Genomic DNA, 57,671 nt, shown 5'->3' with positions numbered 1-57,671 from the left:
ACAGCTAATTCCTGTAATAGTTTATGAGATAGATTCAGTGCCAGGGGCATGAAATCTTCCGTTTCATTTGTAGCATAACCAAACATCATTCCTTGGTCACCGGCACCCTGGTCTTCTTTACTCGCACGGTCAACACCTTGGTTGATGTCCTGAGATTGCTCGTGAATAGCAGATAATACACCGCAAGAATTTGCTTCAAACATATACTCGCTTTTTGTATATCCTATTTTTTTGATGACATCACGGGCAATTTGCTGTACATCCAGGTATGTTTTTGATTTAACTTCTCCCGCCAGAATAACCTGTCCAGTAGTAACCAAAGTCTCGCATGCCACTTTTGAATCGGCATCAAAAGCCAAAAAGTTATCGATTAGTGCATCTGAAATTTGGTCAGCAATTTTATCCGGATGTCCCTCACTCACAGATTCTGACGTAAATAAATAAGCCATATTTTTTTATGTTTTTAGGAATCGGAAAAATTGCAGGGAAAGGCTAAAGAAGGGTTTCTGCTTTAGCATTTTTATGATGTCTGTTTTGACAGCATCAGAGGTTGCAATCAGTACAAATTTTTCCTCTTCTCGATTTTGAATGCAAAGGTATAAAAGCATATTTAATTGACAAAATAGTTCTCGAGGAAACAAGAGTGGTTTTGTGTATTCTAAACTTTGTAAATAATTCTTATATTTGGTTTATTTTTTAAAATATGTCTAACTTTTTAATTAAAAAATTATGAAAAAAACTTTACCCTTTCTTTTTTTCGTTTTAGCTTCAGGATTTGCTAATGCCCAAAATGTTTACAATTTTGGTTTTAGCGGTACAACAACAGAAATGGAGACTGCCGGTTGGGTAAGAACCAACCAAAGTTCCCCATCAACTACTACATTATGGACGGTAGCCAGCTACACTCCGGTTACTGTAAATCTGGCTGCGACACCGGCAGTTCAGGGAAATCCTTTCAATGACAGGGAATATGCCACAGGCGAAGTCAGCCCGGTACCTAATGGGCAGGCGGGTGGTGCCAATTCCTTTGCCCTGGTTAATTTTACCAGTACTACAGGAGCAGGAAATATCAGTAACTGGTTAATCAGTCCTGTGGTTACAGTAGAAAATGGTGATGTTGTTTCTTTCTGGTCAAGAAAAGGAACTTCAGGAACACTAGATTTTGCAGATCGTTTGGAACTCAGAATGAGTACGGCTACTACGCATACCAATCCAACGGGTGGCTCTACCAATGTAGGCTCGTTCACCACAGTTGGAGTTACTGTTAACCCTACATTAGCAACCGGTTTCGTATACCCTAAAGTTTGGACAAGATACAGTTTTACTGTTTCCGGACTTACCGGTCCAACTGCTGTAAAGTTTGGGTTTAGATATTTTGTAACAAACGGTGGACCTAGCGGGGCTAATTCAGATATCATCGGAATTGATACTTTTGAAGTCAGCAGGGCTTTGAGCAGAGATGATTTCTTTGCAAACAACTTTAGCATGTATCCTAACCCGTCAACAGGAATTGTTAACCTGTCCGGTAAAAATAATGTGGCTATTAATACAATTCAGCTTACAGACCTGAACGGAAGAGTGGTAAGAAATATAAATGCAAATGGTGTTTCTGAAACGCAAATTAATATTTCTGAATTGACTTCCGGGGTTTATTTCCTGAACATACAGACTGATTCCGGTACAGGTAGTACAAAAATAGTGAAGAACTAAACAGTAAGACTAAATATGTTAAAAAGAGTCGGTTTGATAAAACTGACTCTTTTTTTTGTAAAAAGTTAAAGTTGTGACATAATTATTTTTTTTGTTATATTTGTATAAATATTAACTAAACTTTTATAAAGAATACTCTTGTTTACAAGAGGTCATTAATCAAAACTACACTGGGAGAGTCCGCTTTTTTCAAATGGTTTTTGTTTCTTGATTGAGTATGCTTTATTTAATTTTAATTAATATTTTTATGAAAAAAACTCTACTTCTTTCTTTATTGGTTTCCGTGTCAGGAATTGCCAATGCTCAAAATGTTTACAATTTTGGTTTTAGCGGTACAACAACAGAAATGGAGACTGCCGGTTGGGTAAGAACCAACCAAAGTTCCCCATCAACTGCTACATTATGGTCAATTGCCAGCTACACTCCGGTTACAGTAAATCTGGCTGCGACACCGGCAGTTCAGGGAAATCCTTTCAATGACAGGGAATATGCCACAGGCGAAGTCAGCCCGGTACCTAATGGGCAAGCAGGTGGAGCCAATTCCTTTGCCCTGGTTAATTATACCAGTACTACAGGAGCCGGAGATATCAGCAACTGGTTAATCAGCCCTGTGGTTACAGTAGAAAATGGAGATGTTGTTTCTTTCTGGTCAAGAAAAGGAACCTCAGCAACACTAGATTTTGCAGATCGTTTGGAACTCAGAATGAGTACGGCTGCCACACACACTAATCCGGCAGGAGGTTCTACCAATGTAGGTTCCTTTACCACGGTTGGGGTTACTGTCAACCCGACATTAGCTACCGGTTTTGTATATCCTAAAGTTTGGACAAAATATAGTTTTACTGTTTCCGGACTTTCCGGTCCAACAGCCGTAAAGTTTGGATTTAGGTATTTTGTAACAAACGGTGGGCCTAGCGGCGATAATTCTGACTTAATCGGGATTGATACTTTTGAAGTCAGCAGGGCGTTGAGCAGAGATGATTTCTTTGCAAACAACTTTAGCATGTATCCTAACCCGTCAACAGGAATTGTTAACCTGTCCGGTAAAAATAATGTGGCTATTAATACAATTCAGCTTACAGACTTGAATGGAAGAGTGGTAAGAAATATAAATGCAAATGGTGTTTCTGAAACGCAAATTAATATTTCTGAATTGACTTCCGGAGTTTATTTCCTGAACATACAGACTGATTCCGGTACGGGTACTACAAAAGTAGTGAAGAACTAATACTGTTTAATGGATATATAAAAAGGGTAGTTTTTTATCAGGCCGATCATTTTTTAACTAAATTGAAATTGTGGAATAATTCCTTTTTTTGTTATATTCGGTACGTATTAACTAAATTTTTTATGAGAATGCTTTTGCTTGCAAGAGGCTATTAATCAAAATTATACTTCGAAAGAGCCTGCTTTTTTAAGTAGGCTTTTTTGTTTTTTCTTAATGGGTTTGATACCAAATATTAAAAAGGCTATATAAACAATATTACGATAAATGGTTTTCTTAACTAATACAGCAATAGTATTTTAAAGTTAAAATGCTGATTATTAGTATAATTTTTTGTTGTACGCTTCTCTTTATAAAACATCAGTTTTTTTGTTTGAAAATAAAATAAATGTTAAATTTTTATTTTGTGCATTGTCAATCCAAAAATAGTTCTGAAGTTTGTACCATCAAAAAGAAATAAAAATGAGAACTATTATTTGTCATACGTACTGCAAGATGTGGAAAATTTCCGCAGGAGGTACTATTGCCAAATTTTAAGTTTTTTAAAATATATAGCAAAAAAGCCTCTGTTGAATTACAGGGGCTTTTTTTTTGAAAAATAATTCTTTGAGAAAATAAAATAAAAATGAACCCGATAACAACGATTATTTGTAAAAAACATATGTGGATGTATTGCCACCTTAAACTCCATTGCCAAAAGCGAACGACGTAATCTCTTTATATATTCAAGTGTGAAGTCCTTTTGGTAAACCGTCCAAAAGGACTTTTTGTTTTAAGTCTCAATTATAAATCTCAAAAAAAATAAAAATATGAAAGCAATAAATGTTTTAGGATACTCAAGAAATAACGAGCAATTCGTAGTAAAGACACAAAACTCTGATGTCAGAATAAGCAGGAATGAAAAATTTCCGGAACTGGAAGGGCCAAGCCCGTTTGAATATATACTTGCAGGATTCGCAGGATGTGTCAATGCGGTGAGCCAGCAGGTAGCTTCAGAGTTAGGCATCAACCTAAAGTCGTTACAGGTAGAAATAACCGGAGTTATAAGTCAGGAAGAAAGAGTAGGCTTCAGCAAAATCGAAATCGTACTAAAGCCAACAACAGATACTTCGCTTCAGGTACTCCAGAAGTGGTTAAAATTAGTACAGCAAAAAAGTCCGGTTTATGACAACCTGGTCAATTCAACACCGGTCGAGCTGATTTTATACAAAGAATATAATTATGCAGCATAAAGCATAAATCGCATTTGTTTAGTTTGTTTTATTTGTTTGTTTGTTGAAAGACTGCTTTTGATTGCCAGTCAAAAGCAGTTCTTTTAACTAAAAATCTCCAGAACCATGTCAGTTAAAAAAATAAATATCATTCTCTTTGGAATAGAAGAGACAGGGAGTTCCCTCATAACTGAGGTGCTTTCCAATCAGGAATCACTTCTTGAAAATAACAATCTTGATTTAAGATTGCCCGTAATAACCAATTCCACTGTAGCCTTCTTTGAAAAACCAACAGTAAGAAATTCCTGGGAAGCCAATTTTATCCAATTTGCAGTTCCTTTCAAAATAGCAGATATAATTAATTTCGTTCAGGAAAACGAACTCGAAAATCTTATTGCTGTAGATACCTCAAATACAGAAGACATCCTTCCTGATTATTTCGACCTGCTCCAGAATGATTTTGATATCATTAGCGCTAATCCATTGGTGCAGGCATTTTCGGCAGATTTCAAAATGGCATTAAACAATAGTATTAAAAAAACGGAAAAAGATTTTGTCTTCGTAAACCCAAATGAGAAGCATCTTTCCCCAAAACTGCTTGAACAAATCCTAAAGATGGCAGCCAAACAAAATTTTAGGATAGCGGTATAATTTCTGCAAACTATTGCAAAAACCAAACATATTGCATTACTTTGCAGTGTTCTTAAAAATATTGATTGTTATCACGAAAGGCGGAGGGATTAGACCCGATGAAGCCTTAGCAACCCTTTAAGCTTTAAAGAAGGTGCTACATTCTACCATATTATTGGATAGATAACACACGAAAAATCTACTTTTTTTCTCCCTTTTCCTGACAACATATCGATACTTTTTTTCAACCATTCATGGCTTGGGATTGTTTTTTCTATGCCATCGATTTTTGAAAAATACATTAGGACTTTTAGATTCATCAGAATCTTAAATAATCTAATAATAGTAAAAAATGTCAGGCATACAAAAAGCTATCAAAGAAAGAATTCTCATCCTTGACGGAGCAATGGGAACCATGCTCCAGCGGTATAATTTTTCGGAAGAAGATTTCCGTGGTGAAAGATTCAAAGAATTTCCACATCCGCTGAAAGGGAATAACGACCTCCTTTCATTAAGCCAGCCAAAAGCAATACAGGAAGTCCACCGTCAATATTTTGAAGCCGGTGCTGACATCGTAGAAACTAATACCTTTTCAGGAACAACCATAGGTATGGCTGACTATCATTTGGAAGATTTGGTTTATGAGCTAAACTATGAATCGGCAAGACTGGCCAGAGAAATAGCAGATGAGTTTACGGCAAAAAATCCGGATAAACCACGTTTCGTAGCGGGTTCTATAGGACCCACTAACAGAACGGCAAGCATGTCTCCGGATGTAAATGACCCCGGTTTCCGTGCCGTGACCTTTGATGAATTACGCATCGCCTATAAACAGCAGGTCGAAGCCCTGATTGATGGAGGTTCCGATATTCTGCTGGTAGAAACCATATTTGATACTCTGAATGCAAAAGCAGCACTTTTTGCCATCGAAGAAGTCAAAGAAGAAAGAAATATAGATATTCCGGTCATGGTTTCCGGCACGATAACAGATGCTTCAGGAAGAACACTCTCCGGCCAGACCGTAGAAGCATTCCTGATTTCCATTTCTCACATTCCGCTATTGAGCGTAGGATTTAATTGTGCTTTAGGAGCAGACCAGTTAAAACCTTATTTACAACGACTTTCGCATAATACCACATTCAATGTTTCGGCACATCCCAATGCAGGTTTGCCCAATGCTTTCGGGCAATATGACCAGACACCGGAAGCTATGCAGGTTTTGATTCGGGAATATCTCGAAGATAATCTCATTAACATAATTGGAGGATGTTGCGGAACAACCCCGGAACATATCCGCCTGATTGCAGAAGTAGCAAAAGAATATTCACCCAGAATTGTAGAACCGGTTTAGACTGTAGAAAAGAATAAGAAAATGGCAGATGTCGATTGTAAAAAATACTTAAGATTATCAGGTCTCGAACCTTTAATCATAACACCCGAAAGCATTTTTGTAAATGTAGGAGAACGTACGAATGTTACCGGTTCCCGAAAATTTTTACGCCTGATAAAAGAAGAAAAATATGAAGAAGCATTGGATATTGCCAGGGCTCAGGTAGAAGGAGGCGCACAGATTATTGACATTAATATGGATGAGGGAATGCTTGACGGTGTTCGCGCTATGACAATTTTCCTGAATCTGATAGCTTCTGAACCAGATATTTCCCGCGTTCCGATAATGATTGACAGTTCAAAATGGGAAATTATCGAAGCAGGACTAAAAGTAGCCCAGGGGAAAAGTGTTGTCAACTCTATCAGTTTAAAAGAAGGAGAAGAAAATTTTATTCGTCAGGCAAAACTGATAAAAAAATATGGTGCAGCAGTCATTGTTATGGCTTTTGACGAGATAGGACAGGCAGATACCTATGAAAGAAGAATAGAAATCTGCAAACGTTCCTATGACGTTTTGGTTGATAAGGTAGGTTTTCCGGCTGAAGATATCATTTTTGACCCGAATATTTTTCCCGTTGCAACCGGAATGGAAGAACACCGCCGGAATGCAGTAGATTTCTTCAGGGCTACCAAATGGATTAAGGAAAATCTTCCCTATGCAAGTGTCAGCGGTGGTGTGAGCAATGTTTCATTCTCATTCCGCGGTAACGACAGGGTACGTGAAGCAATGCATTCCGCGTTTTTGTACCATGCTGTCAATCACGGTATGACTATGGGAATCGTAAATCCGGAAATGTTGGAAATCTATGACCAGATTCCCAAAGATGTGCTGGAATATGTTGAAGATGTCTTGCTTGACAGGAGAGATGATGCCACAGAAAGACTTTTGGCATTTGCAGAAAATATAAAAGGAGATACAAAAGAAGTTTCTGAAAAGCAGTCGCAGGAGTGGCGTTCGCTTCCACTTCAGGAAAGGTTGACACACGCTTTGGTGAGAGGAGTTGATGAATTTATTGATGCGGATATTGAAGAAGCCAGACAATTGGCTACACGGCCTATTGAAGTTATAGAAATCAATCTAATGACAGGAATGAATGTAGTAGGAGATTTATTCGGAAGCGGGAAAATGTTTTTGCCGCAAGTAGTAAAGTCAGCACGTGTCATGAAAAAGGCGGTTGCTTATCTGTTGCCGTATATTGAAGCAGAAAAAGACGGAAGTTCCAGTTCAGCCGGAAAGGTTTTGATGGCAACCGTAAAAGGTGATGTTCATGACATAGGGAAAAACATAGTGGCGGTGGTTTTGGCTTGTAATAACTATGAAATCATTGACCTTGGTGTCATGGTACCGCCCGAGAAAATTATTCAGACAGCCATTGAGGAAAAAGTAGATATAATAGGACTAAGCGGATTAATCACGCCTTCTCTGGATGAAATGGTCTATCTGGCAAAACAGATGGACAGGCAGAATGTCAAAATTCCAATAATGATTGGTGGAGCAACCACTTCAAGAGCACATACAGCCGTAAAGATTGCTCCGGAATATAGGGAAACAGTAGTTCATGTCAACGATGCTTCGCGTGCTGTTACTGTGGCTGGAAATCTCATAAATAAGAATACCAATCAGGAATATTTCAAGAGCCTGCGTATGGAATATGATGAGCTTCGTGAAGGTTACCTAAGTCGGAGCCGTGATAAAAACTTCTTAAGCATAGAGGAAGCCAGAAAAAATAAGCTGCAATTGGACTGGACTAATTTCACTCCGGTAAAACCAAACACTATAGGAACAAAAGTCATCGATGTAAAATTAGGAGAATTGGTCGATTATATCGATTGGACACCATTTTTTAGAACATGGGACCTGCATGGGAAATTTCCGGAAATACTAAAAGATGAAATTGTTGGCGAACAAGCTAAAGTGTTGTTTGCGGATGCTCAGGAAATGTTGCGCCAGATTATACAGGAAAACTGGTTAGAAGCAAAAGGCGTGTATGGAATATTTCCTGCCAACCAAATCAATGATGATGATATTGAATTACGGGATGAAAATGGAAAGCTTCTGCAAACTTTCCTGACTTTAAGACAGCAGTCTGCAAAAACAAAAGGAGCGCCCAATATTGCCCTGTCTGATTTTATAGCGCCGAAAGATTCCGGAATTACAGATTATATGGGAGCGTTTTGCGTAACGACAGGTTTTGGAGTAGATGAAAAAGCAGCGGAATTCGAAAAAAATCTAGATGATTATAATTCCATTATGGTCAAAGCATTAGGTGACCGATTTGCAGAAGCCTTTGCTGAATACTTACATGAAAAAATAAGGAAAGAAATCTGGGGATATGCCTCAGACGAAACATTGAGCAATGAAGCCCTGATTAAGGAAGAATATAAAGGAATACGTCCGGCACCCGGATATCCTGCTTGTCCGGATCACTTGGAAAAACCAACCATTTGGAAACTGTTAAATGTAGAACAAAATATAGGAGTGACCTTAACAGAAAGTATGGCAATGTGGCCTGCTTCTTCGGTTTCAGGTTATTATTTCGGACATCCGGAAAGCAAGTATTTCGGACTCGGAAAAATTAAAAAAGACCAGGTCGAAGACTACGCAAAACGCAGAAATGTTTCCTATGAATATGCTGAAAAATGGCTAAACCCAAACATTGCGGATTAAATTAGTCATCAAGTCGTCAAGTTATCAAGTCGTCAAGCCATCAAGCCATCAAGTCGTCAAGTCGTCAAGCCATCAAGTCGTCAAGCCAAAAATCCGAAATCAAAAATCTAAGATCAGAAACAAATGAAAGTAACAGAACATATAGAAAAAGCCAATGGCAAATCGCTTTTTTCTTTCGAAATACTACCGCCATTAAAAGGGCAAAATATCCAATCAATTTTTGATAGCATTGACCCGTTAATGGAATTTAATCCGCCTTTTATTGATGTGACTTACCATCGTGAAGAATATGAATACAAGGAATTGCCAAGCGGACTGTTGGAAAAAAAGATTGTAAAAAAACGTCCCGGAACGGTAGGTATCTGTTCGGCCATACAAAACAAATACCAGGTAGATGCGATTCCCCATATCCTTTGTGGCGGATTTACGAAAGAAGACACGGAGAATTTCTTAATTGATTTGGATTTTCTTGGGATTCAAAATGTAGTGGCTTTGCGTGGTGATGCGGTGAAAAATGAAACCTATTTCAAGCCGGAAAAAGAAGGAAACCACTATGCTTCGGAGCTGGTAACGCAAATTGCCAATCTGAATAACGGGATCTATCTGGATGACGAATTGCAAAATTCTTCAGCCACAAATTTTTGTATTGGCGTGGCGGGTTATCCTGAAAAACACATGGAGGCACCAAGTCTGGATAGCGATATTTATTTCCTAAAGCAGAAAATAAAAAATGGAGCTTCTTATATTATTACTCAGATGTTTTTTGATAACAAAAAATTCTTTGATTTTGTAGCCAAATGCAGAAAAGAGGGAATCACGGTTCCGATTATTCCGGGATTGAAGCCCATTTCAACCAAAAAACAATTGAATCTGGTACCGCATCGGTTTAAGGTCGATATTCCTGACGAGCTTATTATGTCAATCGTTCGGGCTAAGGATGCGGATGCAGTTAAGCAAATAGGTATAGAATGGTGCATTAACCAAAGTAAGGAGTTGATTAAAGAGGGAATACCCGTTTTGCATTATTATTCGATGGGGAAGTCGGAAAATATTAAGGCAATAGCCAGAGAGGTATTCTAAATTAGGTCTTGCAAGATTGTTTTAATTGGTTATTTTTGAGTCTTATAAAAAGTTTTGTATGCTGCAAAAATACCTGTCTCAAGAAAAAATCGCCTGGTTTTCTATTGTAATTGCCATTCTGGGAATTTTTATTCCCATGCTTACGATTGACTACAATACCGCTTCAAAAGAAATGGTATATACAATTGGCTTCATAAAATACATTTTCCAGTCAATTCATCTTACCATTTTTAATCTGGAAGATTTTTATACGTTCAAGCTAGGAACAGGTGACGGCATGTATATGCATTACAATCTTTTAAATGCATTTTTTTATGTTTTGCTGATTTTAGGGGCGGTGTTCTATTTGCGAAGTAAAGCCAAAGAAACAAGATTACTACGCTTTGTTTATTCTGTAATATTCATAACAAAAGTCTCTTCTTTTATTTTGGGTCTTTTTTCCATTGTTTTAATGGAAAATACAACGAATTCTTTGGGCGTTTTCCTATATGTATTATGGTTCATGGACTACGTTGTTATGGCTTTCTATGCTTACCTCGCTTTTTCAATACTCAAGTACATTGAAATGGGAAAAACATTCGAAACCATTGAAAGAACCTATGAAACACATACCAGTGTTACTCTGGTTGAGGCCGGACGTTGGAGAAGATTTTTCCATCTGATTATAGATGACTTCATAATGATTCTTGTATTTTCTGCCTCATTCGAATTCTTCATCAGAACAGAGAAGTTACAGACTTTTGTATCTGCTTTACAAAATGGATTAGGTGATAGAGTAGCTTTTATTATAATTTTTGCCTTTTTCAGGGTGTTCTATTATGCCATTTTTGAATCCGTTTTAGGAGTAACCGCCGCAAAAATGCTTACGGAAACCCGAGTTACAGATGAGGAAGGGAATAAACCACCCGTAAGTTCTATACTAAAAAGAACATTTTTAAGATTGGTCCCATTTGAAGCCCTTACCTTTTTTACACCTTCCGGACTTCATGACAAATGGTCGGAAACGTATGTAATTAAAGAACAAAGAACAGGAGTTAGCGGAGCATGGTATCTTTTAATTGTTCCGGTTACAATTGTGGTGGGATTGCTCATCGCTTTTGGAATTTATAAATATGAATCCTTGCAGGCCGAAAAGAAAGAACAGGCTATTATTCAGCAGAATAAAGAAGTTTTTGCCCACAAACTAAAGAATCTGTCTACAAACGATTTTATAAAACTGGAATCACTGGACTATGCCAAATCCGATATCTATTTAAAAACAGAAGAAATAAAATCGGACGGAATAGTGTTCTTGATTCTTGATGCTCAAAAAGATTATTCAGAGGCAAAGGGGCCAAATTTTAACGAATACTCTGTGCCTGATTTTTTGGAAAAGATTTATGCTATTGAAAAAGAAAGTGCCAAAAAAGTGACCATTTCCAAAGGTCAGCTCGAAAAGGCAATCGAATTAAATGCAGGATACAGTTACTCAAATCAGGATACGGAAAATGCCTTAAATATTGGCGATGGTAAAAAATATTCGATAAAAAGTATTGAAACCTATTTTATGCCCCGTCTAACGCTCATTGATAATTATTCAAACGATAAAATAAAAAATGTCATAGTGACAAATGAAGGCTGGAAGGCAGAACTGATAAAAATTTCCAATGCGCAATTGTATTCCGGACAACCACCAATACCTTTATATAAACAGTCCCAGGCTGTAATTACGATTCCACAGGCTGAAAATTATAAATTTCAGATTACGATAAAAGATACCTTAGGAAGAATATTTTCCTATGAAATATCAAAAGAAAAAGAATTGGAAGCCGTAATTAAAAGGACAAAATAAGTGCTTAAGAAATTATATTTTTTTATTTTTTTGATTCCATTAGCTGCTTTTTCCCAGGAAATAAATGGGAAATATACAGTTGATGTCAATTATTTTTATGGAAACATTTTACCGCACAATAGTACTATTAAGCACCTTATTACGGAGCATCCGGAAGGTGTCCTGATAAGTTTTAACAGAAAAACATTTGGCCATAAAGAATGGGAATCTGAATATAATTTCCCGGATTATGGTGCGTCTTTTCATTATGAAAATACCAAAAATCCCGTTTTAGGTGATTTGTACGGGCTTTATGCACACTACAATTTTTATTTTTTAAACAGAAGCCTGATGTTTCGTGTTGGAGAAGGAATTTCGTATAATACTAATCCCTACGATAAAGATACCAATTTCAGGAATATGGCTTATGGAACACGGTGGATGACATCAACCTATATGATGCTGAATTACCACAAAGAAAATCTGTATAAAAACATAGGCTTGCAGGCGGGTATTAGTTTTTTTCACCATTCCAACTCCAATATGGCCTCGCCTAATACCAGTACCAACACATTGGCTGTAAATCTTGGGGTTAATTATTCTTTTGAAAAAAGTGAGAATCTGAAACGGACGACTATAATGTATGATACAATACAAAATTTTAAAGAACCGGTTCGATTCAATATTTCATTCCGTTCCGGAAGGAATGAAAGCGATATTATTGGGAGTGGAAAATTTCCATTTTACGTATTGTCTGCCTATGCAGACAAACGTCTTTCCAGAAAAAGCGCTATCCAGTTTGGAGCTGATTTTTTTATGATGAAATATCTGGAAGAATACATCAGATATAAATCTGCTGCCTATCCGGATTACCATCTTGACCCGGATACGGATTATCGTAGGATAGGAGTTTTTGTAGGGCATGAACTTTTTATCAATAGACTCTCAATTGAAGCACAGGCAGGATATTATGTATATGCTCCATTTGGTTATTTAGGGCCATTTTATCAAAGAATAGGTTTAAAATATTATTTTAGTGATACTATTTTTGCAGCACTAACGCTGAAAACGCATGCTGCAAAAGCAGAAGCCATGGAAATAGGAGTTGGGATTAGGCTATGACACATTTTTACAAACACATGACGAACAATTTTTTTTACCTGTTATATCTGTTGCCTGTACTGTGCTTTTCTCAAGAGGGAAACAGCAAATACACTCTTGATATCAATAATTTTTATGGAAAAATTTTAAAGCATACCGAGGAAATCTCACAGCTCACAAATAAAAGACAGGAAGGAATACTGATAAGCCTTAACAGGAAAACTTACGGTGAAAAACCATGGCAGTCAAGATATAACTATCCGGATTATGGTCTCTCGTTCCAATATCAAAATATGAATTATGAAGCTTTAGGGCATTTTTATGGCTTGTACGGGCATTATAATTTTTATTTCTTTCAAAGAAACCTGATGTTCAGGATTGCGCAAGGAGTTGCCTATAATACCAATCCCTATGATGCCGTAACCAATCCTGAAAATCAGGCTTATGGAACACATTGGATGCCAGCTACCTATTTTATGCTAAACTATAAAAAAGAAAAAATCTGGAACGGATTAGGTGTTCAGGCCGGATTGTCTTTTTTCCACCATTCCAATGCGAATTTGAGAACACCCAATAAGAGTACAAATACTCTGGCGCTTAATATAGGAGCGGTATATGATTTTGAAAGTAAAGAACCGCTTCAGTATATTGAACATAAAGATTCTGTCAGATATACAGAGCCCATACGCTACAATCTGGTTTTCAGAACCGGATTTAATGAAAGCGATTTGGTTGGCAGCGGCCAATTTCCTTTTTATGTGTTTTCTGCCTATGCAGATAAGAGATTGAGCCGTAAAAGTGCCATCCATATTGGAGCAGATTTCTTTATCTATAAATATTTAAAAGAAACCGTAAAAAGAATTGCTGCAGATCCGAATTTAAACGTCAGTCCTGATACAGATTATCGGAAAGGCGGGATATTTGTTGGTCATGAGCTTTTTATTAATAGGCTTTCTCTTGAAACACAATTCGGATATTATGCCTATGCTCCGTTGGATTATCTGCCTCCAATTTATCAGAGATTGGGGCTTAAATATTATTTGGCAGATGAAATTTTTATGGGTGTCGCTTTAAAGACCCATGCCGCAAAGGCAGAAGCATTAGAATTTGCACTAGGAGTTCGTTTATAAAAAGTAATGTATAGAAGTATGATGAAAGCCAAAATAACCACAAGAATAATTGTCCTGTTTTCGATAGCTTTTTTGTCATGCGATTCGGAAAATGCAAATGATTGCTTTCAAACTTCAGGGACTCCAATTACAAGAGAATTTGTGGTTAACGATTTTAAGAAAATCAATATAGGAGAAGGGATTGAATTGATTATAAAACAAGGTCCTGAAAAAAAAGTAGTTGTAAAAACAGGAGAAAATTTGCTTGGCGGAATTACAGCTGAAGTTCAGAATGAAGAACTTTTTCTCAGGAATTCCAATGGTTGCAATTGGGTTCGCGATTACAATACGACTCAGGTTTATGTAACAACTCCAACACTAATAAACGTATATTCGTCTTCACAATTTGGAGTAAAATCCGATGGTGTTTTGGGTTTTCCATCCCTTAGCCTGCAATCAGGAATGTTTAGCGATACAGCTTCCGGAACTTTTGAAGTGGAGGTAAATTGTAATCAACTAACAATAGAAGATAATAAGGATTCTTATTTTGCGGTTTCAGGTACTACTCAGGCTTTATATATTGGTTTTTATAATGGTAATGCCAGATTTGACGGTTCTGATTTGACCGCAAAAGAAGTTCATGTTTTCCACAGAAGCTCAAACGACATCATTGTAAAGCCAATAGATAAAATTTCTGGAACCATTTACAGTACAGGCAATGTTGTTTTAAAAAACGTGCCGCCTGTAATCGAGGTTACGCAGCTTTACCAGGGACGTTTGGTATATCCGTAAGAAGTATTATTTCTTAGTAACATCTCTGAAAATAGCTTCCAGATTCTTGCTCTTCAGATTAAGCTGTAACGTTTTAAGTCCGTTGTCGTGGGCGAAATCAAAAATTGCAGGACGCATATCTTTTGAAGTTGAAAAGGTCAGCTCCCAGGTCATATCATGGGTATTGGTCAAAGTAACCAGGTTTGGTAACGACCTTAATAGTTGCTCCTCTACAGTATGGTCAAATTCAACCTCAATAACCTGCTCCTCTTCATTTTTAAGATTAGTCAGTTTTTTATCGGTAACAATCTTTCCATGATTAATAATAATGACACGGTCGCAGATAGCTTCTACTTCCTGCATAATATGCGTAGATAAGAAAACGGTTTTGTCTTTTCCGATATTTTTAATCAAATCTCTGATTTCTACCAATTGGTTTGGGTCAAGACCCGTTGTAGGTTCGTCTAAAATCAAAACATCCGGATTGTGAAGCAGGGCTGTTGCCAGACCAACACGCTGGCGGTAACCTTTAGACAATTGCCCTATTTTCTTATGGCTTTCAGGAGTCAGGCCGGTCATCGTAATTACTTCCTCAATTCTTGATTTGGCAACCTTATACACATCGGCATTGAAAGCCAGATATTCACGCACATATAAATCAAGATACAAAGGATTGTGTTCAGGCAGATAACCAACAGATTTTTGTACTTCCTTTTGTGCCGTTGAAACGTCAAATCCATTTACAGAAGCCTGTCCTTCATCAGCAGTAATAAAGGTAGTAAGGATTTTCATCAACGTTGATTTTCCGGCACCATTTGGCCCCAGAAAGCCCACGATTTCACCTTTTTGGATAGAAAAGGAAATAGTATCCAAAGCTTTTTGCTCTCCGTAATTTTTTGAAATGGAAGTGACTTCGATTGACATGATTCTTGATTTTGAACAAAAGTAATAAATTGGATAATTAAAACGTGTATATGTTCGTTGAATTGCATAGCGGGAAAATTAAACTCCTTTTGAACCATTACTCAAACGTTATAGCTAAAATTTTTCTTAAAAAAAGTTTCAATTTGTAAAACGTAAAACAAAAATTTCTACTTTAGCCGAATAGCAAGACAAAAAAATGCAAAACAACCGTTTTTATTTTAGCAACTCTTTTTACTTCTGGAAACAGGAAAGGGATTGTCGTGTTGTTATCTAAATAGAAATTATTTAAAATCAATAATAGTAATCCCGATGCAAATCGGGATTTTTTTTTGCCTAAACTTATGGAAACAAAAATTGCAATTCAGGGAATTAGAGGCTCGTTTCATCATCAGGTTGCTAAAGAATATTTTGGTGAAAACATGGAGTTGGATGAATGCATGTCGTTTGATGCTTTAGTTAACAGTCTGGTCGAAAACAAAACACAGCATGCCGTAATGGCTTTGGAGAATTCGATTGCAGGTTCCATCATACCTAATTATGCATTGATAGACAGGAATAACCTTCACATTATTGGAGAGCATTATCTGAATATCAATATGAACCTGATGGTATTGAAAGGCCAAAAAATAGAAGACATAAAAGAAGTTCATTCGCATCCAATCGCCTTGCTGCAATGTGGAGAGTTTTTTAAAAAATATCCCCATATAAAATTAGTTGAAAGTGGCGATACGGCCGAAACGGCACATCGGATTAAGGAAAACCAATTGAAGAAGATTGCTGCTGTCGCAAGTCCGATTGCTGCTGAAATGTTTGGTCTGGATATTCTGGCTTCCGGAATCCATACCATAAAAAGTAATAAGACGCGGTTTGTAATCTTAAAGACGCAGAACAAGGTTTTGCCAAAATCGGAAATCAATAAAGCCTCCATAAAATTTGAATTGGACGACACACCCGGCAGCCTGGCTACAATTTTAAATGTTATGAACAATTGCAAATTAAACCTGACAAAAATCCAGTCGATGCCCATTATTGAAACACCCTTTCAATATTCCTTTTTTGTGGATGTGACTTTTGAAAAGTACAAACATTATGAAAAGGCAAAATCAATAGTAGAATTGATGACCACGCATTTTAAAGTTTTAGGAGAATACAGAAAAGGAGATACAATTTAAATCGCGAAAAGATGACAGAGGATATTTTAACGGTAGAAAAAATAGAAAATAAAGGATTTGCTAAACGATTGGAAACGGTTGAAGAGTATTATTTTTCTACAAAACTGCGACAAGTCCGCCAAATGATTTCTGAAGGAAAGCCCGTGCTGAATATGGGGATAGGCAGCCCCGATTTAACACCACCCCCAAAAGCAATAGAAGCGATGGTTAAGGCTCTTGGAGATGAAAAAGCACATGAATATCAAAGCTATCAGGGATTGCCGGAATTGAGAAAAGGAATAGCCGATTTTTACAAATCTCAATTTGATGTGGCATTAGACCCCAATATTGAAATTTTACCCTTAATGGGCTCCAAAGAAGGAATAATGCATATTTCATTAGCCTTTTTGAATGAAGGAGATGAGGTGCTGATACCAGACCCGGGATATCCAACCTACTCATCTGTCACAAACCTTGTCGGAGCAAAATCTGTTTTTTATGATTTGAAAGAACAGAACAACTGGATGCCGGATTTGGAAGCTCTGGAAAGTAGAGATTTATCAAAAGTCAAGTTGATGTGGATTAATTATCCGCATATGCCAACCGGAACTGGTGGTAGTCTTGAACTTTTCAAAAGACTGGTTGCTTTTGCAAAAAGACATCAGGTTGTTTTGGTCAACGATAATCCATACAGTTTTGTACTGAATGATAATCCGATTTCGATTTTTCAGATTGAGGAAGCCAAAGAAGTTGCTTTGGAATTAAATTCTTTGAGCAAAACTTTTAATATGTCCGGTTGGCGAATAGGAATGGTATCCGGAAAGCAGGAGTTCATCGATGCCATCCTGAAAATAAAAAGCAATATGGACAGCGGCATGTTTTACGGTATCCAAAAAGGAGCAATCGAAGCTTTGAAATTGGGAAGCGAATGGTTTGATTCCCAAAACAAGATATATAAAAGAAGAAGAAAATTAATTTTTCAATTGGCAGAAAAACTAGGCTGTACCTTTAATAAAGAAGCTGTTGGCATGTTTGTATGGGCAAAATTACCTTTTGGGAATCGGTCTTCTGAAACATTTATCGATACATTTTTAATTGAAAAAAACATTTTCCTTACACCGGGAACCATTTTTGGAAAGAATGGTGAGGGATACATCCGTTTTTCGTTATGTATCCGTGAAGAAAAAATTCAGGAAGCAATTGATAGGCTGGACTGATAAGCCTGAAAAATAAAATAACTAATTTTGGCATGAGCCGAAAAACTCAAGATAAAATGAAAAATTCAAAAGAATTAAGAACGTGGCTGGACGATTTCAAATTGTCACATCCATTAATAATTGCAGGACCTTGCAGTGCGGAAACGGAAGAACAGGTAGTAAAAATAGCTCATGAATTGAAAGATTCTGATGTTAGTATTTACAGGGCTGGAATCTGGAAACCCAGAACCCGACCGGGAAGTTTTGAAGGTGTAGGAGCGGTAGGTTTAAAATGGCTACAGAAAGCCAAAGCAGAAACGGGTCTTTTAATGGCAACAGAAGTAGCCAACGTAGCTCACGTTCAACAGGCTTTGGAACATGATATAGATGTTTTATGGATAGGGGCAAGAACTACTGTAAACCCTTTTGCGGTACAGGAAATTGCAGATGCTTTAAAAAATACAGACAAAATTGTTTTAGTAAAAAACCCTGTAAACCCTGATTTGGCTTTGTGGCTTGGAGGGATTGAGCGTCTTTACAATGCAGGAATTAAAAAACTTGGGGTCATCCACAGAGGTTTTTCCACTTATGAAAAAACAAAATACAGAAACATACCGGAATGGCAATTGGCAATAGAATTGCAGAACCGTTTTCCGGATTTGCCTATAATTTGTGACCCCTCACACATTACCGGCAAACGTGAAATGATTCAGGAAGTTTCGCAACAGGCTTTAGACTTGAATTATGACGGACTAATAATTGAAACCCATAATGACCCGGATAATGCATGGAGCGATGCCGAACAGCAGGTCACTCCGGAAAAATTAAAAGAAATTTTCAAAAATCTGAAAGTAAGGAAAGAAACAGAAGACGGTTCAGACTATAATCAGAGGCTGGACAGGCTCCGTTTGGATATAGACGAGTATGATGCAAAAATCCTTGAGATTTTAGGAAAAAGAATGAAGGTTGCCGATAAGATTGGAGCCTTAAAAAAAGAAAAAAACGTAGCCGTCCTTCAAAACAAAAGATGGAATGAGATTTTGGGCAAAATGATATTGGAGGGCGAAGAAAAAGGTTTGAGTGAAGAGTTTATTTTAAAGATATTCAAAGCAATCCATCAGGAAAGTATCAGTCACCAGGAAAAAATTATTAACGGATAAAAGTGAGTTCTAAATTTAAATGATGAAATTACATTGTTCCGTTGTAAAACAGTAATTTTGTCGTTTAAATTTAATAAAATCAGGAAAACTGAAGTGAATGACAGGAACCGTTTATAAATCTACCGGAAGCTGGTATACCGTGAAATCCGAAAGCGGAGACTTTATCGAATGCAGGATTAAAGGCAAATTCCGAATGAAAGGAATCAAAAGTACCAATCCTATTGCAGTAGGCGATATAGTCGATTATGAACTCGATAAGAGTTCCGATAAAATCACGGGAACGATTCATAATATCCACGACCGCAAAAATTATATAGTCCGTAAGTCGGTTAACCTTTCAAAGCAGGTTCACATTATTGCATCCAATATTGACCGGGTCTTTTTGTTGGTTACGATAAATAATCCGCCCACAACAACCAGTTTTATTGACCGTTTTCTGGTTACTGCCGAAGCCTATGGCATAGAAACTATTTTGGTTTTTAATAAAATAGATACCTATGATGAGGCAATGCTTGACGAGCAGCTTTACCTGCAATATGTATATTCCAATATAGGATATCAATGCCTGAGAGTTTCTTCAACAGAAGGAAAAGGAGTGGAAAAGCTGAAAGAAATGATGATAGGTAAGGTTTCAATGTTTTCCGGTCATTCGGGTGTTGGGAAATCAACTCTTGCCAATGCCTTAGAACCGACACTGCATCTTAAGACCTCCGTAATTTCGGAACAAAGCAGACAAGGACAACATACTACTACCTTTGCAGAAATGTATGATTTGTCATTTGGAGCAAGAATTATTGACACACCGGGAATCAAAGGCTTTGGGATTGTAGATATGGAAAAATCGGAAGTCAGCGGTTATTTCCCTGAGTTTTTTGCTTTGCAGGACCAATGCAAATTCAACAATTGCCTTCACAAAGAAGAACCGCATTGTGCCGTTAAAGAAGCATTAGAAAAGGACGAAATTGCCTGGTCACGCTACAGAAGCTATCTGCAAATACTGGAAGGCGACGAAGAACATTATCGTACTGACGACTACGCCGACGAGAAAGCAGGAAACTAGATTAGTGGATAGTTGATAATCTATAGTCGATAGTTATGAAGTAGATATGTCAAAAGGCGCAAGTCAAAAGGTCAAAAGACAAATGTCATAGAGTAACTACCCACTATCAACTACCCACTGTCAACTATCCATTATCCACTATAAACTATCAACTAAATGAAAGCCGTTATTCAAAGAGTTTCCCATGCCTCGGTAACCATAGAAGGAGAAAAAGTAAGCGAAATACAATCAGGACTGTTGGTTCTGGTTGGATTTGAAGATTCTGATACCCAAGAAGACATTCAGTGGCTTTCGGCAAAAATTGCCAACCTTCGCATTTTTGGTGATGAGGACGATGTCATGAACTTATCCATTAAAGATATTCGCGGGGATATTATTATTGTAAGCCAGTTCACATTGCATGCCGCTACTAAAAAAGGAAACCGCCCGTCTTATATAAAAGCGTCAAAACCGAATGTGGCCATTCCTCTGTATGAGAACTTTGTCAGTCAGATGGAAGCAGATTTGGGTAAGAAAGTTCAGACAGGAAGGTTTGGCGCCGATATGAAAGTAGCATTACTTAACGATGGTCCGGTTACCATCATAATCGATACAAAAAATAAAGAATAGGCTAGGAAATCAGTTTTATTATTTTATTTTTGAAAAAATTTAACATTTAATGAAAAATTTACTTTTCCCCCTCACTATTGTTTTATTTTTCACAACAATAGCTGTTGCACAGGACCTTGGGTATACAGTTGCCAACATTCCTGCAGAACTTAAAGAAAACGCGAACGCTGTTATTCGTTTGGACCAAAAAAATATTGTTATTTCTTCCAGAAAGTCAATGATAATGACTAATAAAAGAATAGTAACCGTCCTTAATGAAAACGGATTGTCCTATATGGGGCTTTATGAATATTTTTCAGGTAGAGAGCGTGTCAAATCTATTGAGGCACAATTCTATAATGCATTTGGGAAAGAAATAAAAAAAGTAAAAAGAAAAGACTTTAAAGAAAATTCAGTTTCTGAAGGTTCAATCATAACAGACAATAAGTTGTTGCATTATGATTATACTCCTACTGAATACCCTTTCACGGTAGTTTTTTCAAGTGAGACAGAAACGTCTAATACGGCCTTTATTCCAAGGTGGTATCCGGTTCCGGGGTATTTTGTAAGCATAGAAAAGGCAAATTTAAATGCAAAAGTAGCGGCTGATTTAGGCTTCAAATACAAGGAATTTAATATCCCAGACAACTCAAATATAACAAAAGAAGTCAAGGCAGATGGTGTTTCATTTACAGCAACTAATCTGACAGCATATAAAAGGGAAGATTATGCGCCAGCATTTAATTCTTATGCTCCAAATGTAATTATGGGATTGGATTATTTTCATTTGGAAGGAGTTGATGGCGTTGCAACCAATTGGAAAGATTTTGGCGCCTGGGTCTATTCCAATCTTTTAAAAGGAACCGATGAAATTCCGTTGGAAACACAAAATAAAATAAAGGCTTTGGTAGGAGATGAAAAAGATCCTTTGAAAAAAGCAAGGATTGTCTACAAATACGTTCAGGATAAAACCAGATACATTAGTATTCAGTTAGGTATAGGAGGTTGGAAACCGATGCTGGCAAAAGACGTTGACCGCTTAGGTTACGGAGATTGTAAGGCGTTGACTAATTACACAAGAGCATTATTAGAAGTTGTGAACGTGCCTTCCTATTACACAATAATTTATGGTGACACACAGAAAAAGGATCTGATTCAGGATTTCGTTTCCATACAAGGAAACCATGTCATTCTGGTAGTGCCTGTGGACAATAAGATGCATTGGCTTGAATGTACAAGTCAGAAGTCGCCTTTTGGTTTTCAGGGTGATTTTACGGATAACCGACTGGCGCTTGTCATAAAACCGGAAGGTGGGGAAATTATAAGAACCAAAGAATATCCTACACAGGAAAATACACAAATATCAAAAGGGAACTACACCATTGATGAAAACGGAAATATTTCAGGAAATATTCTGATAAAGTCAAAAGGAACGCAATATGACAATAAGTTTATGTATGAGAATAGCTCCAATGACGATTTGACCAAATTCTACAAGAAATATTTTTGGAATATCGGCAACCTCAAAATGAAGAAAATGAATCTGCTTAATAATAAAGAAGATATTGAATTTTCTGAGGATATTGCGTTAGAAGCTGCAGATTATGGCAAGATAAATAATGGCAAGATGATATTTGTGATAAATGCGTACAATCAGCTTTCCAATGTGCCGCAACGCTACCGTCAACGCACCAGCTCAATTGAAATGGAAAGAGGGTATTATGATTATGACGAAATTACAATTGACCTTCCTAAAGGGGCTGGCATTGAAGCAAAACCGGATAATGTAAACATTAAAAGTGAATTTGGCGAATATAAAACAGAATTGGTTGTAATTAATGAAAGTCAGATTGTTTATAAGAGAACATTCCAGTCAAATCCAGGTTTGTACGACAAAAAAGACTACGAAAATTTCCGAAAATTCAGAGAGCAGATTGCCAAAAATGATAACGCAAAAATAGTACTAGTTAAAAACTAATAGACCGACACCATGAAAAAAAACATTTTTACAATTTGTTTCGTCCTGTTTGCTTTAAACCTGTTTGCACAGAAAAAATACGAACTGGGAAAAGTAACTGTGGAAGAATTAAAAGAGAAAGTACATCCTAAAGATACATCAGCAGTAGCGGCAATCCTGTTTAAAAAAGGAAATACCTATCTTGATTATGATATGGATGGAAATTGGGTAGCTGTTACGGAAGTCGCAACAAAAATTAAGATATATAAAAAAGAAGGTTATGAGTTTGCTAACGAACAAATACCTTATTATACAGGCGGAAAGCAAATAAAATTGTTTTTTGACGATGCCGTAACCTATAACCTGGTTGGCGATAAGGTTGAAAAAACAAAGCTGAAGAGCGATGGAGAATTTACAGAAAAAGTCAATGAAATATACAGCTTAAAAAAAATAACAATGCCTAACGTGAAGGAAGGGAGTGTCATAGAGTATAAATATACAATGAGAACACCCTATCTGACTTCTCTTAACGATTGGTATTTTCAATATCCTATTCCGGCAGATTATGTAGAATATAGAATTGCCATACCGCAATACTTTAATTATAGCGTTTTTATGAAAGGCTATCTCAAGGTTAACAAAAAACCTTCGGTAGTGGCATCAGCAGCAGCCCAAAAATTTAATGAACTGGTAACGGTTTATAACATTGAGAATGTAAAAGCATTAAAGGAAGAATCATATGTCAATAATATTGATAATTACAGATCTATGCTGCAATTTGAACTGGCCTCTACAGATTTTCCAAATCAGGGACTGAAAAATTATGCGGCAGATTGGGCATCAGTAACCAAGAATATCTATGAACATAAGGATTTTGGAGATGAACTAAACTATAAATCCTATTTTGAAAAAGATATTGAACCAATCATAAAAGGCGTTACATCTAGAGAAGAAAAAATAAAACTAATTTTCGACTATGTCAAGACCAGAATGAACTGGAATGAAAAGAACAGTTATTATTGTAATGTTGGGGTGAAAAAAGCATATGCAGAGAAAGTAGGAAATGTGGCTGAAATTAACCTGATGCTTGTAGCAATGTTGAGATATGCAGAACTTAAGGCCAATCCGGTATTAATCAGTACACGCTCAAATGGAATTGCGGTATATCCTGCACCGTCAGCCTATAATTATGTTATTGCCGGGGTTGAGCTTGACAATAATCAGCAAATACTGTTAGACGCCACATCAAAAAATGCCTTGCCTAATATTTTGCCATTTCGGGCATTAAACTGGCTTGGAAGAATGATAAGAAACGACAAGACCTCTATAGAAGTAGACCTTGCACCTAAAAGTAACTCTAAAGAAGTTGTCAACGTGATAGCGGCAATTGATGAAGAAGGTAAAGTTGAAGGAAAAATCAGGGCGCAATATTTTGACTACAATGCTTATGGTTTTAGAGAAATTCATTTAAAAACCTCGAAAGACAAGTACCTCGAAGAAATGGAAAAGCGTTATGGCGGGGTTGAAGTTGGAGAATATACAACAACTAACGACAATGATTTATCAAAACCTATTATAGAAACCTTTAGTTTTGTCAATAATAACTTGGCAGACCGTATCGGAAATAAAATTTATTTCTCGCCAATGCTTCATTATGCCAGGCATGAAAATCCGTTTAAGGATGAGGTAAGAGAATTTCCGGTAGATTTTATGTTCCCTTACCAGGATAAGTACTCATATACGATCACAATTCCTAAAGGATATGAAGTGGAGTCGATGCCGGAGCCTATTGCAATCTATATGGAAAGTAACATAGGTTCTTTCAAATATAATATTATAAAAACGGCAAATCAGGTTCAGGTCACCACAATATTGGATATGAATTATTCTAATATTCCGCCGGATTATTATCATACGCTAAGAGATTTCTATAAGAAAATGCTGGAAAAACAAAATGAAAAAGTAGTACTTAAAAAAGTATAACCTATGGAAATAAAAAATGCACAACTTCAGGTTGACAACTGGATAAAAGAACACGGAGTTCGTTATTTTAATGAACTTACAAATATGGCACAACTCACTGAAGAAGTTGGAGAAGTAGCCCGTATTATAGCCCGTCGCTATGGTGAACAGTCAGAAAAAGAATCAGATAAAAACAAAGACCTGGGTGAAGAATTAGCTGATGTGGTTTTTGTGGTTTTGTGTCTGGCAAATCAAACCGGAATCAATCTTCAGGAAGCTTTTGATAAAAAAATGGAACTGAAATCCAACAGAGATAAGGACCGACACAAGAATAACGAAAAACTCAAATAGCAAATCAATATAAAATGAATCTAAGTCTAAAGCCAGCAACCTGCACTGTCAAATCTGAAATTTCGATAACAGGATCCAAGTCAGAAACCAACAGGTTACTACTGCTACAGGCTTTATATCCTGCGATTGTTCTAAAAAATACTTCAAATTCTGATGATTCTGAAGTGATGACCAAAGCGCTCAATACAAAAGATTCAGTAATAGACGTACATCATGCCGGAACGGCAATGCGGTTTCTGACGGCCTATTTTGCAACTCAGGAGAATAGGGAAGTCATCCTGACCGGCTCGTCAAGAATGAAAGAACGCCCCATTAAAATTTTAGTTGATGCCTTGAACCAGCTTGGAGCTTCTATTACCTACGAAGAGAAAGAAGGTTTTCCGCCAATTAAAATCAAAGGACAGCAGCTTTCTAAAAATAAGGTTTCGCTTCCGGCCAATATCAGCAGCCAGTATATTTCGGCTTTGCTGTTAATCGCACCTAAACTTGAAAATGGGTTGGAACTTCAATTGGAAGGAAAAATTACATCAGTACCTTACATCAAAATGACTTTGGCGCTGTTGGAGGAAATTGGCGTTGAAACAAGTTTTAAAGAGAATACAATTACAATTCAGTCCAAAAAAGAAATTCAGGCACGCCAACTCACGGTAGAATCAGATTGGAGTTCGGCTTCCTATTTTTATGCGATAGCCGCTTTGTCTGAAACAGGAACAGAAATAAAACTCTCCAGCTACAAGAAGCATAGTCTTCAAGGCGATTCGGTATTGGCAGAGATTTATAGAAAATTGGGAGTAGACACAATTTACGAGGGCAACTCCATTATCCTAAAAAAGAGTACGGCCAGGATTGCGGAAACCCTGAAGCTGAATTTGAATGACTCACCGGATATTGCCCAGACAATTGCCGTGACCTGTTTCGGATTGGGAATAACATGTCATTTGTCGGGATTGCATACGCTAAAAATCAAAGAAACAGACCGTCTGGAAGCTTTAAAAACCGAACTCGAAAAATTGGGTGCTGTAATAAAAGTAACCCAGGACACCTTAGAATTAGGCAAGTCAGAAGAAATAAAATCAGGCGTTTCAATAACCACCTATGATGACCACAGAATGGCGATGGCCTTTGCGCCTTTAGCATTAAAGGTTCCAATAATCATAAAAGATGCCGGGGTAGTTTCAAAATCCTATCCTCATTTTTGGGAAGATATAAAGAGCATTGGTTTTCAGATGAGTGAAATCTAAAATCCCAATGTTTATAGGCTTCAACACTTTGCGCTGTAACCAACATAAAAATTTCTGACTAAATAAAAGCAAAAACACTTGACAACGCCTATCGTACCATCGTATATTTGCAGCCGGTTTAAAATTTAGGGCCTTCAGAAAGCCGGTTTTATACCTCAAATCAAAATCCTATTATGAAATTATCACACTTCAATTTCAATTTACCGAAAGAACTTTTGGCGGAATATCCGGCAGAAAACAGAGACGAATCCCGTCTGATGGTAGTAAACAGAAAAACTAAAACTATTGAACACAAGATGTTCAAAGACATAATCGATTATTTCGAAGAAGGTGACGTAATGGTACTGAACAATACCAAGGTTTTCCCTGCAAGACTTTATGGAAATAAAGAAAAAACAGGAGCCAGAATCGAAGTTTTCTTGTTGAGAGAATTAAATGCCGAGCAAAGACTTTGGGACGTTTTGGTTGACCCGGCCCGTAAAATCAGAATTGGTAACAAACTATATTTTGGAGACGATGACTCATTAGTTGCAGAGGTTATCGATAATACGACTTCAAGAGGAAGAACACTTCGTTTTCTTTACGACGGTTCTTACGAAGAATTCAGAAACAAGCTGACAGAGCTTGGAGAAACTCCAATCCCAAAATACATCAACCGTGAAGTAACTCCGGAAGATGCAGAACGTTACCAGACAATTTATGCCAAAGAAGAAGGAGCAGTAGCTGCACCAACAGCAGGTTTGCACTTTTCAAAACATTTATTGAAAAGGTTGGAAATCAAAGGAATTGATTTTGCTGAAGTAACGTTGCACGTCGGATTAGGAACTTTCAACCCGGTTGAGGTAGAAGACCTTTCCAAACACAAAATGGATTCTGAAGAATTGAAAATTACTCAGGAAGCCTGCGATATCGTTAATAAAGCAAAAGCAAACAAGAAAAAAGTATGCGCTGTAGGAACTACTTCTATGCGTGCAATTGAAAGTTCGGTTTCTTCTGCAAAAACATTAAATCCATACGATGGCTGGACAAATAAATTTATTTTCCCTCCGCATGATTTTAGTATTGCAGACTGCATGATTACTAACTTCCACACACCAAAATCAACTCTTTTAATGATGATTTCGGCTTTCACAGGACATGACCTTATGAAAAAAGCATACGAAGAAGCCATCAAAGAAGGATACAGATTCTATTCTTATGGTGATGCCATGCTAATTCTGTAATCAGATTTTTAACTATAAAAAATCAAAATCTCGTCAGTAATGACGAGATTTTTTATTTTCATATAATCAACTAATCATCCCAATCCCTGGCTAAAAATTGCTTCACACAAGTTCTCTCAAAAATCCGCGTTAATCCGCGAAATCCGTTTCAATCCGCGTCCAAACAAAATCAGCCTTTTATCCCAAACAACATTATCATCCCAATCTGCGGCAGAATCTGCTCCCTGATTAAACTACCGCACAAGTTCTCTCAAAAATCCGCGACCCTCCGCGAAATCCGTTTCAATCCGCGTCCAAACAAATCAGCCTTTTATTCAAAAACAGTATAATCATTCCAATATACATCCAAAATTTACCTTTTATCTAAGTTCAAAACAAACCTTCGAGCTACTCAAATCTTTCCAAAATCAATCTTTTTTCCTATTTTTACGCCCATCTAAAAAACAACCAATGACCTTTCAAAATACCCGCGAATTTGCACAAGAACTGGATTCGCAAGACAAACTGCACCACTACAGAAATGAGTTTCTTTTTCCACAGGTAAATGGAAGGAAAGTAATCTATTTTACAGGAAACTCTTTAGGATTGCAGCCTAAAAGAACCAAAGCCTATGTAGATGAAGTTATGGATGATTGGGCAAAGCTGGCTGTAGAGGGACATTTCTATGCAGAAAAGCCGTGGTGGGATTACCATGAAAGATTTGCGGCACCTTTAAGCAAAATTGTAGGAGCGCTTCCGTCTGAAGTTTCCGTGATGAATACCCTGACGGTAAACCTTCACCTTCTGATGGTATCTTTCTATCGCCCAACTGAAAAGAAATACAAAATACTTTGTGAGGCAAAAGCCTTTCCAAGTGACCAATACATGTTGCAAAGCCAGGTGCGTTTTCACGGTTACAATCCGGATGACGCTATCGTAGAACTGCAAAGAAGAGAAGGAGAACACAACATCCGTCTCGAAGATATACTTGCCAAAATTGAAGAATTAGGAGAAGAAATAGCTTTGGTATTGATCGGAGGTGTAAACTATTATACCGGACAGGTATTCGATATTAAGACCATAACAGAAGCCGGACACAAAGTCGGAGCCTATGTAGGCTGGGATTTGGCACATGCTGCCGGAAACATAAAACTCGAATTGCACGACTGGGATGTAGATTTTGCAGCCTGGTGCAGTTATAAATACATGAATTCAGGTCCTGGAAATGCTTCAGGATGTTTCGTCCATGAAATGCACCACGACAACTACGAACTTAATCGTTTTGCCGGATGGTGGGGACACAACAAAGAAAGGCGCTTCCTGATGGAGCCAAAATTTTCTCCTGAAACCGGAGCAAACGGTTGGCAGATAAGCAACCTTCCTATATTGTCTTTAGCGCCTTATTTGGCTTCGGTCGAAATGTTTGCCGAAGTAGGAATGGATGCCCTGATTGAAAAAAGAAATAAGATTACTTCCTATTTGGAATTTATCCTGCATGAAATCGACAAAGAAGTCGACAGTACATTTGAAATCATTACTCCGGAAAATCAGGAAGAAAGAGCCTCCCAATTATCCGTGTTTCTGCATGGCGAAGGACGAACCCTGTTTGACTATCTGATGAAAAACGGTGTCATAACAGACTGGAGAGAACCCAACGTAATCCGTTTAGCGCCGGTTCCGTTATATTGCTCTTTCGAAGACATGTATGAATTCGGACAGATATTGAAGCAAGGAATACTATCTCACAAATAAAAAAGCTAAGAACCGATTTGTTTCGGTTCTCAAAAAAATAAATCATGACAAAAGAACAAATCATAAAAAAATTTGACCCAAGTCAGCCGGGCTTGGCAGATGCAAGTATCTTTGGACTTCCATTTTCTGCCGAAGACAGTGAAATCATTATCATTCCTGTGCCTTGGGAAGTAACGGTGAGTTATGGAGCCGGAGCTTCTGAAGGTCCTGATGCCATTTTGGATGCATCGTTTCAGGTAGATTTACACCATCAGGAATTTCCGGAATTGTGGAAACTGGGAATCTATCTTGACCAAACCGAGCAGACAGAAAAATGGGCAAAGGAAAGCGAAAAGTATAAAAGTTTGGCACAGCCTATAATCGAGGCTCTGGAAAGTGGCGAGGTTATCGAAAGCCTTCCGGGATTGCAGTCAGACTTGGATAAAATCAACAAGGTTTGTAAAAATCTGAAAGAAGAAGTAAAGGAAAGAGTATTGTACTGGACTAAAAAAGGCAAAAAAGTAGCCCTTTTAGGTGGTGACCACTCTACGCCATTAGGCTATTACGAAGCACTGGCCACTCAACATAATGACTTTGGCTTACTGCATCTGGACGCCCACATGGATTTGAGAATTGCCTACGAAGGCTTTACCTATTCTCATGCCTCAATTATGTACAATGCCTTACAAATTCCACAAATTACCAAAATTGTACAGGTAGGAATACGCGATTTCTGCCAGCAGGAAGTGGAAACGGCTTTCGAACAAGGAAATCGTGTGTTGGTTCATACCGATATGGATTTAAAAGCGGAGACGTTTACAGGCAAAACCTGGGAACAGCAGTGCGAAGCTATTATTGCAGCGCTTCCGCAAAAAGTAGCCATCAGTTTTGATATTGACGGTATGTATCCATGGTATTGCCCAAATACGGGAACACCGGTTCCGGGCGGATTCTCTTTTGAACAGGCCGCTTATCTTTTAAGCAAACTGGGAGAAAGCGGTAAGGAAATTATCGGGTTTGATTTGGTAGAAGTAGCTCCGGGGGATGATGATTGGGACGGGAACGTTGGAGCCAGAATGCTTTTCCATATGTGTGGTGTTTTAGCCAAAAATAATGGACTTCCGGTAGGACAAAAGATTAAATTCAACAGATAAGAATTAAAAAGCGGGCTAATAGCCCGCTTTTTTGTTTAAGGTAAATTCGCAATAAAAGGTGCTTTTTTAAGGAAAGTTTTATCACTTAGCTGTCCAATAAGAAAATCCGCCAGACTTGCAGCACTGATTTTATCACCCGGACAATCTTCAAGATTCACCGCAATTGGAGTTTTTTCATCAACAAGCTCAATTTGCGGAAGTCGCACTAAAGTCCAGTTTAGCTCACTTTTGGCTAAAAGCTCATATTCCAATTGCTTGTTTGTTGTTGACACCGGAAAGTTTTCATACATCCAGTTAGTAGCAAATGTTGCTTTTTGTCCTTTTCTGTCAAACGGAGTGTTGACATTCAATCCGGTCGTTACAATATAACGTTGCATATTGCAATGTTGCATCGCCTCAAGAATGTTGGCTGTTGCTTTACTAAATAAAGTAGGTTCACTGGGAGGAATGCCTAATCCCAGAGTGCTGATTACGGCATTGCAACCTTTTATTACGTGGACTATTGAATTATAATCAGAAGCATCACCAATAATAACTTCTACATTGGGATAATCCGATTGAAAATTCTTTGGGTTTCGTACCAGAAGCTTGAAAGTATAGCCCTGATTGATTAATGCTCTGACGAGGTATTTGCCGGATTTTCCGGTACCGCCAATGACGGCTATTTTTATATCTTGTTTCATTTTGTTCTTTATAAAATTTTGAAAATAGTAACTTAGCCTGAAATTATCACTTTTGGATAAACAGGCCGGCAAAAGCATAAGCTCTCGCTAAAATCAATATTTTATAAAGAGATTTTAATAAGACAAATGTAGAAGGTAGTTATAACTTATACAAGCAAATTAAAAACTTTTGCCTTAATACTCAATAGAATGGAAATCATAGAAAACAATATTCCGATAGAAATCTATCGGGAACTTCGTGTAAAATCGGGGCTTTCAGGTAAAGATATAGAAGCTGCAACAATAGGACTCCAAAATTCGGTCTATTCCGTCATGATAAAAAAAGAAGAAACAATCGTAGGCATGGGACGGATTATTGGCGATGGAGGATGCTTCTGCCAGGTTGTAGATATTTGTGTACTTCCGGAATACCAGGGGCAAGGTATAGGAAAATTAATTATGGAACAGATATCCAATTTCATACAAACTCAATTACCAAAATCGTGCTATGTAAGTTTATTGGCTGATGGTAATGCCAATCATTTGTATGAAAAATTTGGTTTTAAGGACACCCTGCCACATTCCAGAGGTATGGCTCTAAAAGTTGTATAGTAATCCGTTTTTAGTACTATAACATGAGTAAGGCAATAATCATAGAAAAGTTTGATATAGGCAGCTTGTTTGAAAAAACGGTGACAGTCGAAAGAAATCAATTTCTGAAAAAAGGTGGGAGTACAGATACTCATATTTATTTTATAGAGAGCGGAAGCCTGAGGATTTTTATCACGGATGGAGAAGAAGAACGTATTGTTCGTTTCGGATATCAAAATAATATTGTTGTTGCACTCGATTCATTCTTTACACAAAAACCATCAGATTTTTATATACAGGCAATCAAAAAAACAACAGTCAAAGTTATTTCAAAAGAAAAGTTCATGACTTTCATTAACAGTAATCCGGAAAATCTTAAGATTTGGCTTGAAATATTGGAAGATTTGGTACTGCAACAAATTGAAAGAGAAAAAGACCTTTTGGTCCAATTACCACGGGAGCGTTATGAAAGAGTTCTTAAACGTAGCCCACAATTGTTTCAGGAAATCCCCAACAAACATATTGCGAACTACCTGCGTATGACGGCCGAAACCTTATCCAGGCTCAAAAAATCTTGAGTTCAATCAAGAATTTTTTTTCTGGTACCTAAGAACTTTGTCCTAAAAAATGAAGATTGAAACATCCCAACTGCTGCAGCAACTCACTACACAGGTAAAAAGACATATACAATATGCCGAATCACTTGAAAAACAATCGGAAAAATCACTAAATGCCAGGCTAACGCCAGATAGCTGGAGCGTTCTTGAATGTATCGAACACCTCAATCGATATGGCAAATTCTACCTGCCTGAAATTGAAAAACGAATCAATGCATCCCATTCCGGGCCAGAACCACAATTTAAAAGCGGGCTATTAGGGAATCATTTCGCAGAAAGCATGCTCCCGAAAGTAAAGCTGAACAGGATGAAGACTTTTAAAAATATGAATCCTATTCACAGTAAATTAGATGGGAACGTACTCCAAATATTCATAAGTCAGCAAAACAAACTGCTTGCTTTGCTTGCAGATGCTGAAAAAGTGAGCCTTAACAAAACCAAAACCAGTATCAGTATCTCAAATTTGATTAAGTTAAAATTAGGTGACACATTCCGGTTTCTTATTTATCATAATGAAAGACATATCCAACAGGCACAAAGAGTTTTACAGACTACCGGACTCTAAATTTTGATTTTAAGAGAAGTTATAAAGCACTGATAAGAAAAAGTTAAAGTGATTATTTTTTGTTAATTGTGAAATTACGGCATGAAGTTTGTCTGATGTGTTGCAAAATAATATAAACAGTTATGAAAACATTTAAAAGCTCAAACAGAATGAAACAGATTTTCTCTTTAAAAATGCTATTGCTATTGCTTGGTTTTACCTTGCTTTCAACACAGGCAAAAGCAGATAAAATACGAATGACAATCAAAGAAGAATTGGCAAGATGCACGGGTGTTGCTCCTCAAAACTGCTATCAGGTAAAATATAAAAAGAGTAAAGACTGGGAATTTTTTTACGACCAAATCGAAGGATTTGAGTACACTCCGGGTTACCGATATGTAATTGACGTGAAGAGAACCAAAAGAAAAAATATTCCGGCAGATGCCAGTGCCTATACCTACAAATTGAAAAAAATCATCAAAAAAGAAAAAATAACAAATGAAGCAGCTACCGAACTGGCTTTTATCGTTAAACACAAATGGAATCTGATTCAGATGAATGGTGTTACACCGCCGGCATCTTCTGCTTACCTTGTTTTCCAGGCCGATGGTAAAAGAATGGGAGGTTCTGCAGGATGTAACAGAATTTCCGGAGGTTTTGAATTGACAAAAGACAAAATCTCTTTCTCAAAAATTGCCAGCACACTAATGGCGTGCCCGGATGAAAACAAAAACAAACTGGAAGGAACTTTATTAAAAATGCTAACCGATACTACTTTCAGATATGACATTGCAGACCAAACCCTAAACCTATACCAGGGAGATAAATTGGTATTGATGTTTGGAATGTCGCCACTGGAATAACAAATCCTTTTTGCAACAAAGCACAACAACCTCCTGGAGCTATTTTTGAGCTTCGGGAGGTTTTTTTATTGAGTACAATTAGATATTGACTTTTTACGCACATATCTTACCAAATTTAATCGCTTTTGTGGAAAGTCGTAATGAAGTAAAATCAATTCCTTATATGTTTGTTTGGAAACAAGTATTTACAAGTGTTTGTAAATGTTTGTAGTTGAAAATGAATTGTTTATGGAAATTGGGATAGTCATATTTTTCATCATAGTCTTTTTTATAGCCTTTATAAAAAAAGACAGAAAATCATTTGAAATCAGTTCGGAACCTAAAAGAGGGACAAGAGCTGAAAGAAATTTAGTTTCCATACTCAAACATTCCGGAATACCGGAACAGACTATTTTTCACGACCTGTATGTGAAAAAACACAATGGGAATTTTTCTCAGATTGATTTGGTAGTGGCGACCAAAGTGGGAATAATTGTCTTTGAAGTACACGATTACAATGGCTGGATTTTCGGTACGGGTTACCAGTCTCAATGGCTCCAGATATTAGCAAACGGGCAAAAGAAATACAAATTTGATAATCCCATCATGCAAAATAATAAGCATATTTCGGATTTAAGAAAAACACTCAAGCAATTTGACAACATACCTTTTTATTCCATAATCGTATTCTATGGTGACTGTATAGTAAAAGATGTCAGTTTTGTACCTAAAGGAACTTTTTTAGTAAAGCCGGAACGGGTAATTGAAGCCATGAGAATTATCATCGCAAACAACGAACCCGCGCAATACACCAATAAGCATGAAGTGGTAAAAGTGTTGCAGGAAGCCGTGAACAATGGAGAAAGTCCGGAAGTTCAATGGCAGCATATTGAAAATGTGAGGGACATGATGGGTAAGGATAGGATATTTGGATAGAAAGATTTTATTTTTTTATGAGAAACCATAAAAGGTATGTAGATTGCATCAGGTTTAAAATAACACAGATGCAATCTTATCAAATCAATTTTAGACAAAAATGAAAATAAATATTGTAAAAAATAGTTGCTTTAGATTTTATTTGAGCATTATAATACTTAGTCAGTTTACTTTGTATTCGCAAGAAGTACAGAAAGATAACAAACTGCTGGATTTTTTATGTCGAAAATGGACTGTGGAACAAATTTTAGTAAATGGACAAAAAGTGGAGACTCATCCGAATAGTTTTGACGCAGAATTTAAAAGAGATTATACATTTATTGATGGTTCCATAAAAGATGGAAGTATACTTAAATGGAGTTATGACAGCAAGAATAAGAAAATAAAAATTTTTTCGGAAGGCAAATTAATAGGAATTGCAAAAATTATCAATTCTAAGCAAGTTCATTATCTGCCAGTTATTGATGAAGAAGCGGGTAGATTTGTTCAAAGTGTTGAAATGTATTTAAAACCTATATAATTTAGAGAAAGCAAACAGAAAGAATTGGAAATGCCAAACCTAAAACTCCTACGTGAACAGCAAAACCTAACCCAGGAAGAACTTTCTGAAAAATCGGGAATTTCTGTCAGGACCATACAACGTATTGAAGCCGGAACACAACCAAAAGGTTATACGCTCAAAACGCTGGCAAAAGTTTTAGATGTGCGCGAAAGCGATTTATCGGATAAAAGCATAAAAACTGAAACAACAGTCGAAAGCGAAAAAATAATCAGTTCTCAGGAACCTGCTATTGACTACTCCAAAATCAAATTAATAAATCTTTCTTCCCTACTTTTTGCGGTGCTTCCTCCTTTGAATATTATTGCTCCTTTAATTCTGGCAGCCGTTTTAAAACAGAAAAACCAGCTTGTCAAACAAATCGTTTCCGTCCAGATTCTTTGGACCATTTTAGCGCCTGTCGTTTTTATGCTTGGCATATTTCTGAAACTCGGAAGGAAATTCACTTTGGTACTAATGATTGCAATTGTGCTGTCAAATGTATTTATCATACTGCGTAATGTGGCAGAAATAGATAAGAAAAAGAAGCTGTACTATCGGTTGAAATTCAATATAATATAATCTTGTCAGGTACATTGTCGGGTTTTTGTCGGGTTGATTTTTAGGTATATAAAACGATAATGCCCAACCTTTGCGAAAAATTACGGCAATGAATAAATCTGGCTATTTTACATTCTTTTTACTCTTTGCCCTTTTGCAAGGAAAGGCGCAGGTTGAAAAGACAAGTGAGTTATATAAAACTATTATGTCCAAAGACAGTCTGCTGTTCAACATAGGATTTAATACCTGCGATGTTTCGCAATTTGAAAACCTGATGAGTGAAAAATTAGAATTCTTTCATGACATTGATGGCATATCTGATAAAAAGAAATTTCTAAAAGACTTTAAAGGCGGTTTGTGCCGCAATCCGAAAAATTATCAGGCGCGGAGAGAGTTGCTTCCGGTGAGTACAGAAATTTATGCACTGTATGAAAAGTCAAATGGAGGGGAATTATATGGTGCACTCCAGACAGGAATACATCAGTTTTTTGAAAAAGAAACCGAGCAGCCAGAAAAATTTGGTAGCTCGGCCCGATTCAGCCACCTCTGGCTTTTGGAAAATGGTGAATGGAAACTCGTAAAATCCTACAGCTATGAACACGTTACAAAACAATTGGAATCAGCAGCCACCCCGGTATTTGATGATGATATAGCTGTTGAAAAATGGCTAAAAAACAACAAAGTGCCAGTATTAGGTCTCGGGATAATCAAAAATGGGGAGCTGCAACAGCTAAAGGTTTTTGGAGAAATCAAACCCGGAGTTCCGGCGCCTTATAATACCATTTTTAACGTAGCATCACTAACCAAGCCTGTAACCGCAATGGTAGCGCTAAAATTGGTCAGTTTAGGAAAATGGGATTTAGATAAGCCCATTTACAATTATTGGACAGACCCGGATATAACCAAAGACCCGAAAAGTAAAAAAATCACAACCCGGCATGTCCTAAGCCATCAAACCGGATTCCCGAATTGGCGATGGATGAATGCGGATAAAAAACTAAGTTTTCTGTTTGAACCCGGAAACGGTTACCAATATTCCGGCGAGGGATTTGAATATTTGCGTAGAGCTTTAGAAAATAAGTTCCATAAAAGCCTGCAACAGCTGGCATCTGAATTGATTTTCCAACCTTTGAAAATGGATGAAACGAGTTATGTTTGGAATAAAAATATGGACGAATCAAGATATGCCTTAGGTTATGATATGGAACTAAAATCCTATGCGATTGAAAAACACAATTCGCCCAATGCTGCAGATAATTTGCTGACTACTGTTGAAGATTACGGTAAATTTCTGGCAGGTGTAATGAATGGTGAATTAGTGAAAGAATCGGTTTTTAATGAAATGGTAACTCCGCAAACGGCAAGCGAAAAGAGCAAACACTTTGGATTGGGTTTTGAAATCTATGATTTGGAAAATGGAAAATATGCCCTGGCACATGGTGGTGCTGATTTAGGGGTTAGGACAATGGCATTCATCCTGCCAAAAACAAAACAGGCGTTGCTGATTTTTACCAATTCCGATGTTGGTGGCAATCTTTATGAAGTCTTAGTAAAATACTATCTCGGTAAATATGGAGAAAAGATTATAGATATTGAGACAAAGTAAAAAATGGTCAGCCGAATCCGAAGATACAGAAGTCAAAAATAAAAATCCTGCAGCATAAATTGCTACAGGATTTCTTTTTTTTGGGAAAAACGGAGGGATTATTTTTTTGCCAGTTTGATTGCATTAAGCTTGCGTCCTTCAACTTCAGGAACTAAAAGATAAATCCCTTGCTGCCATGATGAAGAATCGATAGTGATATTTTGAGAAACATCATTAGCTGCATAGGATTTAGTGAAAACTTCTCTACCGTCAATAGAATAAATACGCAATACAGTATCACCAGGCTCATTCAGTTTTAGGTTTAAATTTTCAGTAAACGGATTTCCTAATACAGAAATTCTTTTAGTGAAAAGGAAATCCTGAGTGTCCAAATCAAAACCGGTGCTGAAAATAATCTGCCATGAGTTCAGGCTTCCCGTATCTTCTTCACCATTGTCATATAAAGTCATTGTCCAGTTACCGTTTACTACCACACCATTTAAGAAGGTGCTCAGGTTGCATAAGGGAATGTCTGTAGGAAACGTAGATGTGCCGGCTGTTGGAGCATAGGAACCTGCAGGGATACTCTGGGTTGAGCCAGGAGTGGCAACATTAATGGTTGTCGTATTGGCCGCATTAAAGCTCAGGATATTGCCGGATGCAAAATCAGAACTATCGCCACAACTGGTGTCAGATGTGGCTCCCATCCTTTTAATCAGAGCGCAGGACGCACCACTTGGAGTTCCTAATTTGGCAACAACATCGCCCAGCCAGGTATGAACCAGGTCCAGGTTGATTGTAACCTTTGTAGGGTCGGTAATGGCAGGCGTAAGAGGGACATTGATAGTCGTTACTACGTTGCCAATACTAGTTGCGCCCGAAGCACAGCTTGTGCCAACACCATCAGGAATAGGTGTTACCGTATTAAAAGAATAAGTCTGGGCAGAAGCTAGTCCGCAAGACATCAAAAAGAAAAAAAGTAGTTTTGTTTTCATAGATACAATATTTAAATTAATAATAAAACTCATTACAGCATTGGTTCTGTAATTCATAGGGGAAATTTTATTTGGAACAGATAGTGGTATTTTCTGTATTTAAATATTTATTTCAGGAAATTAAGGTAAAGGTAAATTAATTTATTGTAAATTAACTAATTAAGTGAATTAAATATTTAAATTTTGCATTTTTACCTTATTTTGTTTAACGATTGTAAATAAATACCTGTTTTTATATAATTATGATGTTATTTCCTTAAATTTGAAATCTTTAATTACATTCTACACTTAATGCAAAATCCCTTAAATATTGCAATTGTAGGCTCTGGTCTTGTGGGTTCGCTTTTGGCAATATACCTTAGAAAAGCAGGTCATTCTGTTCATGTATATGACCGCAGCCCCGATATTAGAAAAATTCAATTTTCCGGACGTTCGATAAATCTAGCCATGTCACACAGGGGATGGAAAGCTCTTGATGGGGTTGGAGTAGGAGATGCAGTACGGGCAATTTCTATCCCAATGGATAAAAGAGCAATTCATTTAAAGGATAAGCTCAATTTTCAGCCCTATGGCAAGGAAGGTGAAAGTATCTATTCCATTTCAAGAGGAACCCTCAACAGAAAAATGATTGATTTGGCTGAAGAAGTGGGAACAAAATTTTTCTTTGAAAAGAAAATCTGGGACGTTACACTGGCAGATGCCACACTGCATATTGGAGAAACAGAAAGAGGCGAATGGGAAGCCGTAAAATATGATGTTGTTTTTGGTGCTGATGGCGCTTTCTCCAGAATCCGCCATAGAATGCAACGACAAAGCATGTTTGATTATTCCCAGGAATTTCTGCAAACAGGATACAAAGAATTAAACATACCGCCAAATCCTGATGGAACGCACAGGCTGGATAAAAACTCATTTCACATTTGGCCGCGGGGAGATTATATGCTTATTGCACTCCCTAATCTGGACGGAAGTTTTACCTGTACGCTTTTCATGCCATTTGAAGGCGAGAACTCTTTTGCATCACTTACGGACAGGGAAAAGGTGGAAAGCTTTTTTGAAAAAAACCTGCCGGACACCGTTGACGTTATTCCAAATCTGGCCGAAGACTTTTTCAAAAATCCAACCAGTACTTTGGTAACTATGAAATGCTATCCGTGGACTTATGGTGACAAGGTAGCGCTGATTGGAGATGCCTGTCATGCTATCGTGCCATTTTACGGACAGGGGATGAATGCAGGTTTTGAAGATATAACCGTATTGAATGACTTTATGGAGCAATTCGGAAACGATTGGGAACGTATTTTCAAAGAATATGAACAAAGCAGAAAACCAAATGCTGATGCAATAGCTGAATTGTCCTATAGAAATTTCATGGAAATGAGTTCTAAAACGGCTGATGAAAAATTCCTGCTTCAGAAAAAAATAGAAAAAAGATTTTCAGACAAATATCCTGACAAATGGTTGCCATTATACAGCAGGGTCACTTTTAGTCTGGATCCTTATTCTCAGGCTTTGGAAGTAGGTGATTTCCAAAATCAGCTTATGGAAGAAGTTTTGAAAATGGACAATATCGAAGCAAAATGGGACAGTCCTGAAGTAGAAGAAAGAATTTTGGAACTGCTAAACAGAAAAACCAAATAAATACGTAATCAACGTACCAATAAAAAAACAGGGATTAAATCGTAATGATTAATCCCTGTTTTTTTATAAATACATTTTACTCCTAATTGTCTACTTTTTTAGTAACCGGCTTGATGAGTACCCTTAGTGTTGAGTCGTTGCTGAAATAGCTAAAAGCCCAATTCACAAAAATAGTAAGTTTGTTTTTTACACTCAGAATGAGCATTAAGTGTACAAACATCCAGGTAAACCATGCAAATCGTCCCTGAAAGCTAAAGCTTGGCAGGTCAACCACCGCTTTCCTTTTTCCAATCGTGGCCATGGAACCTTTATCGTGATATTCGTATTCTTTTAAAGGCTTGTTTTTTGCCAGAAGCTTAAAGTTTTTAGCCAGAACTTTTGCCTGTTCGTTTGCTACTGCTGCCAATTGCGGATGACCATTTACATATTTGGGAGTAGTCATATAGGCAATGTCTCCAATAGCAAAAACATCTTTTAGGTTTTCTATTTCATTAAAACGGTTAACAATAAGTCGGTTGCCTCGTGTAATGGCGGTTTCCGGAATACCTTCAATTTGATTGCCGGTTACGCCTGCCGCCCAGATAACATTTTTGGCTTCTATCGTTTCTCCGTTTTTCAATCGGACGGTTCGCCCGTCATAATTTTCAACCACAGTGCCGGTTTTAACGATAACTCCAAGCTGCTCCAGATATTTCCGGGATGCTTTTTTAGAATCGTCGCTCATGGCATTTAAGACATTAGGAGAACCTTCCAGTAGATACACCGTAAGTTTTGAAAAATCCTTATCCGGATAATCCTTAGGCAAAATATTCTTCTTCATTTCTGCCAAAGCTCCGGCTAATTCTACTCCGGTTGGTCCGCCGCCTACAATTACAAAATTGAGTATGTATTGCAGTTCTTCCGGACTTTTTGTAATGACGGCATCTTCAAATGTCTGAAGTATGCGGTTTCTAAGCTGAATTGCTTCCGGAACCGATTTCATAGGAAAGGCACAATGTTCCAAATCCTTGTTCCCAAAATAATTGGTTCGGCAACCGTAAGCCAGTACCAGATAGTCATAAGAAAAATCTCCGATTGAAGTTTTAAGGCATTTTTTATCAGCCTCAACAGACAAAACATCTGCAATTCTGATTTTTACGTTTTTGGAACGCTGGAAAACTTTTCGGAGCGGGAAAGAAATACTTGCCGGTTCAAGTCTTGCTGTAGCCACCTGATATAATAGCGGCTGGAATTGGTGATAGTTATTACGGTCAATTAAATATACTTCATAGCCGGTATTTTCGAGGTCTTCAGCAAGGGTAAGTCCTGCAAATCCGGCTCCTACAATAATGATTCTTTTTTGGGTTTCCATACAGGTTTCATTTGTATGTAAAGTTACCAAATTTAAAAGGGTTAGTCTTCTCTATTAACTTTTTCTAAAGAAAAAGCAGGCAGGCAGACCGACAGGTATTCGCAAGGTTCGTCAAACGGATTGGAATACTGTACTCTGGCATTTTTTTCAATCTTAATCGATTGTCCAGCTTCCAAAATTAGAGTTTCGCCTTCAATAATAAACTGCTTTTTACCTTTTATAATATAGGTATACTCATCAAATTCGGGAACCTGAAATGGTTCGCTCCATTTTGGAGGCGCAACCATATGCGCAATAGAAACATCTGAATTGTTATTGGTGGCATTCCCGAAATGCTCTTCGATTAGTTTGCCGTCGTTTGTAGGGACAACAAAAGGGCTTTTTTGCAGGGTGTATTTTTTCATTATTTCTTAAATATAAAGTAAACCGCCAGAATAAGGAATACAAAACCTACGGCATGATTCCATCTGAAAGTCTCGTTCTTGAAAAACAGCAGTGAGAAAATTACAAAAATCACTAAAGTGATGACTTCCTGTATCACCTTGAGCTGCATTAAAGAAAATGGACCGCCATTTCCGTTAAAACCTATTTTGTTGGCAGGAACCTGAAAGCAATATTCGAAAAGAGCCAGCCCCCAGCTTATCAAAACAATAGTTATTAATCCGGCATTCTCGAACCATTTCAATTCCTTAAATTTTAAATGACCATACCAGGCCAGGGTCATAAAAATATTAGATAGCACCAAAAGTCCTATCGTGATAAAGCTTTTCATTTATTTTTTAAATATTTTAGTGAGCACCCCAAAAAAGCCTCTTATAAAAGTAGCGCTTGTGACTACCTTAATAATGCTTTTCGTCGTTTGGCTCATCGGTTCGTTTGCGGCTTTCTTTTCTTGTTTTGCCTCCTGTTCTTTTTGGGCGGTTTCGGCAGCTTGCTGTTGGATATCCTGTATTTTCTTGGTCAGCATCTCATAAGCGCTTTCCCTGTCAATAACTTCATTATACTTCCGGGTTAGTTTGGAACTGTTGTTGATTTCCCCAATCTCGGCATCAGTCAAAACATCCATACGGCTCATAGGTGCCCGCATCATAGTAGCGGCCAACGGCGTTGGGATTCCCTTTTCATTTAATGCCGTAACCAAAGCCTCTCCGGTTCCCAGGGAAGTCAATAATTCATCGGTCTTATAATACTCTGAAATAGGATAATTTTCAGAAGTCATCTTAATAGCCTTTCTGTCATTGGCGGTAAAAGCTCTTAAAGCATGCTGGATTTTTAATCCCAACTGCGCCAAAACAGAACTTGGAACATCCATAGGATTCTGGGTTACAAAATAAATTCCAATTCCTTTGGAACGAATCAGTTTCACGATGGTTTCAATCTGGTCAAGCAGAGCCTTGCTGGCCTGATTGAAAATTAAATGCGCCTCGTCAATAAAAATAACCAGTTCCGGCTGTCCGGAATCGCCCTGTTCCGGCATCACATTGTAGATTTCTGCCAGAAGACTCAACATAAAAGTAGAGAAAAGTTTTGGCTTGTCCTGAATATCGGTCAGGCGGATAATGTTTACATATCCTTTCCCGTTTTCGTCAATCCGCATCAGGTCATTGACATCAAATGATACTTCACCAAAGAAAATATCGGCGCCTTGTTGCTCCAGCTCAATTATTTTTCTAAGTATAGTGCCGGTAGTTGAAGTGGAAATCTTGCCGTAATGCTCTTCAATCTCGGCTTTGCCTTCCTCAGTAATATAATTGATTACCTTTTTAATGTCTTTCAGGTCAAGCAATGGCATCTGGTTGTCGTCACAATACTTAAAGATTACGGCAACGACCCCTGCCTGTGTGTCGTTCAGGTCTAGTATTCTTGAAAACAATACCGGTCCGAATTCCGAAACGGTGGCACGCAAGCGAACTCCATTTTGTTTGGACAGTGTCAGCAATTCCACCGGAAATCCCGATACCTGATAAGGAATATTTATTTTGGAATGACGTTCTGTAATAAATGGCTGTTCAATGCCTGGTTTGGCTATACCGCTAAAATCTCCTTTGATGTCCATCATCAGAACCGGTATGCCTAATAATGAAAGCTGTTCAGAAAAGACCTGTATCGTTTTTGTTTTTCCTGTTCCCGTTGCTCCGGCAATAAGACCGTGGCGGTTTAAGGTTTTTAAAGGGATTTTAATGTGTGCATCCGGGAGTGCTTCTCCGTTAAAAATAGCGCCACCTAACGTGATGCTTTCTCCTTTTGTAGCATAACCCGTGTTAATATGACTGATGAAGTCTTCTTTGGAAGCCATGAGCAAAAAAATGTTTAGGATGAATAGAAATGAACAAATATTTACAAATTTAGGATTGTTTTTATTTATTGCTACAAAATATACCTTAAATAATTGGCATATAATTTTAATATTAGGGAGTGTAATAAAATTATTATTATGAAGTTATAATTCAACGCTATAAAATAGAGTTTGTTAGGGCTGAAACAGGCTGTTTTTTTGATAAAATTGACTTAAGTTGTTTTAAACCAGAGAAATATCTCTTTTTTTGAGACTAATTATTTTAAATTTCTTATTATTTATTCGTTAAGATTGTAATAATATATAGTTAAGACGGAATAAAAAACAGCAATTTATTTTTTTTTATCCACTAAAAATATAAATTTGTCGTTCTTATAAAATATCTAGGGATAAATAATTTTATCTATTACCAAAATTAAATTCTAAAAATTAAAAAACTAAAATTAAAAAAAATGGCACAGGCATCAAACGCAAAGGTTCAAAACAATGGAGGAAGCAAAAGCTCTAACTTATTTGCAGGATTGACGATTTTATTTTGTATTGTAATTGGATTTCTAGTATGGCAGTTTATAATGGGAGACGGTTCTCACTTCCAAGGAGGAGTTAACACAGGACAGCCATTACAAGGTGATTACTTAGGAATGGTTTACAAAGGAGGATATATCGTTCCTGTATTGATGGGATTACTATTAATGACAATCGTATTCTCATTCGAAAGATTTTTTGTGATCTCTAAGGCAGCAGGAAAAGGTGATGTTGAAAAATTTGTAAAAAGCGTTCAAGGTCAGATTTCATCTGGAGATATCCAAGGTGCATTAGATGCTTGTGATAAGCAACAAGGTTCTGTTGCAAACGTAGTAAAAGCAGGTTTGATTAAATACCAGGAAGTTAAAAGAGAGAACTTCGATACTGAAAAAGCATCTGAAGTAATCCAAAAAGAAATAGAGCAGGCTACTTCATTAGAAATGCCAATGCTTGAGAAAAATTTGACTATCCTTTCTACATTGGTATCTTTAGGTACATTATTAGGATTGATGGGAACGGTATCGGGGATGATTAAAGCGTTCGCCGGATTGGCAACTTCTGGAACTCCAGACCAGGCAGAATTGGCAAACGGTATCTCTGAAGCACTTATCAACACATTGACAGGTATTACAACTTCAGCTCTTGCGGTTGTGGTTTACAACTACTTTACTTCTAAAATTGATACATTGACTTATTTTATTGATGAGGCTGGTTTTACTATCACTCAGGCTTACAGAAGAGCTACAAACCGTGACTAATTAAAATAAGTTTCATAATATTAAAGCTATGGGAAGGGAAGTTTCTCCTTCTCGGCTTTGATTAAAAAAGTAAAAACAATGGCTAAAATAAAATTGTCAAAGAAAAGTTCCAGAATTGACATGACTGCGATGTGTGACATGGCATTCCTTCTTCTGTCCTTTTTCATTATGACAGCTACAGCAAAAGTCCCTGAAGCTTTGCCAGTAGATACTCCGGCCTCAACGGTTCAGACCAAATTGCCGGAAGAAAATCTAGCTACCTTAACAATTGGTAAAGAGAAAGTGTTTTTTGGCGTAACCGGAAGAGCAACCAGAGAGGAAACTCTGAAAAGAATGGGAGAAAAATACAATATCCAATTCTCAGACACAGATAAAAAGAAATTTGCACTTATTGACGGTTTTGGAGTTGATATCAGGCAGATGAAACAGTTGATTGATATGAAAAACGAACAAAGAATGAAAGAAGGGGTGCAACCTGGAATTCCTTTTGATTCGCTCAATAATCAATTAGCTGACTGGGTAAAAACTGCAAGAGAAGTAGTTAAGGATATGGATGGTAAAGATTTGGATATCGCTATAAAAGGTGATGCTAAAGAAGAATACCCAACAGTAAAAAAAGTTTTAGATATTCTGCAAAAGCAAAATAAGAATAACTTTTTCCTGGTTACTGGTCTAAGAAGTGATGATTTTTAATAAAATAATATATTCGTAAGAAATGGCAGAATTAAATACTGGCGACGGCGGTGGTAAAAAAGGCGGTGGCAAAGTAAGAAGTAAAAAAGCAAATCCTTCGGTTGACTTAACGGCTATGGTGGATTTGGCATTCTTATTGATTACCTTCTTTATATTAACAACTACGTTGTCTAAGCCTCAATCAATGAATTTGGCAATGCCGGATGAGCCTAAAAAAGATGATCCGGTTCCGCCAGAAACACCAGCCTGGAGAACCCTGACATTAGTGTTAGGTTCTAACGATAAATTGGTTTGGTATAGTGGTAGATTTGACGGACCGCCTTTGGATGGACCTGTTGCTACCGGATATGGAAAAACAGGAGTAAGAGATTTGATCCTTAATAAAAAGGCAGCAGTTGATGCAAAAAACAAAGCAGACGGTGCTGATATTGAAAAAAGTGGTATTACCATTATCATAAAACCAAGTAAGAAATCAAATTATAAAAATTTGGTTGATATTCTGGATGAGATGGCTATTACAAAAGTGAAAAAATATGCGATTGTTGACATAACAGATGCAGACATTAAATTTTTGGAAGACAATAAAATTTATTAGTCTGATTCATTAAAATCTAAAAACATTAAAATATGTCAAATTCAAAATTAGACTTATTCGAACAAAGCTGGATTGAAAATGTTTTTGAAGGCAGAAACAAAAGCTACGGTGCGTATGAATTACGTACCAACAGCGGAAAGAGAACCTTAAAAGCATTGGCTATTGGTGCAGTTATATTTTTGTTCATGGTTTGCATTCCAATCATTTCTAAATTCATTTCTGAAAATATGACCAAAGAAGAGGAAGTATTAGACGAACAGGTGGTTTTGGTTAATGTGCAGGAGCCAATAAAGAAGGAAGAGATTATTGTTGAGCCGGTTGTTCAAAAACAGACTCAGAGTAATGTAGACATTCAAAAATACGTACCGCCGGTTGTTGTAGACAAACAGGTCGTAAGAGAAGAAGTTGCTGTTGTGGAAGAACTTAAAAAAACAGGCTCTGAAACAGTAAAGGCAAAAGAAGGTGGGGAAGTAGTTCTTGATGGTACACAAAGTGAAATCAAAGTAGATGCTGAAGTAATTGAGGAAGATCCGAACAAAATTTATACATCCGTACAAGTTTTACCGGAATTCCCTGGAGGTATTGCAGGTTTCTATGCTTATGTAAAAAAGAATTACAGAATCCCTGAAGTAGATGACGATGTAAGCGGTAACGTAATCGTAAACTTCGTTGTTGAAAAAGATGGTAGCCTTACAGACATCAAAGTTGTAAGAGACTTAGGTTACGGAACAGGTAAGGAAGCAATCAGAATGTTGAAATCAGCTCCAAAATGGAAGCCTGGTATCCAAAATGGTAAAGCAGTGCGTGTTTCATACAACCTTCCGATCAAATTAGTGATCAAATCGAATTAATGGACGGTAGTAAGTACAGGACCAATAAAGATCAGAAATCGCTCCTCGGGCGATTTCTTCTTATTTTAGGAATGCTGTTTTTTTTGATGTATTTTGTCATGGGTATGGCTATTATTTTTTGGAAAGACATACCAATCGAAATGCCTAAACCCTACAGAATAGCTTTCGGATTACTGCTAATCGTATATTCTTTTTTTAGATTTATACGTTTTATCAAAAAAGACCAACAATAAAAACAATTGTACAAATGCCAAAATATCTAAGATTTCTATTCTATTCTTTTGGATTTATAATGACAATTTTCTTTATTGATTCTTGTGCAGACAAGAAGAAAAAAGAAGATCAGACGGCTACGTTTTATGTTGATGAAACCGTCATGCCAATGATGGATGACCAGCTTGCCGTTTTTCAAAGTGAAAGAACAGAAAAGATAAATCTGGTTCCCAAAACAGAAGGAGCCATTCTTGACCTTTTAAAAAATGATACAACAAAGCTGGTAGTAATGTCAAGAGTTTTGTCAAAAAGCGAAGAGAAAAGATTTACAGATAAAGGCATTGTTCCGAGAATAACCCAAATTGCAATTGACGGTGTTGCTCTCATTGCCAATAATAAAGCAAAAGATTCGGTTATCGATTTGCAAAACGTTATCGATTTTATGAATGGAAAACCGGTTGCTTCTATCAAGGGGCTGGTTTTCGATAATGCCAACTCAAGCACTATTGACTTTCTAAGCAGGAAAGCGTCGGTGACTAAAGTAGATAGCAAAAATATCTTTGCTTTAAAATCAAATAATGATGTTATCAAATACATCAGTGAAAATGAAGGCTATATTGGTGTTATTGGGGTGAATTGGATGACACAGCCTATGCCGGACATGTTGAATTCCACAACCAATGTTAAGGTTTTGGCAGTCAAAAATGTTAAAAGTGAACCTAATTCATCAGCCTATTACAAACCTAGTCAAACCAATCTGGCAGAGGGATTATATCCTCTGACACGCAAAATCTATATGTTAAATTATGAAGGTTCTGTTGGTTTGGGTATGGGTTTTGCAACTTTTGTAGCAGGAGACGTAGGACAGAGGATCGTTTTAAAATCCGGACTGGCTCCTGTCAGGCTGGCTTTACGGGAAGTAAAAGTTAGAAAAGACATCGAAAATAAATAAAAATTATAAAGAACGAAGAAATGAAAAAAATTAAGTTTATCAGTTTGTCGTTATTGTTTTTCGGAACTGCTGTTTTTGCTCAGGATTTAGAGCAGGCCAAAAAAGCAATCGACGCGGAACAATATCAAAAAGCCAAAACAATCCTTAAATCACTAATCGCATCTAGTCCTGATAAAGGGAAAAATTATTTTCATTTAGGAGAAGTTTACCTTGCTCTGGATAATGCAGATTCTGCAAAGATTTATTTTGACAAAGGAATCGTTGCCAAAGATAATGGCAATTTCAATTATATCGGCTTAGGAGAAATCAGTTTGGATAACGGAAACGTATCAGAAGCAGAAGCTAATTTCAATAAAGCAATCGCCAATTTGAAAAAGAAAGATGTGGAAGAATTTCTATACATAGGTAGAGCCTATATAAATTCTGAAAAGCATGATTATAAAAAAGCAATAACTTCTTTAAAGAAAGCAATTGCTGTTGACCCTAAATATGCACAGGCTTTCTTGAGTCTGGGCGATGCTCAATTTGGTGATGCTGATGTTAACAGTGCCTACAGTTCCTACAGAACTGCCTATGATTTGGATAATTCATTATTGCGTGCTAAAATGCAATTAGGTGTTATTACAAAAAATGCCAAGGCTTTCCCGGAAGCAATAGCAGCTTTTAACGAAGTAATCAAATTAAATGCAAACTATGGTCCTGTTTACCGTGAGTTAGCCGAGACCTATTATTTCTGGAGTACCAGCGACACGTCAAAACGTGCGGAATACATCAAAAAGGCATTAGAGTATTATGAAAAATACATGAGCCTTACGGATTATTCTCTTGACTCAAGAATGCGTCATGCTGACTTCCTGATTCTTGCTAAAGATTATGAAGCTTTGCAGAAAGAAGCGCAGGCAATGCAACAGCTGGATAAGGTAAACCCTAGAATCTACAGATATTTAGGTTATGCAGCTTATGAAAACAAAAACTATGATGAAAGTATCAAAGCATTGAATGACTTTCTGGCGAAAGTTGACCCAAAAAGAATCAGTGCAAGAGATTACCTTTTCCTGGCAAAAGCAAAATTAGGTAAAGCAATTTCTGCTGAAGGTGCTATCACAGATAAAGCTCAGTTTGACAGTGCAATGGCTGACTTAACAAAAGCAACTGACATTGACCCGGCTATTGGTTCTGAATTTAGTGATTTAGGAGTGTCATTATACAAGCAAAAACTATATCTGGAATCCACTAAAGTTTTTGAAGCGGCTACAAAAGCACCAAATTCTAAAAATGCGCTTCTTGACAATTTCTACCTTGGAAACGCAGTTTTGTTTTATGTGGCAAACGACTTGAAAACCGATGCAGAAAGAAACAAACCGGAAATACAGGAATTGCTTAAAAAAGCAGATACAGCCTATGCAGCTGTAGTTGCAGGTTCGCCAACAACTCAGGATGCACATCTGAACAAAGCAAAAATCAACAGATTTATTCTTGGTCCGGAAGCTAAAGAAGCTGCTGTTGCTGCGTACCAAAAATATATTGAAGTAGTACATGCGAAAGGCGAAGCAGAATTAGCCAAAGAAAACGTGAAATCAGGTTTGATTGGAGCTTATTCTTATATTGGTTCACACTACGCAATATCTGATAAGGTAAAAGCAAGAGAATATTTTGAAAAGGCTTTGGCGTTAGATCCAACCAGCCAATATATCAAAGAATCTCTGGACGTATTGAAAAAATAATAAAACAATTGTTTTAAAAACCGGCACACATGCCGGTTTTTTTTATACCTGTTTGGAATTATCATAAACTTTTGTTTAAAGGCTTATTTTTAAAAACTGCAATCCAAAATCAAATCCGTATCTTTGCAGACTATTTTTAAAGATGATGTTGAAGAAAGAATTACAAATCGCTGTTGAAAAAGGGGTAATGCTTCCTTTGATGGAAGAATTTTATACCATTCAGGGCGAAGGATATCACACAGGAACGGCAGCTTATTTTATCCGTGTTGGCGGATGTGATGTAGGATGTCATTGGTGTGATGTTAAGGAAAGCTGGAATGCAGAATTGCACCCGCCAACAGCAATTGAAGCAATAGTAGAGAACGCAAAAAAATATGCAAATACTGTTGTCGTGACAGGTGGCGAACCCCTGACCTGGGATATGGGACCGTTGACACAAAAACTGAAAGAAAAAGATTTAAAAGTACATATTGAAACTTCGGGAGCCTATCCGCTTTCCGGAACCTGGGATTGGATTACGCTTTCTCCCAAAAAAAATAAACTCCCTACCCAAACAGTCTATGACAATGCAAGCGAATTAAAAGTAATTGTCCACAACAAACACGATTTTATTTTTGCAGAGGAACAGGCAGAAAAGGTTAATAAAGATGCCATACTGTTTCTACAGCCGGAATGGAGCAAGAAAGAAGCAATGACACCTTTGATTGTTGACTATGTAATGAATAATCCAAAATGGAGAGTGTCGCTTCAAACGCATAAATATTTGAATATTCCTTAGGAGTTATGGATAATTGGGTAAAACAAGTATTTATTCTTTTAGTTTTATTATTTTTATCATCTGATGTCCGTTCACAGGAATTATTAATGGATACGGAAGATGTATACGGAGCGGAAATTTCACAATATCCCGAATTTCCGGGAGGGATGGAAGAGTTTTTCAACTTCTTCAATAAAGAATTTAAAGCTCAGAATTCAAAAACAGAAAGTAAGAATCTGGTTTCGTTTAATGTAGAACCAGATGGGAGTATAAAAAAAATTAAGCTTTTGCAATTTTCAGATATCGAAACCGGAGAAGAAATCATAAGGGTGTTGAAAATGTCACCCAAGTGGAAGCCGGCAATGAAAAACGGAAAAGCGATTAGTGTAGAGATGAAAATTCCAATCGTATTTACATCTCACAGATAAATAACAACCATTAAAACAAATAAAATGAAAAAGTTAGTAGTAACATTTGCATTTGTATTGGCAACTCAAATTGGGTTTGCACAAGATGCAGCTTTTAAAAATGATGTAAAAAAAGTTATTGAGATGACAGGCGCATCTGCTCAGATTGATGTGGCAAAAAAACAAATCCTGGGAATGATTCCTGAAGCAAAACAGGCAGCATTCTTAAAAGATTTTGATGCAACAATGCCATCTTATTTTGATAAAGTTGCTGATGTTTATATGAAAGAATATACACATGCAGAGATTAAAGAAATGATTAAATTCTATGAAACTCCACTAGGAAAAAAAATAACTTCCAAAGCAGGAGTCCTGACTGAAAAAACTATGGAAGCGGCTCAGGCCTGGGGTGTAGAATTGCAAAGCATCATGATGAAATACATGCAGTAATACATTATATTTTATATACAAAACCCAAATTTATATTTGGGTTTTTTTATACCTTTTTACCCATGAAACAGCTTTTCCTACTTGATCCATCCATCACTTTTTTAAATCACGGTTCGTTTGGCGCCTGCCCAAAACCGATATTTGAGGAATATCAAAGATTCCAATTGGAATTGGAAAATGAACCCGTTTATTTCATCCAGAAAAAAGCGGAGACATATTTGAAAAAAGCAAAAGAAAAACTGTCAGGATATATAGGCTGCCAACCCGAGGATTTCTTTTTTACACCCAATCCAACTGTTGCCATTAATACAGTTATGAGAAGCCTGAACCTTCAGCCGGGTGATGAAATCCTTGCTACAAATCATGAATATGGGGCAATGGATAAAACATGGGCATATTTTTGTAAAAAAACAGGTGCAAAATATGTACGCCAACCTATTTCCCTGCCAATAGTTTCAAAAGAACAACTATTGGAAGATTTTTGGAAAGGCTATAATTCCAATACTAAAGTTGTTTTTATAAATCAGATTTCCAGTGCAACGGCGCTCATTTTTCCGGTCAGGGAAATTTGTAAGAAAGCCCAGGAATTGGGATTGATAACTATTGTTGATGGGGCACATGTTCCGGGGCATATTCCTTTAAATATTGAAGAGATAGATGCTGATTTTTATACAGGAACATTACACAAATGGATGCTGGCACCAAAAGGGAGTTCGTTTTTGTATGTAAAAAAAGAATTTCAGGACGATTTGGATCCGTTGGTGGTGAGTTGGGGCTATAATAACGAAACAATAGCCGGGACACAATTTCTGGATTATCATGAATACCAGGGCACTAGAGATATCTCTTCTTTTTTATGTACGCCGGTAGTTGTTGATTTTCTCGAAATAAATAATTGGAACGAAGTAGCAGAAAATTGCAAAGAAATAGTTTTGAATAACTACCAGCGTTTTTGCGATTTGCTAAATACAACCCCAATATGTCCTATTACAAAAGAATTTTTAGGACAAATGGCAAGTATTCCGGTCAGCACCGACGAACCTCAAAAGCTAAAAGAACTGCTTTTTGAAAAATACCAAATCGAAATACCGGTTATGCCACTAAATGGGGATTTTTATATACGATATTCAATAAATGCCTATAATTCACAGGAGGATTTAGACAGGCTTTATGAAGTCTTACAAGAAATCATAGAAACAACCAATTTAGTAAAAACTTAAAGAGTCAGCCTGGCGAGATAGTCATAATGGTCGCCTTCAAGAACCAGTTCGCATTGCAAACCATTGGCAAGTGCAGCATTTTGTAATGTATTATAGTCAACATACAGCCAATCAAACGGTTTCTCTTCTTCCTTCTTATAATAGATGGTAAAAGTAATTTCACCATAATAGTCTCTTTCAGTCGGAATCCATTTTCCACCGTCTTCATCTTCGTCAAACATATAAATGATGTCAGAAGAGTCGATAAGAATTTGCCCTGTTGGTGTCAATAAAGATTTCAGCTGTTGCAGAAAGCCAGACATATTATTTAACCTCCCACAAATTCCTGTACCATTCATCAGAAGCAGTATGGTGTCAAACTTGTTTTCTGAATTATTGGAATCCAACTGCATCACATCCTGAACTTTTGCATTGTCAAGACCTCTTAATCGACAGGCTTGAATTGCATTGTCAGAAATATCAATAGGAAGAACCTCCATTTTTTTTATATCCCGAAGGTATAAACTATGACTTCCGGCTCCACAACCTACATCCAGTACTTTTCCCTTTGCCAGATTCATTGCTTTTTTTTCAATTTTTGGCATAGTAGAATAATTTCGGAACAAATAGGCAACGCTCATTTCATCGGCTTCAGAAATTGAAGTTTCAGTAATCAGGTTTTCCGGAGAGTTGTTTGTCTGATAATCTAATATGGCTTTTCCAAAAAGGTCTTTCATGATTTATAGTATAGTTTAAAAAGATAAGGAAGAAAGTGTAACTTTGTCCGCAAATAAACGAAGTTGGAACAAGTAATTAAAAATCTTCCAAAACTGGCCAAAGATAAGCATAACGAAAACAAGAAGTATTTCGATAAGCTTAAAAAGAAAGCGCCGAAGAATATTGATTATATCATGCAGGAATTGCACGATCAGGAATTTAAAAAAACAGATTGCCTGAAATGTGCCAATTGTTGCAAAACAACCGGACCGCTTTTTACTCTTGCAGATATTGAGAGGATTTCCAAACATTTTCGGCAGAAGCCACAACAATTCATCGATCAGTATCTTCGGATTGATGAAGAGAATGATTACGTACTTCAAAGTGTGCCGTGCACTTTTCTGGATGCTGAAAATTACTGTATGATTTATGACGTCAGGCCCAAAGCTTGCAGAGAATATCCGCATACGGATAGAAAAAAATTCCAGCAGATTTCTAACCTGACATTGCAGAACGTAGCAATTTGTCCGGCTGCTTATAATATTGTAGAAGAAATGAAAAAAAGAATGCCTTTGTAAAAACAATTGCTGTATGAAACACAAAAGAAATTTATTTTACATCTTTTTGGCTTCAGCCATTATTTCAGTTTTATTGGTTTTTGTCAACCAGGATGTTGTAGTTAGAGGTCTTTTCGATAAAATTATGGAGGCTGTTATTATGACAGCCCTGATATATATCGTTTTGATAGTACTTTACTTTTTGATGTTTATTGCAAAATCAGGTGCGAACAGGATTGCCAGAAAGCAAAAAAAAGACCTTACAAAGTAAGGCCGTTTATTAGACAAAGATATAATCTTCGGGAAGTTCGATTGATTCGTCAAATCGGCCACCTATGGCGTCAACAACATAATCGATCCCTCTTTTGATATATTCTAATATTTTCTCGACCCATTCCTTTGCGTTATGGAATAATTCAATGGCTTTGTCTACATAAGAATCAATCCATTCGAAAAATTCCTGCAGTTTGTCCATATAATCCAAAAGTAGTTGCGATGTATTCATTTTATAGCTATTTTATTAAGATTTAAATGCGACCGTTAAAAATAGCCGCACCTAAAAATACATATTTTCAGGAAGATTCCAATCAATAAATTTCATATTTTTTTCTTATTTTTTTGAAATCTTCAATTCCTTTTTCCCAGCTTTTTTTGATATCGGCTTCTGTCATTCCGGCCTCAATCTGTTCCTGTAGCTTTTTGGTTCCGGCTAATTTGGTAAAGAAAGGAATAAAAAACTTCGATTTATCAGCTGTGGTAGCATAGGCTTTCAAAAGCCATTTTAGTTCAATACCCTTTACTTTTGGGGCATTCGACAAATCTTCACCATAACACACTTTACCATTATGTAACGGATCTTTTGAACCTAAATTAGGTTTGGGAATAAAACTAAAGTCAGTTTTTGGAAGAAAAGGAGAGCCGTATATCTGGAATTGCTTCTCTGTTCCTCTTCCCAGGCTTACATTCGTGCCTTCAAAAAAGCATAAGCTGGCATACAGGTTAATGGATTGGTCGTTTGGTAAGTTTGGAGAAGGCCTCACTGGGAGCGAGTAGCTCATATCCTTAGTATAATTTACACACGGAACCACGCTCAATTCGCATTGAATTCCATTTTTAAGCCATTTTTCACCATTTATCATTTTTCCATATTCTCCTATAGTCATGCCGTGAAGTACCGGAATCGTGTGCATTCCTATAAAACTCGAGTTCTCTTTTTCGAGAACGGGGCCATCAACGGTATTGCCGTTTGGATTTGGACGGTCTAAAATCAATAGTTTTATTTTATTTTCGGCACAAGCCTCCATTATATAATGTAAGGAAGAGATATAAGTATAAAAACGGGCGCCCACATCCTGAAGGTCAAAAACCAGAATGTCTATTCCTGCCAATTGTTCCGGCTTTGGTTTTTTATTATCACCATAAAGGGAAATTATTGGAATTCCGGTTTTGGTGTCTTTTCCATCTTTTATTAATTCTCCTGCATCAGCTGTGCCTCTAAATCCGTGTTCGGGAGCATAAATTTTGGTCACATTTATTTTGTTTTCAACCAGCCAATCGACCAGGTGCATAGATTTTGTTGCAGATTCGGTGCGAAGCTCGTCTCTGTTTTTTGCATTAGGATTATAATTAACAATGCTGGTTTGGTTTGCAACAATACCAATGCTCTTGTGTTTTTTTAAAACGGGGAGGTAAGTTATCCAGTCGTCAGCACCGGTTTTTATTTCAGCAATTGCAGTAGAAGATTTGGAACTTTTGATTGTATCCTGAGCTTTTGGTTTTTCACTTCTTGCTTTTGTGTTAAATGAATTTCCGCAGGAAAGAATTGACAAAACCAAGAATAAAGCTGTATTTTTGAAAACCATATTTGATATCATACAAAATTGAATTTAGAATATTTTATAGCCAAAAGACTGATTGCTGCTAAAAATCATAAAAGTAGTATATCTGCACCAATTATAAAAATTGCGATTGCCGCTATTGCAATAGGTATGATCATGATGATCGTGTCTGTGGCAACAGGAATTGGATTGCAGCAAAAAATACGTGAAAAGGTTGCGGCTTTTAACGGACATATCATTATTACCAATTATGACGATAACCAATCGCAGGTAAGCATCAGTCCTATTTCTACCCATCAGGATTTTTATCCGAAGTTTAAAAGCGTAGATGGAATCAACCATATCCAGGCTGTTGCTACAAAAGCAGGAATCATCAGGACAGAAACTTCTTTTGAAGGTATTATATATAAAGGAGTAGGGAAAGATTACCAATGGAAGAATCTGGAGGAATATCTTATTCAGGGTAAATTGCCGGATGTAATGCATAAATTGACACCGGATGTTTTAATATCAAAATATCTTGCTGACAGGCTCAATTTAAAAGTAGGCGATAAGTTCAATACTTTTTTCATGAAAGAAAACAGTAATCAGCTGCCTAACCTGAGAGTATTTGTAGTGGCAGGGATTTACAATTCCGGATTTCAGGAATTTGATGCTACCTATATAATAGGTGACATTCGTCATTTGCAACGAATCAATAAATGGAAACCGGATCAGGTGGGTGCTTTTGAAGTTTTTATTGACGACTTTAATAAGATTGAGCAAAAAGGGCAGCAGGTTTATGACAATACCCAAAATAAAGAAGATGCATCCAAAACACTCGATACACAGACAATTTCTGAAAAGTACTATAATATATTTGAGTGGCTGCAGCTATTTGACTTTAATATAATTGTCATTATAGTAATAATGATTATTGTAGCGACTATTAATATGGTAGTTGCATTGCTGGTTCTTATATTGGAAAGAACCCAGATGATCGGAATACTCAAAGCAATAGGAGCAAACAATTGGTCAGTACGCAAGATATTTTTGTACAATGCCTTTTATTTAATTGTCCGTGGTCTGCTTTGGGGCAACTGTATTGGAACAGGTCTTATTATTATTCAGCAGCAATTCGGTATTATAAAACTAAATCCGGACAGTTATTATGTGAATGTCGCACCTGCCCATTTGGATTGGTTGTATATTTTACTGCTAAATGTAGGGACATTGATCATCTGTCTGGCTGTTCTTTTGATTCCTTCCTATATAATAACGAAAATTTCTCCGGTAAAAGCGATCCGTTTTGAATAGGTTTATATAAGAAGAAAGTGTCTTTTGGAAGATTTCTGAAAGATTTTCTCTCTTATGTCCTTAAATAATGCTTTTTTCAGGCATTTTTTCAGGATGTTTTACCCGTCATTTAATATACTTTACAGTCCGCTTCCCTTGTTTTAGATGGTTTGTCGAATTTTGGTGTCAAAAATCTTAAAAAAAGTTCGTCTATAGACTTCTGTTTTCCAGCGCCTTGCAAAAAAGTTTGAAAAAAAGTCACGATAAAGCTTGCGGAAGCGGAAAAAGGTGCTACTTTTGCACCCGCAATAAAGGCGAAGTTCATAGGTAAATACTGGCAGGAAGCAGATTTAAAAAAGGAATAAAATTTTCCAAAAATAAATTTGCGAGTTTCAAAAAAGGTTTTTACTTTTGCACCCGCAATCAGGGCAACGTTCATAGAAGAAATGCGATACCGGCTTTCAGGAAAAAAAAATTCCGAAAAGCTTGCGAGAAACGGAAAAGGTCCATATCTTTGCCGTCCGCAAAAACGGTAAGGCCTCCGGCAAAAAAAATAAAATTTTTTTTCCGAAAAGGCTTGCGGGACTCGAAAAGAGTGTTACCTTTGCAGCCGCTCCGCG

General features: G+C 37.0%; 57 protein-coding genes and 1 riboswitch (1 of these 58 running past the window's edge). Of the genes, 46 read left to right on the top strand and 11 right to left on the bottom strand.

Annotated features, from left to right (window positions below):
• On the bottom strand, window positions 1-449 hold the 5' end (the start) of the coding sequence (gene metK / locus B0G92_RS00350; protein ID WP_056072329.1) for a methionine adenosyltransferase. The gene continues 802 nt to the left of window position 1, outside the view; 449 of the gene's 1,251 nt are visible here — the first part of the coding sequence; the start codon lies at window positions 447-449; the stop codon falls past the left edge of the window.
• A gap of 280 nt (window positions 450-729) precedes the next feature.
• Between metK and B0G92_RS00345 the strand changes: the two genes are divergently transcribed.
• The 11 genes from B0G92_RS00345 (at window position 730) to B0G92_RS00295 (ending at window position 14,725) form a co-directional block, all read left to right on the top strand.
• A complete protein-coding gene (locus tag B0G92_RS00345; RefSeq protein WP_101470688.1) occupies window positions 730-1,710 on the top strand; it encodes a T9SS-dependent choice-of-anchor J family protein in 981 nt (326 codons plus the stop codon).
• A 247-nt stretch (window positions 1,711-1,957) separates the two neighbouring features.
• Entirely contained in the window at window positions 1,958-2,938 is a 981-nt protein-coding gene (locus tag B0G92_RS00340) for a T9SS-dependent choice-of-anchor J family protein (RefSeq protein ID WP_180326381.1), read from the top strand.
• 806 nt (window positions 2,939-3,744) lie between these two features.
• Complete coding sequence (locus B0G92_RS00335) at window positions 3,745-4,167, top strand: OsmC family protein (protein WP_056072338.1); 423 nt, start codon at window positions 3,745-3,747, stop codon at window positions 4,165-4,167.
• A gap of 105 nt (window positions 4,168-4,272) precedes the next feature.
• Entirely contained in the window at window positions 4,273-4,797 is a 525-nt protein-coding gene (locus tag B0G92_RS00330; RefSeq protein WP_101470686.1) for a hypothetical protein, read from the top strand.
• Between the two features lie 65 nt (window positions 4,798-4,862).
• Window positions 4,863-4,966: riboswitch (SAM riboswitch) on the top strand.
• Between the two features lie 162 nt (window positions 4,967-5,128).
• On the top strand, window positions 5,129-6,127 hold the full coding sequence (locus B0G92_RS00325; RefSeq protein WP_101470685.1) for a homocysteine S-methyltransferase family protein: 999 nt from the start codon (window positions 5,129-5,131) through the stop codon (window positions 6,125-6,127).
• 21 nt (window positions 6,128-6,148) lie between these two features.
• Window positions 6,149-8,833 carry a methionine synthase gene (metH, locus tag B0G92_RS00320; RefSeq protein ID WP_101470684.1) on the top strand — a complete coding sequence of 895 codons (2,685 nt, stop codon included), beginning with the start codon at window positions 6,149-6,151 and terminating at the stop codon, window positions 8,831-8,833.
• Window positions 8,834-8,956: 123 nt separating this feature from the next.
• A complete protein-coding gene (metF, locus tag B0G92_RS00315; protein ID WP_101470683.1) occupies window positions 8,957-9,913 on the top strand; it encodes a methylenetetrahydrofolate reductase [NAD(P)H] in 957 nt (318 codons plus the stop codon).
• A gap of 58 nt (window positions 9,914-9,971) precedes the next feature.
• Entirely contained in the window at window positions 9,972-11,744 is a 1,773-nt protein-coding gene (locus tag B0G92_RS00310; protein WP_101470682.1) for an RDD family protein, read from the top strand.
• A 30-nt stretch (window positions 11,745-11,774) separates the two neighbouring features.
• The gene (locus B0G92_RS00305) at window positions 11,775-12,845 is read left to right on the top strand and encodes an acyloxyacyl hydrolase (RefSeq protein ID WP_245867641.1); all 1,071 of its coding nucleotides are present in this window, start codon (window positions 11,775-11,777) and stop codon (window positions 12,843-12,845) included.
• A 17-nt stretch (window positions 12,846-12,862) separates the two neighbouring features.
• Window positions 12,863-13,954 carry an acyloxyacyl hydrolase gene (locus tag B0G92_RS00300; protein ID WP_101470681.1) on the top strand — a complete coding sequence of 364 codons (1,092 nt, stop codon included), beginning with the start codon at window positions 12,863-12,865 and terminating at the stop codon, window positions 13,952-13,954.
• A gap of 18 nt (window positions 13,955-13,972) precedes the next feature.
• The gene (locus B0G92_RS00295) at window positions 13,973-14,725 is read left to right on the top strand and encodes a head GIN domain-containing protein (protein ID WP_180326380.1); all 753 of its coding nucleotides are present in this window, start codon (window positions 13,973-13,975) and stop codon (window positions 14,723-14,725) included.
• Between the two features lie 6 nt (window positions 14,726-14,731).
• Here the strand turns inward: B0G92_RS00295 and gldA are convergent, their stop codons facing one another.
• Window positions 14,732-15,628, bottom strand: coding sequence for a gliding motility-associated ABC transporter ATP-binding subunit GldA (gene gldA, locus B0G92_RS00290; RefSeq protein ID WP_056072363.1), 897 nt, complete (start codon window positions 15,626-15,628; stop codon window positions 14,732-14,734).
• A 341-nt stretch (window positions 15,629-15,969) separates the two neighbouring features.
• On the opposite strand from gldA, the gene B0G92_RS00285 reads away from it, so the two are divergent.
• From B0G92_RS00285 to B0G92_RS00230, 12 genes are all read left to right on the top strand, one after another.
• Window positions 15,970-16,800, top strand: a complete 831-nt coding sequence (locus tag B0G92_RS00285) for a prephenate dehydratase (protein WP_101470679.1) — start codon at window positions 15,970-15,972, stop codon at window positions 16,798-16,800.
• Window positions 16,801-16,811: 11 nt separating this feature from the next.
• Window positions 16,812-17,996: a pyridoxal phosphate-dependent aminotransferase gene (locus B0G92_RS00280; protein WP_101470678.1), complete on the top strand. Its 1,185-nt coding sequence runs from the start codon at window positions 16,812-16,814 to the stop codon at window positions 17,994-17,996.
• A 56-nt stretch (window positions 17,997-18,052) separates the two neighbouring features.
• Entirely contained in the window at window positions 18,053-19,135 is a 1,083-nt protein-coding gene (locus tag B0G92_RS00275; RefSeq protein WP_101471980.1) for a bifunctional 3-deoxy-7-phosphoheptulonate synthase/chorismate mutase type II, read from the top strand.
• 97 nt (window positions 19,136-19,232) lie between these two features.
• On the top strand, window positions 19,233-20,195 hold the full coding sequence (rsgA, locus tag B0G92_RS00270; RefSeq protein ID WP_101470677.1) for a ribosome small subunit-dependent GTPase A: 963 nt from the start codon (window positions 19,233-19,235) through the stop codon (window positions 20,193-20,195).
• Between the two features lie 156 nt (window positions 20,196-20,351).
• A complete protein-coding gene (dtd, locus tag B0G92_RS00265; RefSeq protein WP_101470676.1) occupies window positions 20,352-20,804 on the top strand; it encodes a D-aminoacyl-tRNA deacylase in 453 nt (150 codons plus the stop codon).
• A 49-nt stretch (window positions 20,805-20,853) separates the two neighbouring features.
• Window positions 20,854-22,761: a DUF3857 domain-containing protein gene (locus B0G92_RS00260; protein ID WP_101470675.1), complete on the top strand. Its 1,908-nt coding sequence runs from the start codon at window positions 20,854-20,856 to the stop codon at window positions 22,759-22,761.
• 12 nt (window positions 22,762-22,773) lie between these two features.
• A complete protein-coding gene (locus B0G92_RS00255; protein ID WP_101470674.1) occupies window positions 22,774-24,723 on the top strand; it encodes a transglutaminase domain-containing protein in 1,950 nt (649 codons plus the stop codon).
• A 3-nt stretch (window positions 24,724-24,726) separates the two neighbouring features.
• Window positions 24,727-25,053 (top strand): nucleotide pyrophosphohydrolase, encoded by a 327-nt coding sequence (locus B0G92_RS00250; RefSeq protein ID WP_101470673.1) that lies wholly within the window; start codon window positions 24,727-24,729, stop codon window positions 25,051-25,053.
• A 14-nt stretch (window positions 25,054-25,067) separates the two neighbouring features.
• Window positions 25,068-26,294: a 3-phosphoshikimate 1-carboxyvinyltransferase gene (gene aroA / locus B0G92_RS00245; protein ID WP_101470672.1), complete on the top strand. Its 1,227-nt coding sequence runs from the start codon at window positions 25,068-25,070 to the stop codon at window positions 26,292-26,294.
• Between the two features lie 173 nt (window positions 26,295-26,467).
• Complete coding sequence (gene queA / locus B0G92_RS00240; RefSeq protein WP_056072391.1) at window positions 26,468-27,517, top strand: tRNA preQ1(34) S-adenosylmethionine ribosyltransferase-isomerase QueA; 1,050 nt, start codon at window positions 26,468-26,470, stop codon at window positions 27,515-27,517.
• 450 nt (window positions 27,518-27,967) lie between these two features.
• A complete protein-coding gene (gene kynU, locus B0G92_RS00235; protein WP_101470671.1) occupies window positions 27,968-29,248 on the top strand; it encodes a kynureninase in 1,281 nt (426 codons plus the stop codon).
• A 44-nt stretch (window positions 29,249-29,292) separates the two neighbouring features.
• Complete coding sequence (locus B0G92_RS00230; RefSeq protein ID WP_101470670.1) at window positions 29,293-30,381, top strand: agmatinase family protein; 1,089 nt, start codon at window positions 29,293-29,295, stop codon at window positions 30,379-30,381.
• Window positions 30,382-30,416: 35 nt separating this feature from the next.
• On the opposite strand, the gene B0G92_RS00225 is transcribed toward B0G92_RS00230, so the two are convergent.
• Entirely contained in the window at window positions 30,417-31,064 is a 648-nt protein-coding gene (locus tag B0G92_RS00225; RefSeq protein ID WP_101471979.1) for an NAD(P)-dependent oxidoreductase, read from the bottom strand.
• A 189-nt stretch (window positions 31,065-31,253) separates the two neighbouring features.
• Between B0G92_RS00225 and B0G92_RS00220 the strand changes: the two genes are divergently transcribed.
• From B0G92_RS00220 to B0G92_RS00185, 8 genes are all read left to right on the top strand, one after another.
• Window positions 31,254-31,655, top strand: a complete 402-nt coding sequence (locus B0G92_RS00220) for a GNAT family N-acetyltransferase (protein ID WP_101470669.1) — start codon at window positions 31,254-31,256, stop codon at window positions 31,653-31,655.
• Between the two features lie 23 nt (window positions 31,656-31,678).
• Entirely contained in the window at window positions 31,679-32,212 is a 534-nt protein-coding gene (locus B0G92_RS00215) for a Crp/Fnr family transcriptional regulator (protein ID WP_101470668.1), read from the top strand.
• Window positions 32,213-32,261: 49 nt separating this feature from the next.
• Window positions 32,262-32,816 (top strand): DinB family protein, encoded by a 555-nt coding sequence (locus tag B0G92_RS00210; protein ID WP_101470667.1) that lies wholly within the window; start codon window positions 32,262-32,264, stop codon window positions 32,814-32,816.
• A 122-nt stretch (window positions 32,817-32,938) separates the two neighbouring features.
• Window positions 32,939-33,658, top strand: coding sequence for a DUF4377 domain-containing protein (locus tag B0G92_RS00205; RefSeq protein WP_101470666.1), 720 nt, complete (start codon window positions 32,939-32,941; stop codon window positions 33,656-33,658).
• A 201-nt stretch (window positions 33,659-33,859) separates the two neighbouring features.
• Complete coding sequence (locus tag B0G92_RS00200; protein WP_101470665.1) at window positions 33,860-34,573, top strand: nuclease-related domain-containing protein; 714 nt, start codon at window positions 33,860-33,862, stop codon at window positions 34,571-34,573.
• A gap of 100 nt (window positions 34,574-34,673) precedes the next feature.
• Window positions 34,674-35,093 carry a hypothetical protein gene (locus tag B0G92_RS00195; protein WP_101470664.1) on the top strand — a complete coding sequence of 140 codons (420 nt, stop codon included), beginning with the start codon at window positions 34,674-34,676 and terminating at the stop codon, window positions 35,091-35,093.
• 30 nt (window positions 35,094-35,123) lie between these two features.
• Window positions 35,124-35,693: a helix-turn-helix domain-containing protein gene (locus B0G92_RS00190; protein WP_101470663.1), complete on the top strand. Its 570-nt coding sequence runs from the start codon at window positions 35,124-35,126 to the stop codon at window positions 35,691-35,693.
• 88 nt (window positions 35,694-35,781) lie between these two features.
• Window positions 35,782-37,278 carry a serine hydrolase domain-containing protein gene (locus B0G92_RS00185; RefSeq protein ID WP_101470662.1) on the top strand — a complete coding sequence of 499 codons (1,497 nt, stop codon included), beginning with the start codon at window positions 35,782-35,784 and terminating at the stop codon, window positions 37,276-37,278.
• Between the two features lie 98 nt (window positions 37,279-37,376).
• Here B0G92_RS00185 and B0G92_RS00180 read toward each other — a convergent pair whose 3' ends face one another.
• Entirely contained in the window at window positions 37,377-38,252 is an 876-nt protein-coding gene (locus tag B0G92_RS00180; RefSeq protein WP_180326379.1) for a proprotein convertase P-domain-containing protein, read from the bottom strand.
• Window positions 38,253-38,543: 291 nt separating this feature from the next.
• Here B0G92_RS00180 and B0G92_RS00175 point away from each other — a divergent pair, with 291 nt between their 5' ends.
• Window positions 38,544-39,893, top strand: a complete 1,350-nt coding sequence (locus B0G92_RS00175; RefSeq protein ID WP_056072429.1) for an FAD-dependent oxidoreductase — start codon at window positions 38,544-38,546, stop codon at window positions 39,891-39,893.
• An 82-nt stretch (window positions 39,894-39,975) separates the two neighbouring features.
• Here the strand turns inward: B0G92_RS00175 and B0G92_RS00170 are convergent, their stop codons facing one another.
• Genes B0G92_RS00170 through B0G92_RS00155 form a run of 4 tightly spaced genes read right to left on the bottom strand, consistent with a single transcriptional unit; the run spans window position 39,976 to window position 43,540 of the window.
• On the bottom strand, window positions 39,976-41,244 hold the full coding sequence (locus tag B0G92_RS00170) for an NAD(P)/FAD-dependent oxidoreductase (protein WP_056072432.1): 1,269 nt from the start codon (window positions 41,242-41,244) through the stop codon (window positions 39,976-39,978).
• A gap of 41 nt (window positions 41,245-41,285) precedes the next feature.
• Window positions 41,286-41,648, bottom strand: coding sequence for a cupin domain-containing protein (locus B0G92_RS00165; RefSeq protein ID WP_101470660.1), 363 nt, complete (start codon window positions 41,646-41,648; stop codon window positions 41,286-41,288).
• The gene (locus tag B0G92_RS00160) at window positions 41,648-42,016 is read right to left on the bottom strand and encodes a DMT family protein (RefSeq protein WP_056072438.1); all 369 of its coding nucleotides are present in this window, start codon (window positions 42,014-42,016) and stop codon (window positions 41,648-41,650) included. The genes B0G92_RS00165 and B0G92_RS00160 overlap by 1 nt, the downstream gene beginning before the upstream one ends.
• Complete coding sequence (locus B0G92_RS00155; protein WP_101470659.1) at window positions 42,017-43,540, bottom strand: helicase HerA-like domain-containing protein; 1,524 nt, start codon at window positions 43,538-43,540, stop codon at window positions 42,017-42,019.
• A 452-nt stretch (window positions 43,541-43,992) separates the two neighbouring features.
• On the opposite strand from B0G92_RS00155, the gene B0G92_RS00150 reads away from it, so the two are divergent.
• The 11 genes from B0G92_RS00150 (at window position 43,993) to B0G92_RS00100 (ending at window position 52,685) form a co-directional block, all read left to right on the top strand.
• Window positions 43,993-44,823: a MotA/TolQ/ExbB proton channel family protein gene (locus B0G92_RS00150; protein WP_101470658.1), complete on the top strand. Its 831-nt coding sequence runs from the start codon at window positions 43,993-43,995 to the stop codon at window positions 44,821-44,823.
• 78 nt (window positions 44,824-44,901) lie between these two features.
• Window positions 44,902-45,516 (top strand): ExbD/TolR family protein, encoded by a 615-nt coding sequence (locus B0G92_RS00145; RefSeq protein WP_101470657.1) that lies wholly within the window; start codon window positions 44,902-44,904, stop codon window positions 45,514-45,516.
• A gap of 22 nt (window positions 45,517-45,538) precedes the next feature.
• Window positions 45,539-46,111 (top strand): ExbD/TolR family protein, encoded by a 573-nt coding sequence (locus B0G92_RS00140; RefSeq protein ID WP_101470656.1) that lies wholly within the window; start codon window positions 45,539-45,541, stop codon window positions 46,109-46,111.
• Window positions 46,112-46,143: 32 nt separating this feature from the next.
• Window positions 46,144-46,962, top strand: a complete 819-nt coding sequence (locus B0G92_RS00135) for an energy transducer TonB (RefSeq protein ID WP_101470655.1) — start codon at window positions 46,144-46,146, stop codon at window positions 46,960-46,962.
• Window positions 46,962-47,195 (top strand): hypothetical protein, encoded by a 234-nt coding sequence (locus B0G92_RS00130; RefSeq protein WP_056072456.1) that lies wholly within the window; start codon window positions 46,962-46,964, stop codon window positions 47,193-47,195. Before B0G92_RS00135 ends, B0G92_RS00130 begins: the two co-directional genes overlap by 1 nt.
• Before the next feature lie 14 nt (window positions 47,196-47,209).
• Window positions 47,210-48,127: a PstS family phosphate ABC transporter substrate-binding protein gene (locus tag B0G92_RS00125; protein ID WP_056072459.1), complete on the top strand. Its 918-nt coding sequence runs from the start codon at window positions 47,210-47,212 to the stop codon at window positions 48,125-48,127.
• 20 nt (window positions 48,128-48,147) lie between these two features.
• Window positions 48,148-49,851 (top strand): tetratricopeptide repeat protein, encoded by a 1,704-nt coding sequence (locus tag B0G92_RS00120; RefSeq protein WP_101470654.1) that lies wholly within the window; start codon window positions 48,148-48,150, stop codon window positions 49,849-49,851.
• A gap of 145 nt (window positions 49,852-49,996) precedes the next feature.
• Window positions 49,997-50,629 carry a 7-carboxy-7-deazaguanine synthase QueE gene (locus B0G92_RS00115; protein WP_056072465.1) on the top strand — a complete coding sequence of 211 codons (633 nt, stop codon included), beginning with the start codon at window positions 49,997-49,999 and terminating at the stop codon, window positions 50,627-50,629.
• 5 nt (window positions 50,630-50,634) lie between these two features.
• On the top strand, window positions 50,635-51,036 hold the full coding sequence (locus B0G92_RS00110; RefSeq protein WP_101470653.1) for an energy transducer TonB: 402 nt from the start codon (window positions 50,635-50,637) through the stop codon (window positions 51,034-51,036).
• A 24-nt stretch (window positions 51,037-51,060) separates the two neighbouring features.
• Window positions 51,061-51,465: a DUF2059 domain-containing protein gene (locus B0G92_RS00105; RefSeq protein ID WP_101470652.1), complete on the top strand. Its 405-nt coding sequence runs from the start codon at window positions 51,061-51,063 to the stop codon at window positions 51,463-51,465.
• Between the two features lie 62 nt (window positions 51,466-51,527).
• Window positions 51,528-52,685 carry an aminotransferase class V-fold PLP-dependent enzyme gene (locus B0G92_RS00100; protein ID WP_101470651.1) on the top strand — a complete coding sequence of 386 codons (1,158 nt, stop codon included), beginning with the start codon at window positions 51,528-51,530 and terminating at the stop codon, window positions 52,683-52,685.
• Here the strand turns inward: B0G92_RS00100 and B0G92_RS00095 are convergent.
• The gene (locus B0G92_RS00095; RefSeq protein ID WP_101470650.1) at window positions 52,682-53,401 is read right to left on the bottom strand and encodes a class I SAM-dependent methyltransferase; all 720 of its coding nucleotides are present in this window, start codon (window positions 53,399-53,401) and stop codon (window positions 52,682-52,684) included. The two genes, B0G92_RS00100 and B0G92_RS00095, sit on opposite strands and share 4 nt — an antisense overlap.
• Window positions 53,402-53,464: 63 nt before the next feature.
• On the opposite strand from B0G92_RS00095, the gene B0G92_RS00090 reads away from it, so the two are divergent.
• Window positions 53,465-53,959: a YkgJ family cysteine cluster protein gene (locus B0G92_RS00090; protein WP_056072478.1), complete on the top strand. Its 495-nt coding sequence runs from the start codon at window positions 53,465-53,467 to the stop codon at window positions 53,957-53,959.
• Window positions 53,960-53,972: 13 nt separating this feature from the next.
• Window positions 53,973-54,209, top strand: a complete 237-nt coding sequence (locus B0G92_RS00085; RefSeq protein WP_056072481.1) for a hypothetical protein — start codon at window positions 53,973-53,975, stop codon at window positions 54,207-54,209.
• Between the two features lie 9 nt (window positions 54,210-54,218).
• On the opposite strand, the gene B0G92_RS00080 is transcribed toward B0G92_RS00085, so the two are convergent.
• Both B0G92_RS00080 and B0G92_RS00075 read right to left on the bottom strand, forming a co-directional pair.
• Complete coding sequence (locus B0G92_RS00080; RefSeq protein WP_143394973.1) at window positions 54,219-54,443, bottom strand: hypothetical protein; 225 nt, start codon at window positions 54,441-54,443, stop codon at window positions 54,219-54,221.
• Window positions 54,444-54,525: 82 nt separating this feature from the next.
• Entirely contained in the window at window positions 54,526-55,812 is a 1,287-nt protein-coding gene (locus tag B0G92_RS00075) for an exo-beta-N-acetylmuramidase NamZ family protein (RefSeq protein ID WP_101470649.1), read from the bottom strand.
• Window positions 55,813-55,818: 6 nt separating this feature from the next.
• Here B0G92_RS00075 and B0G92_RS00070 point away from each other — a divergent pair, with 6 nt between their 5' ends.
• Window positions 55,819-57,072, top strand: coding sequence for an ABC transporter permease (locus B0G92_RS00070; protein WP_101470648.1), 1,254 nt, complete (start codon window positions 55,819-55,821; stop codon window positions 57,070-57,072).
• The last annotated feature ends 599 nt before the right edge of the window (window positions 57,073-57,671 follow it).

This window comes from Flavobacterium lindanitolerans (assembly GCF_002846575.1).
Taxonomy (GTDB): Bacteria; Bacteroidota; Bacteroidia; order Flavobacteriales; family Flavobacteriaceae; genus Flavobacterium; species Flavobacterium lindanitolerans.
The sequence above is the reverse complement of the archived record's forward strand: the minus strand, read 5'-3'. Positions and strand labels throughout refer to the sequence as shown.

Coding starts and splice junctions, on each gene's coding strand:
- B0G92_RS00250 (WP_101470673.1), top strand. CDS start 24,727: ATGGAAATAAAAAATGCACAACTTCAGGTTGACAACTGGATAAAAGAA.
- queA (WP_056072391.1), top strand. CDS start 26,468: ATGAAATTATCACACTTCAATTTCAATTTACCGAAAGAACTTTTGGCG.
- B0G92_RS00225 (WP_101471979.1), bottom strand. CDS start 31,064: ATGAAACAAGATATAAAAATAGCCGTCATTGGCGGTACCGGAAAATCC.
- B0G92_RS00285 (WP_101470679.1), top strand. CDS start 15,970: ATGGAAACAAAAATTGCAATTCAGGGAATTAGAGGCTCGTTTCATCAT.
- B0G92_RS00340 (WP_180326381.1), top strand. CDS start 1,958: ATGAAAAAAACTCTACTTCTTTCTTTATTGGTTTCCGTGTCAGGAATT.
- B0G92_RS00100 (WP_101470651.1), top strand. CDS start 51,528: ATGAAACAGCTTTTCCTACTTGATCCATCCATCACTTTTTTAAATCAC.
- B0G92_RS00230 (WP_101470670.1), top strand. CDS start 29,293: ATGACAAAAGAACAAATCATAAAAAAATTTGACCCAAGTCAGCCGGGC.
- B0G92_RS00335 (WP_056072338.1), top strand. CDS start 3,745: ATGAAAGCAATAAATGTTTTAGGATACTCAAGAAATAACGAGCAATTC.
- B0G92_RS00210 (WP_101470667.1), top strand. CDS start 32,262: ATGAAGATTGAAACATCCCAACTGCTGCAGCAACTCACTACACAGGTA.
- B0G92_RS00170 (WP_056072432.1), bottom strand. CDS start 41,244: ATGGAAACCCAAAAAAGAATCATTATTGTAGGAGCCGGATTTGCAGGA.
- dtd (WP_101470676.1), top strand. CDS start 20,352: ATGAAAGCCGTTATTCAAAGAGTTTCCCATGCCTCGGTAACCATAGAA.
- metH (WP_101470684.1), top strand. CDS start 6,149: ATGGCAGATGTCGATTGTAAAAAATACTTAAGATTATCAGGTCTCGAA.
- B0G92_RS00330 (WP_101470686.1), top strand. CDS start 4,273: ATGTCAGTTAAAAAAATAAATATCATTCTCTTTGGAATAGAAGAGACA.
- B0G92_RS00260 (WP_101470675.1), top strand. CDS start 20,854: ATGAAAAATTTACTTTTCCCCCTCACTATTGTTTTATTTTTCACAACA.
- rsgA (WP_101470677.1), top strand. CDS start 19,233: ATGACAGGAACCGTTTATAAATCTACCGGAAGCTGGTATACCGTGAAA.
- aroA (WP_101470672.1), top strand. CDS start 25,068: ATGAATCTAAGTCTAAAGCCAGCAACCTGCACTGTCAAATCTGAAATT.
- B0G92_RS00125 (WP_056072459.1), top strand. CDS start 47,210: ATGCCAAAATATCTAAGATTTCTATTCTATTCTTTTGGATTTATAATG.
- metF (WP_101470683.1), top strand. CDS start 8,957: ATGAAAGTAACAGAACATATAGAAAAAGCCAATGGCAAATCGCTTTTT.
- B0G92_RS00110 (WP_101470653.1), top strand. CDS start 50,635: ATGGATAATTGGGTAAAACAAGTATTTATTCTTTTAGTTTTATTATTT.
- gldA (WP_056072363.1), bottom strand. CDS start 15,628: ATGTCAATCGAAGTCACTTCCATTTCAAAAAATTACGGAGAGCAAAAA.
- B0G92_RS00175 (WP_056072429.1), top strand. CDS start 38,544: ATGCAAAATCCCTTAAATATTGCAATTGTAGGCTCTGGTCTTGTGGGT.
- B0G92_RS00220 (WP_101470669.1), top strand. CDS start 31,254: ATGGAAATCATAGAAAACAATATTCCGATAGAAATCTATCGGGAACTT.
- B0G92_RS00155 (WP_101470659.1), bottom strand. CDS start 43,540: ATGGCTTCCAAAGAAGACTTCATCAGTCATATTAACACGGGTTATGCT.
- B0G92_RS00325 (WP_101470685.1), top strand. CDS start 5,129: ATGTCAGGCATACAAAAAGCTATCAAAGAAAGAATTCTCATCCTTGAC.
- B0G92_RS00215 (WP_101470668.1), top strand. CDS start 31,679: ATGAGTAAGGCAATAATCATAGAAAAGTTTGATATAGGCAGCTTGTTT.
- B0G92_RS00205 (WP_101470666.1), top strand. CDS start 32,939: ATGAAAACATTTAAAAGCTCAAACAGAATGAAACAGATTTTCTCTTTA.
- B0G92_RS00095 (WP_101470650.1), bottom strand. CDS start 53,401: ATGAAAGACCTTTTTGGAAAAGCCATATTAGATTATCAGACAAACAAC.
- B0G92_RS00300 (WP_101470681.1), top strand. CDS start 12,863: ATGACGAACAATTTTTTTTACCTGTTATATCTGTTGCCTGTACTGTGC.
- B0G92_RS00080 (WP_143394973.1), bottom strand. CDS start 54,443: ATGAATACATCGCAACTACTTTTGGATTATATGGACAAACTGCAGGAA.
- B0G92_RS00345 (WP_101470688.1), top strand. CDS start 730: ATGAAAAAAACTTTACCCTTTCTTTTTTTCGTTTTAGCTTCAGGATTT.
- B0G92_RS00150 (WP_101470658.1), top strand. CDS start 43,993: ATGGCACAGGCATCAAACGCAAAGGTTCAAAACAATGGAGGAAGCAAA.
- B0G92_RS00165 (WP_101470660.1), bottom strand. CDS start 41,648: ATGAAAAAATACACCCTGCAAAAAAGCCCTTTTGTTGTCCCTACAAAC.
- B0G92_RS00200 (WP_101470665.1), top strand. CDS start 33,860: ATGTTTGTAGTTGAAAATGAATTGTTTATGGAAATTGGGATAGTCATA.
- B0G92_RS00130 (WP_056072456.1), top strand. CDS start 46,962: ATGGACGGTAGTAAGTACAGGACCAATAAAGATCAGAAATCGCTCCTC.
- B0G92_RS00195 (WP_101470664.1), top strand. CDS start 34,674: ATGAAAATAAATATTGTAAAAAATAGTTGCTTTAGATTTTATTTGAGC.
- B0G92_RS00275 (WP_101471980.1), top strand. CDS start 18,053: ATGAAAAATTCAAAAGAATTAAGAACGTGGCTGGACGATTTCAAATTG.
- kynU (WP_101470671.1), top strand. CDS start 27,968: ATGACCTTTCAAAATACCCGCGAATTTGCACAAGAACTGGATTCGCAA.
- B0G92_RS00190 (WP_101470663.1), top strand. CDS start 35,124: ATGCCAAACCTAAAACTCCTACGTGAACAGCAAAACCTAACCCAGGAA.
- B0G92_RS00135 (WP_101470655.1), top strand. CDS start 46,144: ATGTCAAATTCAAAATTAGACTTATTCGAACAAAGCTGGATTGAAAAT.
- B0G92_RS00310 (WP_101470682.1), top strand. CDS start 9,972: ATGCTGCAAAAATACCTGTCTCAAGAAAAAATCGCCTGGTTTTCTATT.
- B0G92_RS00185 (WP_101470662.1), top strand. CDS start 35,782: ATGAATAAATCTGGCTATTTTACATTCTTTTTACTCTTTGCCCTTTTG.
- B0G92_RS00085 (WP_056072481.1), top strand. CDS start 53,973: ATGAAACACAAAAGAAATTTATTTTACATCTTTTTGGCTTCAGCCATT.
- B0G92_RS00180 (WP_180326379.1), bottom strand. CDS start 38,252: ATGAAAACAAAACTACTTTTTTTCTTTTTGATGTCTTGCGGACTAGCT.
- B0G92_RS00295 (WP_180326380.1), top strand. CDS start 13,973: ATGATGAAAGCCAAAATAACCACAAGAATAATTGTCCTGTTTTCGATA.
- B0G92_RS00280 (WP_101470678.1), top strand. CDS start 16,812: ATGACAGAGGATATTTTAACGGTAGAAAAAATAGAAAATAAAGGATTT.
- B0G92_RS00105 (WP_101470652.1), top strand. CDS start 51,061: ATGAAAAAGTTAGTAGTAACATTTGCATTTGTATTGGCAACTCAAATT.
- B0G92_RS00145 (WP_101470657.1), top strand. CDS start 44,902: ATGGCTAAAATAAAATTGTCAAAGAAAAGTTCCAGAATTGACATGACT.
- B0G92_RS00140 (WP_101470656.1), top strand. CDS start 45,539: ATGGCAGAATTAAATACTGGCGACGGCGGTGGTAAAAAAGGCGGTGGC.
- B0G92_RS00115 (WP_056072465.1), top strand. CDS start 49,997: ATGTTGAAGAAAGAATTACAAATCGCTGTTGAAAAAGGGGTAATGCTT.
- B0G92_RS00120 (WP_101470654.1), top strand. CDS start 48,148: ATGAAAAAAATTAAGTTTATCAGTTTGTCGTTATTGTTTTTCGGAACT.
- B0G92_RS00160 (WP_056072438.1), bottom strand. CDS start 42,016: ATGAAAAGCTTTATCACGATAGGACTTTTGGTGCTATCTAATATTTTT.
- B0G92_RS00255 (WP_101470674.1), top strand. CDS start 22,774: ATGAAAAAAAACATTTTTACAATTTGTTTCGTCCTGTTTGCTTTAAAC.
- B0G92_RS00075 (WP_101470649.1), bottom strand. CDS start 55,812: ATGATATCAAATATGGTTTTCAAAAATACAGCTTTATTCTTGGTTTTG.